General features: G+C 35.8%; 55 protein-coding genes and 3 tRNA genes (2 of these 58 running past the window's edge). 36 read left to right on the top strand and 22 right to left on the bottom strand.

The window, feature by feature from the left end:
* Positions 1 to 857, bottom strand: the 5' portion of a protein-coding gene (locus J3U18_RS09295) for a bifunctional tRNA (adenosine(37)-C2)-methyltransferase TrmG/ribosomal RNA large subunit methyltransferase RlmN (protein ID WP_267353775.1). The gene continues 322 nt to the left of window position 1, outside the view; the window shows 857 of its 1,179 coding nt (coding positions 1–857); its start codon is at positions 855 to 857; its stop codon lies beyond the left edge, outside the window.
* A 100-nt stretch (positions 858 to 957) separates the two neighbouring features.
* Between J3U18_RS09295 and J3U18_RS09300 the strand changes: the two genes are divergently transcribed.
* Positions 958 to 1,704: a M15 family metallopeptidase gene (locus J3U18_RS09300; RefSeq protein WP_081299501.1), complete on the top strand. Its 747-nt coding sequence runs from the start codon at positions 958 to 960 to the stop codon at positions 1,702 to 1,704.
* Here J3U18_RS09300 and J3U18_RS09305 read toward each other — a convergent pair.
* Both J3U18_RS09305 and J3U18_RS09310 read right to left on the bottom strand, forming a co-directional pair.
* Positions 1,701 to 3,002, bottom strand: coding sequence for an ATP-binding protein (locus J3U18_RS09305; protein ID WP_065562747.1), 1,302 nt, complete (start codon positions 3,000 to 3,002; stop codon positions 1,701 to 1,703). The genes J3U18_RS09300 and J3U18_RS09305 overlap by 4 nt on opposite strands.
* A 12-nt stretch (positions 3,003 to 3,014) precedes the next feature.
* Positions 3,015 to 3,695 carry a response regulator transcription factor gene (locus tag J3U18_RS09310; RefSeq protein WP_065562775.1) on the bottom strand — a complete coding sequence of 227 codons (681 nt, stop codon included), beginning with the start codon at positions 3,693 to 3,695 and terminating at the stop codon, positions 3,015 to 3,017.
* Positions 3,696 to 4,070: 375 nt separating this feature from the next.
* On the opposite strand from J3U18_RS09310, the gene J3U18_RS09315 reads away from it, so the two are divergent.
* The 13 genes from J3U18_RS09315 to asd all read left to right on the top strand — a co-directional run bounded on the left by J3U18_RS09315 (position 4,071) and on the right by asd (position 15,653).
* Complete coding sequence (locus tag J3U18_RS09315; RefSeq protein ID WP_267353776.1) at positions 4,071 to 5,360, top strand: serine dehydratase subunit alpha family protein; 1,290 nt, start codon at positions 4,071 to 4,073, stop codon at positions 5,358 to 5,360.
* Between the two features lie 124 nt (positions 5,361 to 5,484).
* Positions 5,485 to 5,560 (top strand) — tRNA-His (locus tag J3U18_RS09320).
* A 25-nt stretch (positions 5,561 to 5,585) separates the two neighbouring features.
* Positions 5,586 to 5,662, top strand: a tRNA-Pro gene (locus J3U18_RS09325).
* A 318-nt stretch (positions 5,663 to 5,980) separates the two neighbouring features.
* Positions 5,981 to 6,703: a GntR family transcriptional regulator gene (locus J3U18_RS09330; RefSeq protein WP_267330806.1), complete on the top strand. Its 723-nt coding sequence runs from the start codon at positions 5,981 to 5,983 to the stop codon at positions 6,701 to 6,703.
* On the top strand, positions 6,700 to 7,383 hold the full coding sequence (locus J3U18_RS09335; RefSeq protein WP_267353777.1) for a GntR family transcriptional regulator: 684 nt from the start codon (positions 6,700 to 6,702) through the stop codon (positions 7,381 to 7,383). Before J3U18_RS09330 ends, J3U18_RS09335 begins: the two co-directional genes overlap by 4 nt.
* 11 nt (positions 7,384 to 7,394) lie before the next feature.
* Positions 7,395 to 7,862, top strand: coding sequence for a PTS sugar transporter subunit IIB (locus J3U18_RS09340; RefSeq protein ID WP_267353779.1), 468 nt, complete (start codon positions 7,395 to 7,397; stop codon positions 7,860 to 7,862).
* Between the two features lie 14 nt (positions 7,863 to 7,876).
* The gene (locus J3U18_RS09345) at positions 7,877 to 8,707 is read left to right on the top strand and encodes a PTS mannose/fructose/sorbose/N-acetylgalactosamine transporter subunit IIC (RefSeq protein ID WP_220225430.1); all 831 of its coding nucleotides are present in this window, start codon (positions 7,877 to 7,879) and stop codon (positions 8,705 to 8,707) included.
* Positions 8,688 to 9,512 (top strand): PTS system mannose/fructose/sorbose family transporter subunit IID, encoded by an 825-nt coding sequence (locus J3U18_RS09350; protein WP_065562742.1) that lies wholly within the window; start codon positions 8,688 to 8,690, stop codon positions 9,510 to 9,512. The genes J3U18_RS09345 and J3U18_RS09350 overlap by 20 nt, the downstream gene beginning before the upstream one ends.
* Positions 9,513 to 9,522: 10 nt before the next feature.
* Positions 9,523 to 10,608: an SIS domain-containing protein gene (locus J3U18_RS09355; protein WP_267353780.1), complete on the top strand. Its 1,086-nt coding sequence runs from the start codon at positions 9,523 to 9,525 to the stop codon at positions 10,606 to 10,608.
* The gene (locus tag J3U18_RS09360; RefSeq protein WP_065562740.1) at positions 10,605 to 11,603 is read left to right on the top strand and encodes an SIS domain-containing protein; all 999 of its coding nucleotides are present in this window, start codon (positions 10,605 to 10,607) and stop codon (positions 11,601 to 11,603) included. Before J3U18_RS09355 ends, J3U18_RS09360 begins: the two co-directional genes overlap by 4 nt.
* A gap of 11 nt (positions 11,604 to 11,614) precedes the next feature.
* Positions 11,615 to 12,046 (top strand): PTS sugar transporter subunit IIA, encoded by a 432-nt coding sequence (locus J3U18_RS09365; RefSeq protein ID WP_065733663.1) that lies wholly within the window; start codon positions 11,615 to 11,617, stop codon positions 12,044 to 12,046.
* Between the two features lie 146 nt (positions 12,047 to 12,192).
* Entirely contained in the window at positions 12,193 to 14,274 is a 2,082-nt protein-coding gene (locus J3U18_RS09370; RefSeq protein WP_267353782.1) for a prolyl oligopeptidase family serine peptidase, read from the top strand.
* 275 nt (positions 14,275 to 14,549) lie between these two features.
* The gene (gene asd / locus J3U18_RS09375) at positions 14,550 to 15,653 is read left to right on the top strand and encodes an aspartate-semialdehyde dehydrogenase (RefSeq protein WP_267332215.1); all 1,104 of its coding nucleotides are present in this window, start codon (positions 14,550 to 14,552) and stop codon (positions 15,651 to 15,653) included.
* A 45-nt stretch (positions 15,654 to 15,698) separates the two neighbouring features.
* Here the strand turns inward: asd and J3U18_RS09380 are convergent, their stop codons facing one another.
* The 3 genes from J3U18_RS09380 to nagB are packed head-to-tail and all read right to left on the bottom strand — an operon-like array spanning position 15,699 to position 18,928.
* Complete coding sequence (locus J3U18_RS09380) at positions 15,699 to 16,931, bottom strand: ROK family protein (RefSeq protein ID WP_065562736.1); 1,233 nt, start codon at positions 16,929 to 16,931, stop codon at positions 15,699 to 15,701.
* 36 nt (positions 16,932 to 16,967) lie between these two features.
* Positions 16,968 to 18,110 carry an N-acetylglucosamine-6-phosphate deacetylase gene (nagA, locus tag J3U18_RS09385; RefSeq protein ID WP_267353785.1) on the bottom strand — a complete coding sequence of 381 codons (1,143 nt, stop codon included), beginning with the start codon at positions 18,108 to 18,110 and terminating at the stop codon, positions 16,968 to 16,970.
* Positions 18,111 to 18,121: 11 nt separating this feature from the next.
* A complete protein-coding gene (nagB, locus tag J3U18_RS09390) occupies positions 18,122 to 18,928 on the bottom strand; it encodes a glucosamine-6-phosphate deaminase (RefSeq protein ID WP_065562734.1) in 807 nt (268 codons plus the stop codon).
* 249 nt (positions 18,929 to 19,177) lie between these two features.
* Between nagB and nagE the strand changes: the two genes are divergently transcribed.
* Positions 19,178 to 20,662: an N-acetylglucosamine-specific PTS transporter subunit IIBC gene (nagE, locus tag J3U18_RS09395; RefSeq protein WP_065562733.1), complete on the top strand. Its 1,485-nt coding sequence runs from the start codon at positions 19,178 to 19,180 to the stop codon at positions 20,660 to 20,662.
* A 145-nt stretch (positions 20,663 to 20,807) separates the two neighbouring features.
* On the opposite strand, the gene tusC is transcribed toward nagE, so the two are convergent.
* Genes tusC through fkpA form a run of 3 tightly spaced genes read right to left on the bottom strand, consistent with a single transcriptional unit; the run spans position 20,808 to position 22,444 of the window.
* Complete coding sequence (gene tusC, locus J3U18_RS09400) at positions 20,808 to 21,161, bottom strand: sulfurtransferase complex subunit TusC (protein WP_267353787.1); 354 nt, start codon at positions 21,159 to 21,161, stop codon at positions 20,808 to 20,810.
* Positions 21,162 to 21,174: 13 nt separating this feature from the next.
* A complete protein-coding gene (tusD, locus tag J3U18_RS09405; protein ID WP_267332240.1) occupies positions 21,175 to 21,540 on the bottom strand; it encodes a sulfurtransferase complex subunit TusD in 366 nt (121 codons plus the stop codon).
* Between the two features lie 4 nt (positions 21,541 to 21,544).
* Positions 21,545 to 22,444 (bottom strand): FKBP-type peptidyl-prolyl cis-trans isomerase, encoded by a 900-nt coding sequence (fkpA, locus tag J3U18_RS09410; protein ID WP_065562730.1) that lies wholly within the window; start codon positions 22,442 to 22,444, stop codon positions 21,545 to 21,547.
* 666 nt (positions 22,445 to 23,110) lie between these two features.
* On the opposite strand from fkpA, the gene fabZ reads away from it, so the two are divergent.
* From fabZ to rnhB, 4 genes are read left to right on the top strand one after another with little or no spacing between them, the layout of a single operon-like run.
* Positions 23,111 to 23,557, top strand: coding sequence for a 3-hydroxyacyl-ACP dehydratase FabZ (gene fabZ, locus J3U18_RS09415; protein WP_034882348.1), 447 nt, complete (start codon positions 23,111 to 23,113; stop codon positions 23,555 to 23,557).
* Between the two features lie 40 nt (positions 23,558 to 23,597).
* The gene (gene lpxA / locus J3U18_RS09420) at positions 23,598 to 24,377 is read left to right on the top strand and encodes an acyl-ACP--UDP-N-acetylglucosamine O-acyltransferase (RefSeq protein WP_065562729.1); all 780 of its coding nucleotides are present in this window, start codon (positions 23,598 to 23,600) and stop codon (positions 24,375 to 24,377) included.
* Entirely contained in the window at positions 24,377 to 25,531 is a 1,155-nt protein-coding gene (gene lpxB / locus J3U18_RS09425; protein ID WP_267353788.1) for a lipid-A-disaccharide synthase, read from the top strand. The genes lpxA and lpxB overlap by 1 nt, the downstream gene beginning before the upstream one ends.
* Positions 25,522 to 26,115 (top strand): ribonuclease HII, encoded by a 594-nt coding sequence (gene rnhB, locus J3U18_RS09430; protein ID WP_267353789.1) that lies wholly within the window; start codon positions 25,522 to 25,524, stop codon positions 26,113 to 26,115. The genes lpxB and rnhB overlap by 10 nt, the downstream gene beginning before the upstream one ends.
* Here the strand turns inward: rnhB and J3U18_RS09435 are convergent.
* Both J3U18_RS09435 and J3U18_RS09440 read right to left on the bottom strand, forming a co-directional pair.
* On the bottom strand, positions 26,112 to 26,714 hold the full coding sequence (locus J3U18_RS09435) for a YiiX family permuted papain-like enzyme (protein ID WP_267353791.1): 603 nt from the start codon (positions 26,712 to 26,714) through the stop codon (positions 26,112 to 26,114). The genes rnhB and J3U18_RS09435 overlap by 4 nt on opposite strands.
* Before the next feature lie 101 nt (positions 26,715 to 26,815).
* Entirely contained in the window at positions 26,816 to 28,105 is a 1,290-nt protein-coding gene (locus tag J3U18_RS09440) for an NAD(P)/FAD-dependent oxidoreductase (protein WP_065562725.1), read from the bottom strand.
* Between the two features lie 336 nt (positions 28,106 to 28,441).
* On the opposite strand from J3U18_RS09440, the gene J3U18_RS09445 reads away from it, so the two are divergent.
* The 5 genes from J3U18_RS09445 (at position 28,442) to rraA (ending at position 33,288) form a co-directional block, all read left to right on the top strand.
* A complete protein-coding gene (locus tag J3U18_RS09445; protein ID WP_267353792.1) occupies positions 28,442 to 29,413 on the top strand; it encodes an HlyD family secretion protein in 972 nt (323 codons plus the stop codon).
* A complete protein-coding gene (locus J3U18_RS09450; protein ID WP_065562723.1) occupies positions 29,395 to 30,534 on the top strand; it encodes an ABC transporter permease in 1,140 nt (379 codons plus the stop codon). The genes J3U18_RS09445 and J3U18_RS09450 overlap by 19 nt, the downstream gene beginning before the upstream one ends.
* A 14-nt stretch (positions 30,535 to 30,548) precedes the next feature.
* The gene (locus tag J3U18_RS09455; RefSeq protein ID WP_065562722.1) at positions 30,549 to 31,736 is read left to right on the top strand and encodes an ABC transporter permease; all 1,188 of its coding nucleotides are present in this window, start codon (positions 30,549 to 30,551) and stop codon (positions 31,734 to 31,736) included.
* Between the two features lie 68 nt (positions 31,737 to 31,804).
* Positions 31,805 to 32,707, top strand: a complete 903-nt coding sequence (locus tag J3U18_RS09460; protein WP_267353794.1) for a 1,4-dihydroxy-2-naphthoate polyprenyltransferase — start codon at positions 31,805 to 31,807, stop codon at positions 32,705 to 32,707.
* A gap of 89 nt (positions 32,708 to 32,796) precedes the next feature.
* Positions 32,797 to 33,288, top strand: a complete 492-nt coding sequence (gene rraA / locus J3U18_RS09465) for a ribonuclease E activity regulator RraA (RefSeq protein ID WP_267353795.1) — start codon at positions 32,797 to 32,799, stop codon at positions 33,286 to 33,288.
* A gap of 92 nt (positions 33,289 to 33,380) precedes the next feature.
* Here the strand turns inward: rraA and dprA are convergent, their stop codons facing one another.
* A complete protein-coding gene (gene dprA, locus J3U18_RS09470) occupies positions 33,381 to 34,481 on the bottom strand; it encodes a DNA-processing protein DprA (protein WP_220225415.1) in 1,101 nt (366 codons plus the stop codon).
* Positions 34,482 to 34,643: 162 nt separating this feature from the next.
* Between dprA and def the strand changes: the two genes are divergently transcribed.
* Positions 34,644 to 35,156 carry a peptide deformylase gene (def, locus tag J3U18_RS09475; protein ID WP_065562719.1) on the top strand — a complete coding sequence of 171 codons (513 nt, stop codon included), beginning with the start codon at positions 34,644 to 34,646 and terminating at the stop codon, positions 35,154 to 35,156.
* A gap of 43 nt (positions 35,157 to 35,199) precedes the next feature.
* Here the strand turns inward: def and grpE are convergent, their stop codons facing one another.
* Positions 35,200 to 35,784: a nucleotide exchange factor GrpE gene (grpE, locus tag J3U18_RS09480; protein WP_267353796.1), complete on the bottom strand. Its 585-nt coding sequence runs from the start codon at positions 35,782 to 35,784 to the stop codon at positions 35,200 to 35,202.
* Positions 35,785 to 35,936: 152 nt separating this feature from the next.
* On the opposite strand from grpE, the gene nadK reads away from it, so the two are divergent.
* Positions 35,937 to 36,815: an NAD(+) kinase gene (nadK, locus tag J3U18_RS09485; RefSeq protein WP_065733678.1), complete on the top strand. Its 879-nt coding sequence runs from the start codon at positions 35,937 to 35,939 to the stop codon at positions 36,813 to 36,815.
* Positions 36,816 to 36,862: 47 nt separating this feature from the next.
* Here the strand turns inward: nadK and J3U18_RS09490 are convergent, their stop codons facing one another.
* Entirely contained in the window at positions 36,863 to 37,360 is a 498-nt protein-coding gene (locus J3U18_RS09490; RefSeq protein ID WP_267353797.1) for a phosphatidylglycerophosphatase A, read from the bottom strand.
* A 98-nt stretch (positions 37,361 to 37,458) separates the two neighbouring features.
* A complete protein-coding gene (argF, locus tag J3U18_RS09495; protein WP_267353798.1) occupies positions 37,459 to 38,466 on the bottom strand; it encodes an ornithine carbamoyltransferase in 1,008 nt (335 codons plus the stop codon).
* A gap of 266 nt (positions 38,467 to 38,732) precedes the next feature.
* On the opposite strand from argF, the gene carA reads away from it, so the two are divergent.
* Both carA and carB read left to right on the top strand, forming a co-directional pair.
* Positions 38,733 to 39,887 (top strand): glutamine-hydrolyzing carbamoyl-phosphate synthase small subunit, encoded by a 1,155-nt coding sequence (carA, locus tag J3U18_RS09500; protein ID WP_267353799.1) that lies wholly within the window; start codon positions 38,733 to 38,735, stop codon positions 39,885 to 39,887.
* A 1-nt stretch (position 39,888) separates the two neighbouring features.
* Complete coding sequence (gene carB, locus J3U18_RS09505; RefSeq protein WP_267353800.1) at positions 39,889 to 43,104, top strand: carbamoyl-phosphate synthase large subunit; 3,216 nt, start codon at positions 39,889 to 39,891, stop codon at positions 43,102 to 43,104.
* Between the two features lie 260 nt (positions 43,105 to 43,364).
* On the opposite strand, the gene J3U18_RS09510 is transcribed toward carB, so the two are convergent.
* On the bottom strand, positions 43,365 to 43,787 hold the full coding sequence (locus J3U18_RS09510) for a GFA family protein (RefSeq protein ID WP_267353801.1): 423 nt from the start codon (positions 43,785 to 43,787) through the stop codon (positions 43,365 to 43,367).
* 213 nt (positions 43,788 to 44,000) lie between these two features.
* Here J3U18_RS09510 and J3U18_RS09515 point away from each other — a divergent pair.
* A tRNA-Met gene (locus tag J3U18_RS09515) sits at positions 44,001 to 44,077 on the top strand.
* Positions 44,078 to 44,117: 40 nt separating this feature from the next.
* On the opposite strand, the gene metF is transcribed toward J3U18_RS09515, so the two are convergent.
* From metF to J3U18_RS09530, 3 genes are all read right to left on the bottom strand, one after another.
* Positions 44,118 to 44,993, bottom strand: a complete 876-nt coding sequence (gene metF / locus J3U18_RS09520) for a methylenetetrahydrofolate reductase [NAD(P)H] (RefSeq protein ID WP_065562711.1) — start codon at positions 44,991 to 44,993, stop codon at positions 44,118 to 44,120.
* A 98-nt stretch (positions 44,994 to 45,091) separates the two neighbouring features.
* Entirely contained in the window at positions 45,092 to 47,365 is a 2,274-nt protein-coding gene (gene metE / locus J3U18_RS09525; RefSeq protein ID WP_267353802.1) for a 5-methyltetrahydropteroyltriglutamate--homocysteine S-methyltransferase, read from the bottom strand.
* A 184-nt stretch (positions 47,366 to 47,549) separates the two neighbouring features.
* Positions 47,550 to 48,101 (bottom strand): YagU family protein, encoded by a 552-nt coding sequence (locus tag J3U18_RS09530; protein ID WP_065562709.1) that lies wholly within the window; start codon positions 48,099 to 48,101, stop codon positions 47,550 to 47,552.
* A gap of 183 nt (positions 48,102 to 48,284) precedes the next feature.
* On the opposite strand from J3U18_RS09530, the gene J3U18_RS09535 reads away from it, so the two are divergent.
* The 6 genes from J3U18_RS09535 (at position 48,285) to J3U18_RS09560 (ending at position 53,729) form a co-directional block, all read left to right on the top strand.
* Entirely contained in the window at positions 48,285 to 48,743 is a 459-nt protein-coding gene (locus J3U18_RS09535; protein WP_267353803.1) for an AraC family transcriptional regulator, read from the top strand.
* Positions 48,744 to 48,859: 116 nt separating this feature from the next.
* On the top strand, positions 48,860 to 50,521 hold the full coding sequence (gene recN / locus J3U18_RS09540; protein ID WP_267353804.1) for a DNA repair protein RecN: 1,662 nt from the start codon (positions 48,860 to 48,862) through the stop codon (positions 50,519 to 50,521).
* A 49-nt stretch (positions 50,522 to 50,570) separates the two neighbouring features.
* A complete protein-coding gene (coaBC, locus tag J3U18_RS09545) occupies positions 50,571 to 51,800 on the top strand; it encodes a bifunctional phosphopantothenoylcysteine decarboxylase/phosphopantothenate--cysteine ligase CoaBC (protein ID WP_416380406.1) in 1,230 nt (409 codons plus the stop codon).
* A complete protein-coding gene (dut, locus tag J3U18_RS09550; protein ID WP_065733692.1) occupies positions 51,784 to 52,242 on the top strand; it encodes a dUTP diphosphatase in 459 nt (152 codons plus the stop codon). Before coaBC ends, dut begins: the two co-directional genes overlap by 17 nt.
* Before the next feature lie 2 nt (positions 52,243 to 52,244).
* Positions 52,245 to 52,832, top strand: coding sequence for a nucleoid occlusion factor SlmA (gene slmA, locus J3U18_RS09555; RefSeq protein WP_255305725.1), 588 nt, complete (start codon positions 52,245 to 52,247; stop codon positions 52,830 to 52,832).
* Positions 52,833 to 52,892: 60 nt separating this feature from the next.
* A complete protein-coding gene (locus tag J3U18_RS09560; RefSeq protein ID WP_267353806.1) occupies positions 52,893 to 53,729 on the top strand; it encodes a mechanosensitive ion channel domain-containing protein in 837 nt (278 codons plus the stop codon).
* A gap of 57 nt (positions 53,730 to 53,786) precedes the next feature.
* Here J3U18_RS09560 and cysE read toward each other — a convergent pair whose 3' ends face one another.
* Complete coding sequence (cysE, locus tag J3U18_RS09565; protein WP_065562771.1) at positions 53,787 to 54,548, bottom strand: serine O-acetyltransferase; 762 nt, start codon at positions 54,546 to 54,548, stop codon at positions 53,787 to 53,789.
* Positions 54,549 to 54,730: 182 nt separating this feature from the next.
* A complete protein-coding gene (locus J3U18_RS09570) occupies positions 54,731 to 55,972 on the bottom strand; it encodes an oligosaccharide MFS transporter (RefSeq protein ID WP_218059968.1) in 1,242 nt (413 codons plus the stop codon).
* 195 nt (positions 55,973 to 56,167) lie between these two features.
* On the opposite strand from J3U18_RS09570, the gene J3U18_RS09575 reads away from it, so the two are divergent.
* On the top strand, positions 56,168 to 57,172 hold the full coding sequence (locus tag J3U18_RS09575) for a LacI family DNA-binding transcriptional regulator (protein ID WP_065733694.1): 1,005 nt from the start codon (positions 56,168 to 56,170) through the stop codon (positions 57,170 to 57,172).
* Between the two features lie 36 nt (positions 57,173 to 57,208).
* Here the strand turns inward: J3U18_RS09575 and J3U18_RS09580 are convergent, their stop codons facing one another.
* A protein-coding gene (locus tag J3U18_RS09580) for a glycoside hydrolase family 32 protein (protein ID WP_267353807.1) crosses the window boundary here: on the bottom strand, positions 57,209 to 57,671 show its 3' portion. 1,007 nt of this gene lie beyond the right edge of the window; only the last 463 of its 1,470 coding nucleotides appear in the window; the start codon falls outside the window, past its right edge; its stop codon occupies positions 57,209 to 57,211.

The raw sequence follows: 57,671 nt of genomic DNA on the forward strand, positions 1-57,671 counted from the left end.
CCGTGATTAGCATTTGATGTTGATAGATAACGTAAAATTGAATCACGTAGCATTGCCATATTATATTTTTGGTTAATTGGCATTATTTCACTTCGGATTTCATCATTTGGTGCATGAAGTGAAATAGCTAAAGCAACATCAATCATTCCTGCCAATTTATCTAATGCCGGTACTACGCCAGAGGTTGAAAGTGTGACCCGTCTTTTTGATAAACCATAACCAAAATCATCTAACATGATTTCCATTGCTGGTGCAACATTAGATAAATTAAGTAAAGGTTCACCCATACCCATCATAACAACATTCGTGATAGGCCGATCGGCTAATTTGCCTGTGACACCAATCGCATTTGATGCTTGCCAAACCTGGCCAATAATTTCAGAAACGGTTAAATTGCGATTAAAACCTTGCTGGGCAGTTGAACAGAATTTACATTCAAGCGCACAACCCACTTGTGATGATACGCACAAAGTTGCTCGATCACGTTCAGGGATATAAACCGATTCAATCATCTGATTATTACCCACATCTAACGCCCATTTAATGGTACCATCCGATGATCGCTGTTCAAGAGCAATTTTAGGTGCTTTAATTTCAGCTAATCTTTTTAGTTGTTCACGGAGCTTTTTGTTGATGTCGGTCATCAGATCAAAATCATCTATCCCAAAATGATAGATCCATTTCATCACTTGATCAGCTCTAAATGGTTTTTCCCCTAAGGAAATAAAAAACTCTCTTAACTGTTGTCTAGTGAAGTTAAGCAAGTTAATTTTTTCATTGGTTGGGGTTGTGGTGTTTTGATTGGTTGTCACATCTGAACAATCGCCAGACGATTTTTGTGTAGCTGGTGTTAACATATTGCCTCGTTTTTACACATTATGGCTATTTCAATTTTTAGGGAAAGGATTATACTGTTTTTCACCTTATCTGGCTAATATAATATTAATTACAATTTGAATGATGAAAAAAATAATAAAAACAATTGCCAATTTTACTCAAACTTTAACTCTACTTTTATGTTCAACATTTGCTATGGCACAATCAATTCCATTAAATAAACTTACAGGCCAATTTGATGAGAAAAAAGACAGCGATTTTATTGCTCTGGATTCAACAATATTACCAGTAAATAAAAAAGGCATGTATCTTCAAAAAGAGCCCACTCAGCAGCTAATTAAAGCTTATAACGATTTTAAAAAATCTTATCCAGATATTCCGTTTATAGTTGTGAGTGCAACACGTAATTACACGTATCAAAATGGCATTTGGCAACGTAAATGGGACGCCTTATTACCTAAGTTAAAAGTGCCACAAAAAATTGCCGAAGAAATTTTAAAATTATCTTCAATGCCTGGCACATCAAGGCATCATTGGGGAACAGATATTGATATTACCAGCGTGTCATCTGAATATTTTAAAAATGATAAAAAGGGTATTATTTTGTATCAATGGCTTCGTGAAAACTTACCAAAATATGGTTTTTGCCAGCCATTTAATGAAGGAAGAAAGGGTGGATATTTACCAGAAGAGTGGCACTGGTCTTATAAACCAATTGCAAAGCAATATATAGCTGAATATAAGGCGATACTTGAAACTAATCCACAAACGATTATGAAAAATTTGAATTTTACTGGTTATGATAAAATTACACTTGAAAGCCTTGTGAAAGAGTATGTTTTAACTGTTAATTCAGAATGTTATTAGTGCTTTCGCCAATAAGGTAGTTTTATTGTTACCACTAAACCACCGCCATCTCGATTATTAGCTTGAATAGTACCGTTATGCATAATAACGGTCTTTCTTGCAATCGCCAAGCCTAGTCCATAGCCTTTACCTAATTGTGCTGATTGAATACGGACAAAAGGTTCAAAAATGCTTGATAATTTACTTGAATCTACACCAGGACCGCGATCTTTAACCTCTATTTGTAAATATTTTCCAGCTTCTTTTAACGATACTTCAACAGTCTGACCGGCTTTAGAGAAGCGGATAGCATTACGAATAATATTTTCAATCGCTCGTCGTATTTGTTCTGAATTACCTTTAACAATAGAATGTGAAATCGATGATATGCTAAATACTACTTCAATAGATTGATGATTTGCTTCATAGTTAGCATCATTAACAACAACACCAATTAACTCTTTTAAGTCAAAATATTCATCGGTTCGATTATTCATTTCTGCGCGTGAATAATTCAAAATTTCACCTATTAATTGATCTAGGCGTTCCGACTCTAACTCAATCCTAGCTAATGAAGTATCTATGTTTTGTTTATTTTGCTGTGCAAGGCCGATGGCAAGCTGCAAACGGGCCAGTGGCGTTCTAAGTTCGTGTGAAACATCATGGAGTAGTGCTTGGCGATCAGAAATTAAGATATTGAGCTGTTCAACCATCATGTCAAAATCTTTACCTAATTCGCTAAGTTCATCACGACGAGGTTTTAATTTTTTGAATAGGCGGACAGAAAGATCGCCTTGAGAAACTCTAAAAAACCCTTGCCTTAATAACTTCATTGGTCTGGTTAAGTTCCATGCTAAAAATAGGCTGAATACTAACCCAACACATATCCCCATTAGTACAATGGGAGTTGGCATATTGAATAAAGTTTTCCTATTATTGCTATGATCTGTTTTATCGTCTTTAAATGATACCGAGTAAAGTGTTCCGTCTGGCGCAACCGCCATCCTTTGATATAAATAACTGGTTGATTCTAATTCATCTGTGATGATATTGACTTGATCATTTTGAGGAGAGACCAATTTTATCGACAATAAAACTCGCTCACGTTCGGGGAGATGTGCGATAAAATTGAGAGTCTCATCTTCACCAGCAACATGTAGTAATTGTGCAATCATATCCACTTTAGTTGGCATATGATTTAAGAATCGTTGATTTTTATTCTCTATATAATAAGAGAAAGCAATCCAAGTTAATTGGAAAGTAAGATAAAAGATTATCCAAAAGATAATCAGAATTTTCCAAAATAATCGACGATTCATGTCAAACCTACATTAACGAATACGGTAACCAACGGCTCTTATCGTTTCAATGGTTACATCATTTTGTGCGACTTGATGTAATTTTTGGCGAATATTACTGATATGGACATCTACACTACGGTCATAAAGCTCTCGTGCACGACCAAGCCCAATTTCAGATAATTCTTCTTTAGTTACCACTCGCTCACTATGTTTCACAAGTAAAACTAATAAGTTAAATTCGGTAGACGTTAAATCAATAGGTTGACCATTCCAAGTGCATAATCGCTGAGGAATATCTAAGGTTAAACCATTAAAGTGATATTTTTTATCATCGACTAATTCAACCGAACGTTCATCAAAACGACGTAAAACCGCTCGTAATCTAGCTAATAATTCACGTGGATAACATGGTTTTGGAATGTAATCATCAGCACCTAATTCTAACCCTAACACGCGATCAATATTATCACCTTTAGCCGTTAGCATAATTACTGGCATATTACATTGTTGACGAATGCTTTTAAGGACATCAATTCCATTAATATCAGGTAACATTACATCTAAAATTGCTACACGGTATTTACCTGAAAGCGCTTCATCAATACCATCTTTACCCAAATAAACACTTTTAATATTAAAACCTTCATTGGTTAAATATTCGCTAAGCATTTGTGATAATTCTACATCATCATCAATTAATAAAATATTTATCATACGTCGCCATTATTATTTAATTTTAGATAGTTACATTATTGCAATAATAAAAAAAAAGTCAGGTGGATTTACTAAAATATTACATATTTTGAACTATTCCTGATTAATTTATTTACTATGCAACTAAGTATAGAAATTTAGATTTACTCTATTTTTATAGTGTATATTTCAATCAAAAAACGATTGAATAAGGAACTGTTAGTAGTGATGTAATTTATTAATAAAAGCTATGTTTCATTAATATTTTTTAACTAACTTGTTATGTAATATGTGAGCAGTACATTCAGTTTTCAAGTTAAATAGAATAAAATAGTCGCATTATTTATAAATTGAAGGTTTCAGTACTTATTGTTAGCTATATGGAGATAATAAATGGAACTAACTTGGCAACAATTAATTCAATTGGTGAAACACGAAGTTTTACCGGCTCTTGGTTGTACTGAGCCTATCTCGCTTGCTTTGGCTGCTGCTGTTGCAGCTAAATATATTGATAAAAATAATATTAATCGTATTGAGGCTTTTGTTTCGCCAAATTTAATGAAAAACGGCATGGGCGTTACTGTTCCAGGTACCGGTATGGTTGGATTACCTATTGCCGCAGCAATTGGGGCAATAGGTGGCGATGCTCAAGCTGGCCTTGAAGTATTAAAAAATATTAAACCAAAACAAATTACTCAGGCTAAAACACTAATTAGTGAACATAAAGTTAATGTACAAATTGCTGATAATAATACTGCTATTTATTCTGAAGCCAATATTTATACGAATACCGATCATGTTAGGGTATGCATCGAAAACTCACATACTAACGTAATTCTGATCGAAAAAAATGGTGAAACTATTTTAAAAGCAGATAAAAAAACGCAAAGTGAATCTAAACAAGAGTCGATCATAAATCATATGTCAGTCAAACAGATATATGAGTTTGCAATGCAAGCTAATTTTGATGATATCGAATTTATTTTACATTCCGCAGAATTAAATAATGCTTTATCACAAGAAGGATTAAGACGAGAATATGGTCTAAGTATTGCTACAACATTGTATGAACAAACAAAAACAGGATTGTTAGCAGATGACTTGCTGTCCAAAGTGATGATACGTACCGCAGCAGCCTCCGATGCTCGAATGGGTGGGGCAACTTTACCCGCAATGAGTAACTCCGGTTCAGGTAATCAGGGGATAACAGCAACGATGCCGGTAGTTGTTGTCGCCGATTATTTAAATGCGACGCCAGAGCAATTAGCTAGAGCATTAATTTTATCTCATACTATTGCGATCTATATACATAGCAAATTCCCACCTTTATCAGCACTTTGTGCAGCATCAACGGCGGCAATGGGAGCTGCTGCTGGTATGGCATGGTTGCTTGGAAAAGGGCAATATGAGCCAGTAGATATGGCTATATGCAATATGGTTGGTGATTTGTCTGGAATAATATGTGATGGTGCATCAAATAGTTGTGCAATGAAAGTGTCAACATCAGTTTCATCTGGATTTAAAGCTGTATTGATGGCTTTAAATCGGATTCGAGTAACCGGTAATGAAGGTATTGTTTGTGATAGTGTTGAAACGACCATTAATAATCTAGGGGCGATTGCAAGTAATAGTATGAAAGCATTGGATACTCAGATAATTGATATTATGTCGCATAAAGTCTAATGTTATCCCTGATGGTAAAAGAATAGACTTTAAGCGCTTTTAATATAACCAATTAGCATTATTTTTAAAAAATATACTGGACAATATTATTTTTTATGCGTAATATTTCGTCCTACTTCATATGGTGGCTATAGCTCAGTTGGTAGAGCCCTGGATTGTGATTCCAGTTGTCGTGGGTTCGAATCCCATTAGCCACCCCATTTATGCAAAGTATGAAACATCTAGCGGCGAGTAGCGCAGCTTGGTAGCGCAACTGGTTTGGGACCAGTGGGTCGGAGGTTCGAATCCTCTCTCGCCGACCAATTTATATAAAAAAGCCTGCTCATTGAGTAGGCTTTTTTATTATCCGCTTTATCGCTTGTATTCTCAGCAATAGCATATAAACAGTTGCTTTATAGTGTTTATTTAACGCATTATCTGCTGCTATTTTACCCCACTGTCAACCCTAATTAATATTCATTTAATTGATTTTATTAAATTTCTCATAAAATTTGTGATCTCCCTTACACTTTTGGTACTTAAAATTGACAACATGTATTTTTTTATCTATTTTTTGAACTATATTATGTGATTTAAGATATATCTGTGAATTAAAAAAGCCCAGTAATGGAGAGTGATCTTTGGAATACCGAGATATTGCGTCTAAAACCGATGTAGAAGAACAAATAAGAGCAAATCCTAAAATTATTACGGAAAAATCGACTGAGCGAGGACTTGCGGAATTTTTTAAGGTAAGCCGAACAACTGTCAGGAAAGCCTTGCATGATTTAGCTATGGAAAGTTATATGTTTCAAACAGATAACTACAGCCCGGAACACAATGTTTTTGAAATCAATATGCTAAAAATGTCTTCGTTTAGTGAAGAGATCCAAAAAGAAGAAAATGTTCAAATTGAAATAAAAGTATTGTCCAATCAAATTATAAAGATGCCTGCACAATTGCGTACCTTTTTCGGATCTAACCAGCAACTAATTAGAATTATCAGACAACGTCTCTTGGGGAAAATACCGCTTTCTTATGAAATCAATTATCTCCCTTCAGAAAAATTTACCGATTTAGAAAAACAGGACTTAAATAACATTTCGCTCTATGAATACCTTAAAGAGCATTATCATTTTACACCAAGCCATGGACGGGAAGAGATCACCTACGAAGCGGCGACCGAAGATAAAGCAGAGTATTTAGCTATTGCCGAAGGAACACCTATCTATAAAGTATCAAGTTATAGTTACGATAATAATTTCCAACCATTTGAATATACTGAACAATATTTGATTGGTAACCGATTTCGATATCACTTATCGGCCAAAAATATCTTCAATTATGAGGAAAAACATAAATGAAGCTATTTGAAAAAATTGCCGCTCAATTACTCGAGCAGATAAATACCGGACGATATGGCGTTGGTGCTGAGTTACCACCCGAAGGGCAATTGCAAAAAGATTATAATGTAAGTCGAACAACTGTCCGTAAAGCAATAGATCGATTAGTTGATCAAAATATGGTGGTTAGGAAAAAAGGAGTTGGTCTGTTTGTTGCGCCAACGCTCTCGACCCAAAATATTTTAGAGATGACAGGTATCATAAAACCATACATCTACCCCAATCACAAAAAAGTAATCAAAGAAGCTTACTTAAGACAAGCAGGTGCATATTACAGTCAATTACTAAAAATAAAACCGGCTGAACTGATCTATTACATTAGCTTCCTTGAAGTGGCAAAAAACAGTATTACGAAAGAGATTTTTGTCCTGCCATTAAATAACTTTCCCGATTTTCAAATTTCAATTATCAAAGTGTTATCTGCGCTCGAAATCATCAATTCAGGCAAGAAAAAAGTCGATAAATTAGAACAAGATTTGCAACTGACTGTGGCCAACTCCGAGCTCGCTAAACAACTTCGAATCCAGATTAACGACCCATTATTTAAAATTTCTAATCACTATTTTGATACTAATAGCGAACCAATTGCTCTCGAGTATAAGTTTGCTAGTAATACCAAATATGTGGTCGATTTCACTTAGGAGGTACACCAATGATTAAATTGTTACGCGTTGATCATCGCTTATTGCATGGTCAAGTTGTTGTTTCATGGTTCGAAAGTATGGATGCAAACACGATTTTAGTTGCTAATGATGTTGTAGCCAACGACGAACTACGTAAATCTGCGATTCGTTTGGCTAAGCCAGAGCATGCAAAATTAGTGATGAAATCAATTGATGACAGTATTGAGGCGATAAACTCAGGCGCAACTGATAAATATCAAATGCTGATAGTCGTTGAATCAGTAGCAGATGCTGAAAAATTAATCCGTGGCACGCAAGGTAAAATAACCAGCCTTAATTTAGGTGGTACTAAACCACGTGAAGGCACAAAAAACTACTCTAAAACCATCAATTTAACCGATCTTGAAGCAGATTTACTGACCAAATTGCAACACGACGGTATTGATATCTACATTCAGCAAATTCCAAGTGAATCAAAGCAGAAATTTGAGAAATAGTTGAGAGGTACAAAATGAGTATCGAATTAACCGCATTACTGTTAGCTTTGATTGCGATGTTAGCAAATGGTGAATACTTTTTAGGTTCATCAATGTTATCCAGACCGTTAGTGACTTGTACCTTAGCAGGTTTAGTCATGGGTGATATCACACAAGGCATTATAATTGGGGCAACGTTAGAATTAGCGTTTGTCGGATCATTTTCAATCGGTGCATCCATTCCACCGGAAATAATTTCCGGCAGTGTTTTAGGTACCGCTTTTGCCATTGGCGCTGGGAAAAGTACCGAAATCGCCTTAGCACTGGGCATTCCAATTGCATCACTGGTTTTATTAGTCAAAAATTTATGTTTTCTTTTTATTCTTCCTTACTTTGTTCACAAAGCCGATAAATACGCCAGCGAAGGCAACGGCAAAGGTATGGATCGAATGAATATACTCGGTGGTTTCTTTTCAATCAATCTGCCAATTGGTTTAGTGGTTGGATTCTCCTACTTATTCGGTAGTTCAGCGGTCAATGGCTTATTAGAAATGATTCCTCGCTTTATTATCGATGGTTTAGGTATTGCCACCGGCTTATTACCGGCGTTCGGTTTTGCTATGTTAATGAAAATTATGATTAAAAAAACCAATGTCACCTTTTTTGTTCTTGGCTTTGCTTTAGCCGTTTATATGAAAGTGCCTGTTACTGGCGTGGCCATTTTTGGTGCCTGCCTAGCACTTATTTTGACCGGTTACTCCTCATTTAATGGAAAAAAAGGCGTAACAGAGCAAGACAGTCAGAAGCTAACAACTGGCAACGTTTTAGGTGCACAGGAGATCGATTATGAAAACGAAGAATTCTAAATTAATAACCAATAAAGAATTAACCCGAACTTTTTGGCGCTCTTTCACCGCTGAATGGTCATGGAATTATGAACGGCAAATGAACTTAGGCTATGCCTATGCCATGCGCCCGGCTTTAGATAAAATTTATAGTGATAATCAAGTTGACCTTACCGATGCCTATCAACGCCACTTAGAATTTTATAATGTTACCCCTTGGCTAATTACTTTCCCTTTAGGCATCTGTATTGCTATGGAAGAACAGAATGCCACCGATAGTGAATTTGATAAAAGTTCGATTAATGATGTCAAAATTGCGTTAATGGGGCCGTTGAGTGGTTTAGGTGACTCTTTTTTCTGGGGGACATTACGTGTTATTGCCACCGGCATTGGCACCTCTTTAGCGCTGGAAGGCAATATTTTAGGTCCATTGTTATTCCTGCTTATCTTTAATGTGCCGGCGATTTTAGCACGATATTTTGGCTTATTAATTGGCTATAACATTGGCGCGTCCTTTATTGAAAAAGTGCAAAAAACGGGCTTAATGGATAAATTGTCCTATGGTGCTTCAGTACTCGGGCTCTGTGTGGTCGGGGCAATGGTTGCCACCATGGTGACACTCAATATGCCATTGAAAATAGGTACCGGTGATGATTCGGCATCCTTACAAGATATTTTTGACGGCATTGTGCCACAGATCCTACCGTTACTCTTTACGCTATTTATGTTTGTATTGGTGAGAAAAGGCGTTAAAGCACATTGGATCCTTCTACTTATCGCCGCCATTGGTATTTTCGGTGCCTGGACTGGGTTATTAGGAAGTTAAGGAATTAACAATGAAAAGTATTGCTGATTATGTCGCATTAGAGCCGAAATATTATCAAGCTGTTTTAGATAATTATAAGGCGTTATTTGCCGATCATATCGATTTAAGTCAAATAAAACAGCTTAATGCCATTGTCATTTTCGCCACTGGCTCCAGTGCTAATGCTGCTTATGGTGCAAGACCAATAATGAGCGAACTGTTGAAGATTCCTGTCTATATTGAAGATCCTTCAATGGCGGCCAATTACCTGCACTATAACGATCCAAATACACTCTATTTTGCCATTTCACAAGGTGGAGAGAGTTATTCAACCATTTATTTAGTTGAGGAATTTATTCACCATAACAAGACGATATATAGCCTGACCAGCAATCCACAAAGTCCTTTGTATCAAGTTAGCAATCACGTTTTATCTATGGGGATGCCGATTGAAGAAATGCCTTATGTCAGTGCCGGTTATAGTATCACTATTTTAGATTTGATCTTAATTAGCCTCATTATTGGGCAAAAAACCGAAACCATTAATCAAGCCAAATTTGATGACTATATGAATCAGATTAAAACGATTACCCAATTATTACCACAAGTCATTGAGCGTTCACAAGCTTGGGTTAATCGCCTTGAAGATCAATATACTCTAGCTCAACGGGTAATATTGATCGGTTACGGTGCTACCTACGGAGTTGCAAGGGAAGGAGAAACTAAATTTACCGAAACCGTACGCAACACTGCGTTGGGTAAAGAGCTCGAAGAGTATATGCATGGCCCTTATCTGGGTTTGCATAGCGATGATCAAATCATTTTTATTGAACCGCAAGGAAGACTGGCGCAAAGAGCCGATTCCTTAAAACAATTCTTAAATCAGTATGTGAAAAATGTTGTAACAATTTATGCACATCAACAAGGCAACCGAACACAAAATGACTTATGTCTAGGTATCAGTTGTGATGAGCGATTAACTTCGCTGTTTATGACAATTCCTATTCACTTACTTAGCTATCAAGTATCACAGTTAAAAGGTCACAATCTGGAAAAATCAACATATCCGGAATTTGATGAAATTACTAAATCTAAAATTAAGAGGATTAGAGCATGAGAAAATACGATGAAAAAAAAGAACTCGACAGCATGAATGGCGCATTAGCACTTCGTCCACAAATCAATGAATTTATCGATAAAATTCACTCCCGTGGTTACAGTAATGTGTGCTGGTTAGGTATTGGCGGAACTTACGCTTCATCGATGCAAGCAGTTGTCCATATGAAAGAAAAATCAGCCATTGAAACCTTTATTCAACATGCAGCGGAATATCTGGTGACCGGCAATAAGCGTATAACCAAAGACACCTTAATTATCATCTCATCTGTTACAGGCTCAACCCAAGAGGTCGTTGAGGCTATTAATAAAATTCAACAAGATGTGGGTGCAACAGTTTTAGCCTTTTTAGATAAAGCCGATTCACCATTAGGTAAAATGGCGCACCATGTGATTTCTTACCCAATGAATGAGCAATTGAAATTCTTTATGGCCGCTGATCGCTTAATGTATTTGGCGGGCGAATACCCTGATTATGATGAATTTTATCAACAAATGGATCAACATTTTGCTAAAAATATCGTCGAAGTGGCGAAAAAAGCTGATGCATTCGGGCAAGAAGTCGCATTGAAACATCATAACGATGCTATGCACTATTTTGTCGGCGCTGGCAACCAATGGGGTGCAACTTATTCTCATGCGATGTGCTACTGGGAAGAGCAACACTGGCTACGTTCAAAATCGATCGAGTCTGCTGAATTTTTCCATGGCACATTAGAAGTGATTGACCGTGATACAGCTGTAACTGTTTATGTTGGTGAAGATAGTCAACGTCCATTAAGTGAAAGAGTGGCAAAATTCTTACCACAAATTTGTGGTAACTACACCATTATTGATACCAAAGACTATCCATTACCGGGTATATCAGAAAAATATCGTGGTCATTTATCACCGTTTGTGTTTAGAACGATAAATAACCGAATTGATGCTTACGTTGAACACTTAAATCGGCACCCAATGACTATTCGTCGCTACTATCGTTGCTTGGATTATTAAGGAGAGCAACAATGGTTGCGGTATTAATCAGTACTCATGGACCTACTGCTCAAAGTCTGATCGTAAGTGCCGAGATGATTTGTGGTAAACAAACCTTATGTGAAGCAGTGCCCTTTTTAATGGGGCAATCGTTAGATGAGTTTCAACAGCAGATTGAAAATCATTTAGCAAGCTTTGCTCAACAAGGTGAGGCAATATTGTGTTTGGTGGATTTAAAAGGCGGAACCCCTTTTAACACACTAACCAGATTAATGGCCAATTATCCAAATCTAGAAATTGTTACTGGGGTGAATATACCCATGTTATTGGCAACATTTATGCTAAGAACACAAATGGCGCTAGATGATTTACTATCAGAACTAATGCAAACAGCTCAACAAAGTATTGAGCACTATAATATGGTGTCAATGACGTCATCAATAATAGAAGATGAAGAGTTTTAAGCTGGTCAGATAAATAATCAATTAATTTAACTTTAATAAGGCAAATATATTTTTAACTCAAATAAAATTATATTTGCTTTTATTCATTACTAGTTATACCTTTTTATCTAAGCCTTGAATTATATAGAATTAATAGGTAGGTAAATTTGACTATATCTAAAGAGAAAACATTTATCATAATATTGATTCTCTTGTTAAGTAGTATTTGTTGCTGTTGTACAACTAATAATGAATTAACGTTAAAAAAAATCGAAGCGAACGATAAATACCGTTGGATGGAAAATCAGCCACAGTTAATCAGTAATTGGTTATTATCTGAGTCTGAACGAACCGTCAACATACTAGATGCATTACCATGGTCAAAAACTGTCAGTAAACGATTTAATCAATTAACTGATTTTGGTTCTGAACCTAGAATTTCTGATATTCAATATGTAGGCGATAATTGTTTTTATTTCAAACAAACAGCAGATTATCCGTATAATCGCCTTTTTGTTAGAGATCGCTACAATAATGAAAAATTGTTGATAGATCCTCCTATTGGCTATGGTATATATGATTTTTATCCTTCACGTGATGGGCAATATATTGCTTATAGTATTTATGAAAATGGTGCTGAGATATCATCAATAAAAATTATCAATGTAAAAACTAAATCACATCTTAATGATCATATAACAGGCATATCGGATCCAAGCATTATTTGGTCAAATGATAATTTATCTTTTTTTTATAAAAGAAATGATAAATATCAACAAAATAGCCCAAAATCGGGCACAGAAGAGTTATATTTGCACCATCTAAATACTAAGACAAAAGATGATGTCTTAATCTTTAGTAAAAATCAAATAACTGGTTATGACCCCGTTACCGATCAAAATATAGCCTTATCTTTTTCTAGTAATTGGGCTATTGCGTCTATCTCATCTTCTATATCTGGTTATAGTATCGATTTATACCTTAAACATTATGATAATCTTAATAATACTAAAGTTCACTGGCAAAAAATCATCGATAGAAAACAAAAAGTTACCAATTTTATTCTAAAAGGTGATTGGTTATATTTAGCTAAATACAATGCTTTGTCTGGTTATACTATTTCGCGTGTGAATTTGAATAAGAATAGCCAATTAGAAGAAAAAATTATGGAATGGCAAAATGGAGATTTGACCCAATTTGCAGCAAGTAAAGATGCTATTTACTTAGCTTATCATGAGTCAGAAACACCCAAGTTTGTTGCTATTCCTTTTACTGACCCTCATCATGTTAAATTGATTTCTCTTACAAATAGTGAAGAAATAACCGCCATTTTTAGTGATACTGATCGCAAAGAAATATTATTTACTGCTCAAAATTGGACTGTTCCCCCGAAAATATTTACCTATAACCCCGATAATGGCTCAATTCAAGATTCAAAAATGATTAATCCCAGTGCTTTTTCGTTTGCAAACTATGAGGCTGAACAACAATGGGTAAAATCAAACGATGGAACACTTGTTCCTATGACGATTATTCATCCTAAAGGGATCAAATATGATGGTACAGCTCCTACATGGTTAACTACCTATGGTGCATATGGTGTAAGTCAGCGCGCTTTTTTTGATGCTACACGTTTAATTTGGCTTGAAAGAGGTGGAATAATTGCAATTGCTCACGTTCGAGGAGGTGGAGAATTAGGCGAAGGTTGGCATATTGGCGGTAGCTTAGCTAATAAACAAAACTCAGTTGATGACTTTATAACATGCGCACAATATTTAATTAATCATAATATTACTCAACCATCTAAGCTAGTTATCAGCGGTGAGAGTGCTGGTGGTATTATAATTGGAATGGCATTAGCTAAACATCCTGAACTTTTTGCTGCGGCATCCATTAATGTGGGTATGTTAAATATGAGTCGATTAGATAAAATCGCCATTGGTAAAGCAAACTTTGCTGAGTTTGGCTCGCCATTAAACTTAAAACAGTTAAAGGATTTATCTAAAATAGATGCTTATTTAAATTTAAAAGATTATGTTACGTATCCACCGGTTATGATTTCGGTAGGTTTGAAAGATGAACGTGTAGCACCATGGCAAAGTGCTAAATTTATCGCTCGTCTTAATGAGATAAACCATACCCAAAAACAGCAGGTATTAGTTGTAGCAGATCAATATGAAGGGCATTTTTTTGATAATTTTCTAAATACAGTCGAGTTTTTTATTTGGAAAACCACGCCAACACCATAATTAAAAAATAGTTAATATTAGAGTTAATATTATTTATGACAATCCTCATCATCAAATAAGTCATTTGGGTGTACTTATCATCGTGAAAAATTATCTGGAAAAGGAATATCAATAAAAACTAGCCAGCAATTTAAATAACGATAGTTTTATATAATTCGCTATTATCTTTTAATACTCTTAAAAAATAATTCTTATCTCACTTGTTTTATGGTGATATTTTGTTTTAATAGTCAATAAAGATTTCTTTATATAACATCTACCGTTGGAAATAAAATATGAAAAATGTTGGTTTTGTTGGTTGGCGTGGAATGGTTGGTTCCGTCCTTATGCAACGTATGGTTGAAGAGCATGATTTTGATTATATCAATCCTGTTTTCTTTTCTACTTCTCAAGCTGGTCAAGCTGCCCCTACCTTTGGTGGTAAAACAGGAACATTACAAAGTGCCGATAATATTGATGCTTTGAAAGCATTAGATATTATAGTGACTTGCCAAGGTGGTGATTATACTTCTGAAATTTATAAAAAATTGCGTGCAACTGGCTGGCAAGGTTACTGGATTGATGCGGCATCAACATTGAGAATGGAAGATGAAGCAATCATTGTTCTTGATCCAGTCAATAAAGCTAATATTCATGCAGCTTTAGATAAAGGTATCAAAACCTTTGTTGGTGGTAACTGTACTGTAAGTTTAATGTTAATGTCGCTTGGTGGATTGTTTGCTGAAAACTTAGTTGATTGGGTATCAGTATCAACTTATCAAGCTGCTTCAGGTGGCGGTGCGCGTCATATGCGTGAATTGCTTACCCAAATGGGCATGTTAAACGCCGAAGTAGCTAAAGAGCTACAAGACCCTAATTCTTCGATCTTAGATATTGAACGGAAAGTGACGCAAAAAATGCGTGATGGTAGTTTACCAACAGATAATTTTGGTGTGCCATTAGCGGGTAGTTTAATCCCTTGGATTGATAAAGCTCTTGATAATGGTCAAAGTAAAGAAGAATGGAAAGGCCAGGCTGAAACGAATAAGATTTTAGGTACTAGCCAAATTATTCCTGTTGATGGACTTTGCGTGCGTATTGGTGCATTACGTTGCCATAGTCAATCATTTACCATCAAACTCAAAAAAGACATCAGTGTGCCAGAAGTTGAAAAACTACTTGCTGCGCATAATGATTGGGTTAAAGTTATACCTAACGATCGTGATTTATCAATGCGTGAGCTGACTCCAGCAGCTGTTACTGGCACATTAACTACGCCAGTTGGACGTTTACGTAAACTTAATATGGGTAAAGACTATTTATCAGCCTTTACTGTTGGCGACCAGTTATTATGGGGAGCTGCCGAACCATTAAGAAGGATGCTTCGCATCTTAGCTTAATCAAAAAAAAGCCCGGTTACCGGGCTTTTTTGTGATATATGCACATTATAATGTAATGTTGTTTTCTAACAATGTCATTAATAATGAACCATTAAATAACGCTTGTTGTATCAATGCAAATGCGCCAATTGCTGAACGGTCATTAAGCGATGAACAATTGATAGTAAGATTTTTTCTCAACTCTTCTAAACTTTGTGCGTTTAACGCGCTGTTTACCGCATTTAACAACACTTCTGATGATTTAGTTAATTCACCCGCTAACACAATTCGTTGTGGATTAAAAATATTCACCATCATAGCAACAGCACGACCAAGATTTTCACCAGCATCTTTGACTAACTTAATTGCCAGCTCATCGCCTTGATTAGCATATTTACAAATAGTGGAAATATTACAGTTATCTAAACTTAATTTAGTTGGATAACCTTGCTCAATCATCTGTTTAGCTCGAAACTCGATTGCTTTATTAACTACACGATTTTCCAAACAGCCAAAATTTCCACAATGGCAACGCTCTCCTAACGCATCGATTTGGATGTGTCCAACTTCACAAGCACTTTGATTATGGTTTGTTAATAGTTGCTGATTGACAATTACACCGGACCCCACACCGCGATGTACACGAATCAAAATTGAGTCATCAACATCTTGAGTTGAGCCAAAATAACTTTCGGCTAAAGCTAAACTTTGAATATCATTGCCAATAAAAATCGAAATGTTAAATTTATTACGAAGAACGTCTGCTAGAGGCCAAGCTTTAACTTGAATATGAGGTGTATAACGAATAATCCCGCGAACAGAGTCAATCAAACCTGGTAATACCACTGATATAGCAACAAGATGTTTTATTTTTTTGCTATTTTGCTCTATGAACTGTTCAATTAATGCAATTAAATATTCTTCAGCTGATTCTTGGGTAAACGAGGTTAATGGATAAACTTCAGATACTAAACAGTTAGCACCAAGATCATATAGTTCAATGGTAACATGGGAACGACTTAATTGAATGGCAATAGTCTGATAGTAACCAAATTTTGCTTGTATTGACACAGCCGGACGCCCACCAGTTGATTGCTGTGCATCAACTTCTTTGATTAAATTTTTTTTAATAAGTTGGCGAGTAATTTTGGTTATACTGGCTGGTGCTAATTGACTAATTTCGGCGAGTTGTATCCGTGAAACTGGGGCTTGCTGAACAATCAAACGGTAAATCATAGCGTAATTTAATTGTTTGATTAGCTCAGCATTGCCAACTAGGTGTAGATAATTAAAGGTCATATTTTATCTCAATATTTTCATTAACTATCTAACATTCTAGCGGGTCATTACTCCATTAACAACCGTTTTCACGTTTGAAAAATCACGATTAAAAATAACTAAGTTCGCAATTTTACTTTCACTAATTGTACCAAGTTGTTTATCAACACCAATTGCTTTTGCAGGATAAAGCGTTGCCATCCTTAGAGCTTCATCTAAAGCAATACCAACATATTCAACTGCATTTTTAACTGCTTCAATCATAGTTAATGCTGAACCACCTAAAGTGCCATTTTCATCAACACAACGGCCATCTTTATAATAGATAGTTTTATCAGCAAATACGCCAGAGGTTAAATTAGACCCTGCTAATAACATAGCATCGGTAATCAAAATTAAATGATCTTGTTTAATTTTATGACTATTACGAATATTAGCCCAACTTACGTGTTGACCATCAGCAATAATACCGACATAAACTTCGGGTTCATCATAAATTGCGCCAACAACACCAGGCTCTCGTCCAGTGATATAAGGCATTGCATTAAATAAATGCGTTCCTAAACGGATACCAGCATTAAAACCACGACGACAATCTTCATAATGACCGTTAGAATGACCGACAGAAACATGAATACCAGCATCAGCTAATTGCTTAATATAGTGAGATTCAACTTTTTCTGGGGCTAACGTAATGATTTTTATGACATCAGCATTTTCACAAAGAAAGTCGATCATTTTTTGTGAAGGTTGGCGGATGTAATTTACATTATGAATACCCTTCTTTTCTGGGTTAATGTAAGGACCTTCAAGATGCAAACCTAATGCCTGATTTGGATGTTTAGCCAAATACTCACGCATAACGTTTACTGCTTTAATCATAAATTCATCAGTTGATGTGATTAAAGTTGGTAAATAGCTTGTACAACCATAAACTAGGTTAGTTTTTTGCATTTTTTCTAATGTCTCGATACTTAACGCATCGAGGGTCTCATTAAATTGTACACCACCACAACCATTGACTTGAATATCAATAAGACCCGGTGCAACAATGGCACTTTGTAAATCTTCAGTAGTGATATTAGCTGGTAGTTCTTCTTGTTTACAAACTTTGGCAATCTTATCGCCGTCAATAATAACGGCGTGATTTTCAAGAATTTCATAACCAGTGTAAATACGACAATTTGTTAATGCGTACATTGAGTTATCCTTTATAAAACGGTCACTTTAAGGTTATCAGCTTCCATTTGTTTAAAATATTTTAGTGTTTTCACTTTAAGATCATCAGTACTTGGCTCATCACAAACAATAATTGATGCTGGATGCATTTGTAATGCGGTAACTGTCCATAAATGATTAACGCATCCTTCAACACCGGCTTGTAACGCTAAACTTTTGTTGTGTCCACAAACTAATAAGATCACTTCCTGTGCATCCATTAATGTTGCAACACCGATCGTTAACGCATGTTTCGGAACTTGTTTGATATCATTATCAAAGAAGCGTGAGTTAGCGATAATTGTGTCTTCAGTCAAAGTTTTAATTCGAGTTCTTGAGCAAAGTGAAGAACCTGGTTCGTTAAATGCAATATGCCCATCTTGACCAACACCACCAACGAAAATATTGATTTTACCGTAAGATTTAATCTTTTCTTCATATTCGCGGCATTCTTGATCGATATCTGGTGCATTACCATTTAATATATGGATATTGTTTTTATCAATATCAATATGGTTGAAGAAATTTTCATACATAAAAGTGTGATAACTTTGAGGGTGATCTTCTGGAAGACCGACATACTCATCCATATTAAAGGTAACAACGTGTTTAAAACTGACTTTACCTGCTTGATATTGTTTGATGAGTTGTTGATACATAACTAGCGGAGAACTACCTGTAGGTAAACCTAATAAAAACGGACGTTCCGCTGTCGGTTTAAATTGATTAATTTTGTTAACAATGCGCTGTGCTACCCAAGCGCCGACTTCTTGCGCATTTACTAAAGGAATAAGTCTCATAAGATACAGCCTCTTCTGATATAATTAAATAAAATCTTTTTTTTTAACGTAAAATATGTTGAGCATATTCTACTATATTAAACTAATTAATCAAAAATAAATCGTGATATAAATCACAAAAAGCAAACATTTAATTTGCGAAGTAAAATAATATAATGTGAAATATAGTTGACTTACTTACATTTACTTAACGATGTGAAATTTCATTATTTTTTAAGTAACCCAAAATAATAATATGAGGTAAAACTTATGGGAATTTTAGCTTATTTACAACGCATTGGGCGTTCATTAATGGTGCCGGTGGCAGTATTACCTGCAGCGGCAATATTGCTTGGTATAGGTTACTGGATTGATCCAAATGGCTGGGGACAAAATAGTATTATTGCTGCCTTTTTAATAAAATCTGGTGGTGCAATTATTGAAAACATGCCAATCCTATTTGCTATAGGTGTTGCTTATGGTATGTCTAAAGATAAAGATGGTGCAGCTGCATTATCTGGATTAGTCGGTTTTTTAGTTGTCACAACATTACTTTCACCAAGTTCTATTGCATTATTTAATGGTATTGATACTAGTGTTGATGGTTGGCAATCACAAATTTCCCCTGCATTTAAAAAAATTAATAATCAGTTTGTTGGTATTTTAGTTGGTATTATTGCAGCTGAATTATATAACCGATTCAGTTCTGTTGAATTACATAAAGCGTTAGCTTTTTTTAGTGGTAAACGGTTAGTTCCCATTATTGTTTCTATCGTTATGCTATTAGTTTCTGCTGTTTTATATTTTATATGGCCATCTATTTATGATGCATTAGTTGCTTTTGGTAAATACATTAAAGATTTAGGCTCTATTGGGGCGGGTATTTATGGCTTCTTTAACCGTTTGTTAATTCCGGTCGGCTTACACCACGCACTTAACTCGGTATTTTGGTTTGATGTGGCTGGCATCAATGATATACCAACTTTCCTTGGAGGACAAAAATCTATTGATGATGGATTAGCAACCATTGGTATTACCGGTCGCTATCAAGCAGGATTTTTCCCAATTATGATGTTTGGTTTACCGGGTGCAGCATTAGCCATGTATCATACAGCTAAAAAAGGCAATAAAGATAAAACCGCATCGATCATGTTAGCCGCTTCATTTGCAGCATTTTTCACTGGGGTTACTGAACCTTTAGAATTTGCTTTTATGTTTGTAGCACCTGTACTTTATGTGATCCATGCTATTTTAACTGGAATTTCACTATTTATCGCTGCAACCATGCAATGGATAGCTGGCTTTGGCTTTAGTGCAGGTTTAATCGATATGCTGTTATCCAGCCGCAATCCTTTGGCTGTACATTGGTATATGCTTATTCTTCAAGGTGTCGTATTTTTCTTTGTATATTATATTGTGTTCCGTTTTGTTATTGTTAAATTCAATCTTAAGACGCCGGGACGTGAAGACGATGTGACCGATACTTCAGCTGAAGAGAATGTACCAACTGTAGGTGATACTTCTAAGCTTGCTGAACAATATTTAGTTATCGTTGGTGGTAAAGAAAATCTAACTAATATTGATGCTTGTATCACACGTTTACGTTTGAATGTTCATGATTCAGATTTGGTTGATGAGCAAGCAGCTAAAGCACTTGGTGCAATGGCAGTGATAAAACTAGGTAAAACTGGCGTTCAAATTGTTGTTGGTCAACAAGCTGAGAAGATTGCCGATAAAATGAAAAAATTAGTTTAATATCAATTTTATTAAATAAGTTTTATCAATATTCTCCTCGTGGTAGTAATGATAAAAGCCACGAGGATTTTTATTATCTTTGGCAAGCATAGATTTTGTTTATAGAATTATAAAAAAAGTTGAGGAGCGGGGTTTTTGAAGGTCATTAAAAGCGTAAAATAGTGTCTTGATTCGCGAGTAACAGATGAAACTGGGTAATTTCGATTTGTTGGTTAGGAATATTGAAGGCAATCTGGCTTAAATTCCGCTCATCTAAAGCTGTTTTACAAACATAAACATCTTCAATGTCATAAAGATCTAACATATTAAAGGTTGCTATGTAATCTCGCATTAATATCTCTTCTGGATGTTGATTAGGTAATAGATGAAAAACACCATCGCCCATAAAAAAGACAGAGATATGATTAAATGTTGATAAAGCTAAAGCAGTATCCAATGCTTCTCGGCCTTTTGCATTGCCGTGTGGTGGAGTACTAATAATAATTGCTACGTTTTTCATCTAATCTACCTTTTTAAAATTGTAGGATTCGATCAGAACTTGCTACTGCCTCACTCAATTCACCAAGACCAGTTAGTTCAAAATGTTCAGCAAGATTTTCTATACTAATTCCCCTTCTTTGTGCTGCTGCCACGCAAACCTTCAGCTTTAAAGCGTTTTGTTTTGCTAAGTTTTGCCATGCTTTGACGAGATCAAATTCATCATTGGCCGGATCAGTAAAATGATTAGCGTTATAGACACCGTCAGCATAAAAAAAGATGTTATTGATTGAATGATTTGTATTTGAAGATAATGTTTGAGCAAATTGATAAGCACAATAAGCAGATTGGGTCCCATAAGCAGGACCCATAATAACCAGCGTGTAACTTAATGGTTTCATCAAATTAGTTTGGTGCTTGTACTGGCTGAGCAGTTGGAATAGCTTCTTCGTTATTATCTTTATCAATACCAAGCAATTCAACTTCAAAAACTAAAGTTGACGCAGGGGTAATATTGGCGTTGTTACCTTGGCTTGGCAAGCTTTTATCTTCATAAGCTAATTCTGGTGGAACAACTAATTTGATTTTACCGCCAACACCAATGAGTTGAATTCCTTCAGTCCAACCTTTGATTACACCGTTAAGTGGGAAGGTTGCTGGCTCATTTCGGTCATAAGAACTATCGAATTTACGACCATCAGTTAATGTACCAACATAGTGAACGATAACAGTATCATTGGCAGTTGGGTGAGCTCCAGTACCTTCTTGAATAACTTTATATAATAAACCTGATTTAGTTTTTATTACTCCAGGTTCTTTTGCAAATGCTTCACGGAATTTTTCACCAGCCGCGGTATTTTCAGTTTTTTGCTTTTCAAAACGCGCTTGGCTTTCTTCTTGGATACGTTTACCGAAAGCTTCTAGAATTGTGTTCACTTCTTCTTGATTAAGTTGTGAATTACCTTTCATGGTTTCATTAAATCCGCTGATTAGATATTCTTGGTCTGCTTTTACTTCATTTTGTTCTAAGTTTGATTTTAGGTAGTTAGCAAATGAAGAACCTAATGCATAAGACTCTTTTTGGGCTTCAGTGGTAATTTTTATTTTATTGTTTAGAGAATCAGCTTTATCATCGGTTTTAGCAGGTTCTGCTTTATTTTCTGCTGGCGCAGGTGCTGTTTCGGTAGCATTTGTCGTTGTAGTAGCAGGTGTTTTGTTTTCTTCGGTAGTTTTTTTATCATCACAACCTGCAAGTGCTAATACGATAGCACTACTTATCAATGTCATTTTAATAAATGATTTCATTTCACTCTCCAAGTTAAAAGATCTTTTAGCTAAATATTCACGGTATTATATATGATCTATTATAGGACAATATAGCTTTTACGTATCTTTTATCTAATTAATTTATATAGAATTAGGCTTATTTGTTATTAAAAACCGTAAAAACACTTCAGAAAATCACTACAGCCTGTAAGTGTTAATATGATAATACTGCTTATTAATGTCAATTTAATAAATGATTTCATTTCACTCTCCAAGTTAAAAGATCTTTTAGCTAAATATTCACGGTATTATATATGATCTATTATAGGATAATATAACTTTTACGTATCTTTTATCTAATTAATTTATATAAAATTAGGCTTATTTGTTATTAAAAACCGTAAAAACACTTCAGAAAATCACTACAGCCTGTAAGTGTTAATATGATAATACTGCTTATTAATGTCAATTTAATAAATGATTTCATTTCACTCTCCAAGTTAAAAGATCATTTAGTTAAATACCAATCGTATTATATGATCTACTATAATACAAAATATTTTTTAAGCATCTTTTATATAAAATTAGGTTTATTTGTTATTGAAAACTGTAAAAATACACTGAAAAATCACTCCTTGAGTGAAAGTGGTATCCTCAGTTATAATAGATCCAATTTATAGTAAATATTGTATAAGGATAGCTATTTTGACTACCGAACTTAATACCCTTGATATTGAAGAAATCATAAGTTTACTGCCTCATCGTTACCCATTTTTAATGGTTGATCGCGTACTTAGTTATGAAAAAGGCAAAACATTAAAAGCCATTAAAAATGTTACTTTTAATGAACCATTCTTCCAAGGTCACTTTCCAAATAAACCGATTTTCCCTGGTGTATTAATTTTAGAAGCGATGGCGCAAGCGACTGGAATTTTAGCTTTTAAAAGTATTGAAGAGTTATCGCCAGGACAGCTTTATTATTTTGCTTCAATCGATAAAGCGCGTTTTAAACGTCCTGTCGTGCCAGGTGATCAAATCGTACTTGATGTTGAATATATTAAAGAGCGTCGTGGTATTGCATTGTTCCATGGTGTTGCAACAGTTGATGGTAAACTGGTTTGTGAAGCCGAAATGATGTGTGCTCGTAAATAATATTGATTTTGAAATATCCCAAATGTATTAAGGAATTGCTATGGCAACGGAAATACACCCAAGTTCAGTAATAGAAAAGGGGGCAAAGATTGGTGATAACGTCAAAATCGGGCCTTTTTGTTATATTGGTGAACATGTTGAAATTGGTGATGGCACTTTTTTAAAATCACATGTTGTCGTTAATGGACACACCAAAATTGGTCAAAATAATCAAATCTATCAATTTGCTTCAATCGGTGAAGTTAACCAAGATCTAAAATATCGTGGAGAACCAACTCGCACTGAAATTGGTGATCGTAATATGATTCGTGAAAGTGTGACGATTCATCGCGGCACTGTTCAAGGGGGGGAGTTAACGCGTATTGGTAGTGATAATTTATTCATGATTAATGCACACGTTGCTCATGATTGTATTATTGGTAATAATTGTATTTTAGCGAATAATGCAACGCTTGGCGGTCATGTGCAGTTAGACAATCATGTTATTATTGGTGGTATGACAGCTGTACATCAATTTTGTGTTATCGGATCTCACGTAATGGTTGGTGGTTGTTCTGGTGTTGCCCAAGATGTTCCTCCTTATGTTATTGCACAAGGCAATCATGCAACACCACATGGCGTTAACTATGAAGGATTGAAACGTAGAGGTTTTAGTAAAGAAGCACTACAAGCCATTCGTAATACTTACAAAATTCTTTATCGAAATGGGTTAACCCTTGACGATGCCAAAGTTGAAATTGAATCGTTAGCTAAACAGTACCCTGAAGTTCAACTGTTTACTGACTTTTTTGCTCGTTCGACTCGTGGCATTATTCGTTAATGACTGATAAAGCTTTAACTGTAGCACTTGTCGCTGGTGAAACATCTGGTGACATTTTAGGTGCAGGTTTAATTCGTTCTCTCAAAAAACACCATCCAAATATTAAATTTGTTGGAATTGCTGGACCACAAATGCAAGCTGAAGGCTGTAAAGCTTGGTATGAAATGGAAGAGCTGTCCGTGATGGGCATTGTCGAGGTATTAGGTCGATTACGTCGTATTTTAGCTATTCGTCGAGATATCACTAAACGTCTTATTGAACTAAAACCTGATATATTTATTGGTATTGATGCGCCTGATTTTAATCTATCATTAGAAGGTAAACTCAAACAAGCTGGTATTAAAACTATTCATTATGTGAGCCCATCAGTCTGGGCTTGGAAACAAAAGCGCGTGTTTAAGATTAAACGAAATACTAATCTTATCTTAGCTTTTCTTCCTTTTGAAAAAGCCTTTTACGATATATTTGATGTTCCTTGTCGTTTTATTGGTCATAAAATGGCTGATGACATTCCTTTAGAACCAGATCAAACCGCAATGCGTCAACAATTAGGTATCCCGCTTGATTGCCAATGCTTAGCACTTTTACCTGGCAGCCGTCATGCTGAAGTGACGTTATTATCTGAGCCTTTTTTAAAGGCGGCTCAATTGCTACGTGACAAATTTCCTGATTTACATATTGTGGTTCCTTTAGCAAATGAGAAAAGGAGACAAGAGTTTGAGCGAATTAAAGCTGAAATCGCACCACAACTTAATGTGCAGTTATTAGATGGTCATGCTCGTGAAGCAATGATTGCCAGTAATGCGGCAATTTTAGCGTCTGGAACGGTTGCTCTTGAATGTATGTTAGCTAAATGCCCAATGGTTGTCGGTTACAAAATGAAAGCTTTTACGTTTTGGTTGGCTAAAAAGTTAATCAAAACGCCTTATGTGTCGTTACCAAATATCTTAGCAGGTAAAGAAATAGTACCTGAGTTGCTACAACATGACTGTACACCAGAAAATATCGCTAATCATGTTCTTCCTTTTTTAGAAAGTGATAATACCGAATTAAAAGCGATATTTTTAGCTTTGCATAAACAAATTCGTTGTAATGCAGATGAACAAGCAGCACAAGCTGTACTTGATGTATTAGAGGATTCACATTGTTGTTAGAATTTACCTACCCTAATGCCACATTAATTGCCGGAGTTGACGAAGTTGGGCGAGGCCCTCTGTGTGGTGATGTTGTTACTGCTGCTGTGATTTTAGATCCAAATAAACCGATAGAGGGATTAACCGATTCTAAAAAGCTGACAGAAAAAAAACGTGAAGCTTTATTTGATATTATCAAGCAAAATGCATTAGCGTGGAGTGTTGCTAGAGCATCAGTCGATGAGATTGATAAGCTTAATATTCTTCATGCCACTATGCTGGCTATGCAACGGGCGGTGTCTGGCTTAAAAATCAAACCCAATTATGTTTTAGTGGATGGCAATCGTTGTCCTGAATTTGGTATTCAAACACAAGCCGTCGTTAAAGGCGATTTACTTGTTGCTGAAATTAGCGCAGCGTCGATTCTTGCGAAAGTGACTCGTGATCGTGAAATGGTTGAATTAGACAAATTGTATCCGCAATATGGATTGGCAAAGCATAAAGGATATCCCACCAAAGATCACCTAATGGCTATAGAATCACACGGTATCAACCATTTGTATCGTAAGAGTTTTGCTCCAATTAAGAGATTGTTACTTATCTAATTCGACCAATGTTGATCTACTGTTATTAATAATGGTGAATTGAATATAGCGACTGGTGAAATAACGGCTTCTTGATAAGGGATCTTATCTCCATAGCGTTCAGTTAGTTTTTGTTTAACTGCTGGTGCTGACAGATTAAAATCTTTAATCCTTTGTAATTGTCCAATTTTTAAGTTAAGTGCTTTATTATAAATTTTCCAAACTAGTTCTGAGCAATAAATATACTTATCATCCCAGCCAAACCAAATATCGTAAGGCTTATTTTCAAATGAATGAGCAACTCGTTTTAAATTAGCAATTTCTTTTTGTGATAAAGTGTGATCTTTTAGGCGTTTAATTATATATTTTCTATTTTTTCCTCGATTTACCCATTTATCAAACGGTGTATAGACCACTTTAGATGCTGCTTCAAAGACATAAGGTTTTCCATTTTTAATAAAAATTATTCCCATGTGACTATAAGGTGACTTGGTTGCTAGCTCAATCGCCTTGCTTTGGTTTGATTGAGAAGATTGGAAAATAATATCGCCATCTAGGTAATCTGCTGTGGCCGTCGTGTAGGTAGTGAAAAGTAATATAATAATCAAAATAGAACGCATGATTTTCTACTTAAAAAATAAATCAAGGTAATATTATAAAATTATTAGCTAAAATGGCTACTTAAATAAATTTTAAGTAGCTTTTAGTCGTGTTTCAGTCATTAATCCCGATTACTGAAAATAGATGTCGATTTTGTTTTGTACATAACTTTACTGGCTCGAGCAAAACGAATCGTTTTGAAAATACCTAACAAGCTCGCTTGATGCATTCGATACAACAATCGATGAATAATTAGCGCAAACCATCCCTTTACACCCATTTCACTTTTTCCGGCTATTTTAACCACACCTTGCGCGGTATCATGTAAAGAAATGATTGTGCCATTATCGGTATACTTAAAGGATTTTAATGGTTTATTATCTAATATGTTGATAATGTTTTCGTAACAAATTTTTGCCATTTGATGTGCAGCTTGAGCAGTAGGTGGTGAGGCATGGCCATTGTCTTGCATTGCGTAAGCGCAATCGCCGATAACAAAAATATTGTCATCACGAGAAGTTTGCAATGTTGGTTTTACCACCAATTGATTTGAACGACTTGACTCTAATCCAGCAATTTCCTTTAAATAATCAGGAGCTTTAACACCCGCAGTCCAGATCATAATGTCGGCTTTAATAGTATCGCCTTCTTTTGGATAAAATCCATCGCTTTCAGCCTTAGTAATCATGGTCTTGGTTAATACATGGATACCTTGTTTTTCAAGTGTTTTAGTAATACTTGCCGCAGTTTTTTCTGGTAGGGCTGGTAAAATACGATCTGTTGCTTCAATAACCGACACATCTAAAAGATCGGAACACATCTTATTACGACCACAGGCACCAAATGCTTCCACCATGTGTGGTAGTTCAGAAGCTAACTCAACGCCAGTTGCACCACCGCCTACGATAGCAATTCGAATTTTATCTTCGTCGGTGCTTTGATCATTATCGATAATTGAACAGAAACTGGTGAATTTATTTATTAAGGTTTCTCGCAAGCGAATCGCTGCATTTTGATCGTCTAAAAAGATACAATGTTCTTTAACACCAGGTGTACCAAAATCGTTAGAAGTACTACCAATGGCAATAACTAAAATGTCGTAATCAATAGCGACTGATTCATCTTGATGATTGATAATAGTGATTTGTTTTTGGTCCCGATTAAGGTCAGTAAAGGTACCCTGGGTAAATTCGAAATTATGTTGTTGTCCTTGAGATGCATAATAAATATTATCAACTTGCTCATCAAGTACACCCGTTGCTACTTCATGTAATAATGGTTTCCATAAATGATAACTGTTTTTATCAATTAGGGTAATTTGAGCTTTGTCCGTTTTGCCTAACTTATCACCTAGGTCAGTAGCGAGCTCTAAACCGCCGGCACCACCACCAATAATAATTATTTTTTGCATATTTCAAGCCTTATTATTTCAATTGTAAAATATCATACTAAATAAGTAGGTTTTTATCTATTTCTTTTGACTGATAACATTTATAAATGAAATCTATTAAAATGGAGGTTTACAATTATTGAAATTTATTTAAGGGTGAAATAGAATATCATTCAATATAGTTGTAAATAATCCCGTTTAGCCTTATTTGGGCATAGAAATATAGCTTAGATTGTTTAAATAAAGCGTTATATCGTATGATATAGTAATCATTTTTGAAGTATGTTAATTCTTGATTGCATACAATTATCCTAGTTCTTTAGGCCTTATCTTACAATTGTCACTCAAAACAAATTTATGAATAAAAAAATTTTTATTGTTATTGCATTGATTGTTATTTTAATTTCAATGACGATCTTAATACGTGCTCATAGCAGCCAGCTTATTTTGCAAGGCGAAGTTGATGCACCTAATGTCAGCATATCCTCTAAAGCCAAGGGGCGAGTGCAAGTAATTCATGTCAATCGTGGCGATGATGTTAAACAAAATGATGTCTTAATTACGCTTGACAGTCCTGAGCTTTTAGCTCAAGTTAAAGCTGCCGAAGCTGGGCGAGATCAAGCAAAAGCGCAAGTTGAACTTTCTCAAAACGGTACTCGTGAAGAAAGTATTCGCTATTATGAAGCGTTATTGGAACAAGCAAAAGTTTCTTATGATAATGCTTCGAAAGAGTACAATCGTAATAAAGCCATTTCGGCAAAAGGTTTTGTTTCTCAATCAATATTAGATAATGCCCTTAAAACGCGTGATGCAGCTCATCAGCAGGTTTTGTCAGCCCAAGCCAACTTAGATCAAGCGAAAAACGGTGATCGTATTGAACAGCGTGAGATCTATAATGCTAAATTGCAAGAGGCTGAAGAGCAACTTAAACAATTACAGATTCAATATGATGATCTGCAAGTCAAGGCGCCTGTAGATGGTGAGGTTGGTTCAATTCCTGCCGAAGTAGGCGAGCTGTTTAATGTAAATAGCCCACTATTAACAGTTATTCGATTACCACAAGCTTATTTTGTGTTTAATATTCGTGAGAATATTATGCCTAATATTCACAAGGGTGACCATGTTAAGTTGGAAGTACCAGCCCTTGGTAATAAAGAAGTTGAAGCGGAAGTTCGTTTTATTTCACCAATGGGCGATTATGCAACTAAACGTGCTACTCGAGCAACGGGTGATTTCGATTTGAAAACCTTTGAAATTAGACTTTATCCAACTAAACCTGTTGAAGGCTTACGCGCAGGTATGAGTACATTATGGAAAATAGACAACTAATTTCAGATTTCTGGCATCGCTTTAAAGAAGCATTTAATGATGAAATTCCAGTTATATTTAAGCGTTTTACTTTCCATTGGTTAATGTGGATTTTACCGCTGATTATTTTTGTGATCATCAGCAGTATATTTTATCGAGGTGTATTATTTGATCTTCCAGTAGGTTATGTTGATCAAGATAAAAGTACCTTATCTCGTGAAATTATTCGGGATCTTAACGCTGGCGCGCACGCAAATCTAATTAATTATGATAATCAGTTAAAAATGGCTGAACGTGATTTAGAAAAAGCTAAAATTTACGCCATTCTCTATATACCGCCTAATTTTGAAGCCGATGTGTTAGCTGGTCGTCAACCAACGCCGATGCTTTATTATAATGCTTTATATTATAGTGCTGGCTTATACTCTATTATGGACTATTCCGGCCTAATTGCTTCATTAAATACACAATATCGGACGACCATGGCAACCAGTATAGGTTTGCCCGTACCTAAGCTTTCTCAAGTTAATTTCAATTATGATGGGTTATTTAATGCTAGTGGTAACTCAATGTACTTCCAGCAATTTTCCGCGGTAGTTCATTTGTTACAATTATTTGTAGTGACCACAACAATTCATATTTTATCGCGATTACCTAAACGGACTCGGCCTAATTATCCATTTGTATTAGGTAAACTAGCTCCTTATACCATCTGGTATACCATGTTATTGATGTTTGAAATAGCTATGCTGGTTTTATTTTCTGATGCGCGCGTATCTGGTTCGCCATTTGCTATGATGCTGGTGGTATTCTTTTATGTTATTGCTGCGCAAAGTATTGGTATTTTGCTTTATACATTTACTAAAACAGTATTAGATGCATATACCTATATTGGGGTATTGGTGGGGCTTGCATTGACCTATTCAGGAGTAGTGGTGCCTGAATTGTCGATGCCTTGGATAGCAAGATTTATTTCGTCACTTGAGCCTTTAACCTATGCACTGAATAAATTATTCGATCTCTTTTTACGACATTCCAGTTATCTATCTGTATTAAAAACATGTGGGATTTTAATGATCTATCCAATAATTATTACAGTGTTAGTTAGAAAACGTTTAGTCAAACGTTTACATTCACAGTAAGAGGCAATATTTGGATGCTTAAGCTATTTTTATCTTCAGCTATAAAAATGTTTTTTTATATGCTAATGCGGCCAATGTGGTTATTGCTATTAGTTTCTGTTTCATTAATGAGCTTAGTTTATATTAATGGCACCATCACCAATTTGCCGGTTGCAATTGTTGATCAGGATCATAGCGCTACAAGTCGAAGTTTGATTCGATCTTTAAATACCAGTTCTAAAATCGATGTGCTTACTTATGAAAATTCATTAGAAGCTTATGATGATATTAACAGTCGTAAATTATTTGCGGTATTTACCATCCCAAGAAATTTCGAAAAACGTCTTTTAAACGGTGAAGAGGTGACAATTCCTGCTTATGGTGATGCTTCTAGCCGTCTAGCTAATGGTCTAATACAAGTTGATATTAGAGGAATATATCAACAAATATTAACCGAATATAATACGCGGGTAATGCGCAATGCTGGTTTTTCTGATCCGCAGATTAATATCATCTTATCGCCAATAAAAGGGCAAACGATGCCGCTTTATAATGCCGGGATTAGTTTTGCGGCGATAACTTTTCCTGGATTACTCGTCATGTTGTTGCAACACTCCTTTTTGATTGCCTCAACGCGTACCAATATCACCTTGCACTCCTTGCCCCAAGGTAAACCACCAAAGATTGTTATATTCGGAAGTTTATGCGGTCTTATACCAATATGGCTCTTTTTGTCTTTAGTCCTCTTTGGATTATGGCCTTGGGTTCTTGGCTATAGGCAATTAGCAAGCATACCCGAAATTATTATTATGACATTTCCGCTATTATTAGCGGTGTTGGGGTTGAGTAAATTACTCACTGAATGTTTACATCGAACCGAGATGATTTACCTAACCTTAGCCTTTTTGACTACCCCCGTATTTTACCTATCCGGTACTATATGGCCTCTTGATGCTATGCCGTTATGGGTACAAACGGTATCGCGAATGTTACCATCTACATGGGCAACAAATATGATTGCTGGTGTAAATCAGATGGGGTTAGGTTTGTCAGATAATGTATTTAATATATTTATGATTCTATTTCTCGGAGTCATATATGGTTCGCTAGGCTTTTTTATTGCAGCACTACGCGAAGGAAAAATGAGAAGATATTTCAAAAAAATAAAAAAATTTGTGCGTTCAAATACTAAAAAAGTTAATAATAAACCTTCAATTAGTTAATGCTAAAACGTGAATATACAATCAATAGCTGTTATGATGAATGCTTAAATTTTTCAAATAAATAACGTATGTCCAATAAATATTATCCATGGATTATTAGTTTACGCCCTAAAACGTTAGTATTATCGCTTTCGGCTATTTTGATGGGAAATTCGCTAGCATATTGGCAACGGTCTTTTGACCCATCGATTATGCTACTATCAATCATTACCGCATCGTTATTACAAATTTTATCCAATTTGGCTAATGATTACGGTGATGCAATTAAAGGCAGTGACCAACAAAATTTAACAGGGCATAAACGGGGATTACAATTAGGTTTAATCACGCTTAATCAACTAAAAATAGCGCTTTGGATTACCGTTTTATTATGTATTACTTCAGGGCTTGCATTACTTATTTTAGCCTGCAACAACTATCGACAACTTCTGATTTTTGTCTTGTTAGGATTATGCTCAATCATTGCAGCAATTACCTATACGATGGGGAAAAAACCTTATGGTTATATTGGATTAGGTGATTTCTCTGTCCTTATCTTTTTTGGGCTGGTTGGGGTAATTGGCAGTGATTACTTACAGACTAAAGTGTTATCGACACGACTCATCTTACCTGCAATTGCTAGTGGATTATTAGCGGTTGGAGTACTTAATATTAATAATCTACGCGATTATGAAAGCGATAAACAACATCATAAACGAACATTGATTGTGCTAATTGGTAAAACTTACGGTTGCTGTTATCACTTACTTTTATTAATTATATCATTGTGTCTATTTAGTTTATTTGCTTACAAAAATCTACATACTTTTTGGAGTGGACTATTTTTATTAACATTGCCACTATATATAAAACATATCAGTGCGGTATTTAAATTTAAGACGGTTAATGACGCTGCACCGTTACTAATACAAATGGTCAAACTTGCTTTATTAACTAATTTACTTTATTGTTTGGGTATTATTTTGAGCTAGCTCACGTTTATTCTAAATTTATATCGTTTTACTTAATGTTAGCGTTATACTAGAATCGAATGAATATTACAGTTAAAGGAGACTCTACCATGGAGTTTGAAACATCAATTCTTTGTGATTACTACCCAGAAGATGTTAATGTCGTAGAACCGATATTTAGTAATTTTGGTGGTGTAGCTTCGTTTTCAGGCCAGGTCGTCACAGTGAAATGTTTTGAGGATAACGGTATATTGTACGAAGTATTACAATCCAATGGGGCAGGTAAAGTATTGGTTATTGATGGTGGTGGTTCTGTTCGCCGAGCATTGATAGATGCGGAATTAATCGATATTGCACAGCAAAACCAATGGGAAGGTATCATCGTCTATGGTGCTGTGCGCCAAGTTGATTATATTGCTGATGCTGAAATTGGTGTTCAAGCACTCGCAGCAATTCCTGTTGGCTCGGATGATCAAGGAGTTGGTGAAATTGATATTCGTGTTAACTTTGGTGGCGTGACTTTCTTCTCTGGTGACTTTATTTATGCTGATAATACCGGCATTATCTTATCTGAAATCGCTCTTGAAGTAGACGACAAATAAATCACTTATTATTTTCATAAACCGCTGTGGTTTTACAGCGGTTTTTTATGCTCAAAAACCCCGCTCCTCAACTTTTTTTGCGATACAATTTTCTATTTTGTTCGATTACGAATGTAACCACCAGTAACGGTGATAATCAATCCTGCTATCTCCATATCTAATAATTTAATAGTGAGTTCAGGAATGGGTAAATTAACCAGGGCCGCAATTGTATCAACTGGAATTGGGTGATGACGAATAACGGCAAAAATTTCAGGGTATAAAACAGTATTACTCTCTTTATTCTCAACACTATTTTGTCTATTTATTGTTGATAAAAAGCCACTATAGTGTTCTAAAATATCAGTTGGGTGAGTGACTAGATAAGCCCCTTGCTTGATTAAATAATGGGTTCCATGACTATTTTGATTATCGATATCACCCGGTAAGGCAAATACATCGCGATTTTGTTCAAGCGCATAACGAGCAGTTATTAGTGATCCACTTTTTTCAGATGCTTCAACCACAAAGGTTCCTAAACTTAATCCACTAATAATACGATTGCGACGTGGAAAGTATTCGGATCTTGCTTTTTCAAATGGATAAAATTCTGAAATGATGGCGCCATTTTGTGCCAAAATATCATTTGCCAATCGTAGGTTTGAGCGTGGTGAGATTTGAGCTAATCCACTACCTAAAACAGCTATAGTATTTCCTGATACCTCAAGAGCCCCTCTATGGCAAATAGCGTCTAAACCCAACGCTAATCCGCTAGTGACTGTTAAACCATTAATTGCTAATTCACCAGCGAAATATCTTCCCCATTGTGCACCATATTCACTAAATTCACGGCTACCAACCATGGCAATTTGTGGTGAATGTAATAATTGCCTATTACCCATAACAAATAACAATAATGGTGGTGAACTAATTTGCTTAAGTAACATTGGATAATCGGAATCACAATAAGCGATCAAATGTTTGGCTGGGTAAGGTGTTGCCAACCAATCGAGTATTGGCTCAAAATGAAGATAAGATGTTTCAAAAAAACGATCTTGGAGAGTTTTGGATAAACCTATTTTTTCCAATAATAGCGATACATCTCTTATTTTATTAGGTAGACCAGCACTAAAATAGTGAGCAATTTGCTCGAAATATCCCTTTCTTTTCTGACCAAGCATTGAAATTCGTAACAAAAACTCATATTTACTCATTACAGTCCTTTTCCTCTACATTGTTGCTTTGTGCCATATCTAGAAGGATTGATTAGATATATTTTAGTAATAGTCAACTAAATCTATTCATAGGCATAATAAATGTTTACAATGTAGGCGAATTTGAAAAAATACAAAATTGAGGAGTAGATCGAAGAATTTATGGCTATTTTACCGGTATTACGTTTCCCAGACGAACGACTTCGCAAAATTGCAAAGCCTGTCTCTAATTTTACACCAGAGCTACAAAACATTATCGATAACATGACTGAAACCATGTATGCCGAAAATGGTATTGGACTTGCAGCTACACAAGTAGATGTACATGAGCAGATTATTGTGATTGATGTGTCGGAAGATAGAAGCCAACTTTATGTGATTATCAATCCTGAGGTGATAAGCCAAGAAGGTGAAACTGGCATTGAAGAGGGATGTTTGTCGATACCTGACTGCCGTGGATTTGTTCCAAGATCAGAAAAAATCAAAATCAAGGCATTAGATCGTAATGGTAAACCTTATGAAATTGATGCTGATGAACTATTGGCAATTTGTATCCAGCACGAAATGGATCACTTAAAAGGTAAACTCTTTGTCGATTATCTCTCGCCATTAAAGCGTCAACGTATTGAGCAAAAGATGAAAAAGCTAGCTCGTGAAGAGCAAAAGAATCGATAAATTAAACCGCCATTAATTTGGCGGTTTTTTATTTAAGCTTTCATTATTTAGCTACAATCACCATAGCAGGTCGGATAAGTCGACCATTGAGTGTATAGCCTTTTTGGATAGTATTGACGATTTGTCCTGATTGATGTTCTGGTGATTCAACCATACTAATCGCTTGATGTAGATCTGGGTTTAATTGTGAATCAGCAGTATTTATCACTTCAATACCAAATTTTTTGACCGTATCCAAAAACGATTTTAATGTTAACTCTAATCCTTCTACAGTTGCTTTGTGCTCTGGATTATTTTTATCTGTAGATTCTAATGCGCGTTCAAGATTATCAATTACAGGTAAAAGCTCATTTGAGAATTTCTCAAGAGCATATTTACGTGCTTTGTCCACATCTTGTTCAACACGTTTGCGCACGTTATCAATTTCAGCTCGAGCACGTATCATTGCTTCACTTTCATTTTTTTTAGCAATTTCTAATGCTTGTTCAAGTTCAGCAATACGTGTATCTTTGGCTTTTAACTGCTCTTCAACACCTGGTTGAGATGGCGTTTGTTCTTCAGTAGTTTGCTCAGCTGGGACTTCAATGTTTGTTTCATTTTCTGACATATTATTCTCTTGTTCAGTCATACGGTACTCCAAATTTAGTCGAAAACTTAATGAATAACAGTTATTATGGGGGCAATTTTTATTATTACAAGTTTAACGATAAGATGATATCGTGTTTTTTAATCGGTAACTAAAAAATCTTTATATTTAAGTTAAAAAAACAAGGATATTTTATGGGTATACCATTTAAATGTGTTGGTTTGGTTGGGATTCCACGTAAATTAGAGGCGATTGAAACTCATCAGGTTCTATATGACTGGCTAGTTAACTTAGGTATTCAAGTTTTAGTTGAAGATCGGTTAGCGCAGTATATAAAATTTCCTAGTAGTGTATACGCAACTTTAGATACGATTGGTGAGCAAGCCGACTTAGCCATTGTTGTCGGTGGTGATGGTAATATGCTACGTTCGGCACGTCAATTGTCGCACTATAAAATTAAAGTGATTGGAGTAAATCGAGGTAATTTAGGCTTTTTAACCGATATTTCCCATGATCATGTTATTGAGCAATTAACTCCTGTTATCAAAGGGGACTATGATGATGATCCTCGGTTTTTATTGGAAGTGTCTATCTACAGTGATGGTCGGTTAATTAATTCTGGTTTTGCTGTAAATGAAATTGTAGTTACACCGAATACTGTTGCGCATATGATTGATTATGATGTGTATATCAATGAGCGCAATGCATTTTCACAACGAGCTGATGGTTTAATTATTGCAACGCCCACAGGATCGACTGCTTACTCGTTATCAGCTGGTGGGCCAATCCTTGCGCCGCACTTAGATGCGTTAATTATCACACCAATGTTTCCACACTCTTTAGCGGTCAGACCATTAGTGATTAAGAGTGATAATCCTATCCATCTTAAATTTCCAACAACAGCTTTGGATCTTAATGTTGCTTGCGATAGCCAAATTATCTTGCCTGTTAAACCAACACAAGAGGTAATTATTCGTCGCTCAGATTATGAGTTTAATTTAATTCATTCTAAGGATTATGATTATTTTAATAATCTTTCAAGCAAACTAGGTTGGTCACAAAAGATGTTTTGAATTTAATCGTTATGTTAAGAAAATTATCATTTAAAGGTAAACTATCTTTAAATGATAAATGTTAATACATAAACAGATAAAGAAGAGAATATGGCGGCGATAACATCGTCGACCATAATACCAAAACCGCCCGGCACACGCTTATCAAACCAACGAATAGGCCAAGGTTTGGCCATATCAAACAATCTAAATGCGACAAAAGCAATCGTCACCCATAGTATTGAAAATTGAGGAATGAAATACAGCGTTATCCACATACCGACAAATTCATCCCAAACAATATGACCCGAATCATGAGTATGGGTATCATCCGACGTTTTTTGGCAAATATAACAACCAAACACAAACGTCACTAAAATAAAAACCCAATATAAAGCAGGTTGTAAACCCAAAAATAAAAGCCACAGTGGTATCGCCATTAATGATCCCATAGTACCAGGCATAATGGGTGATAGCCCACTGCCTAATCCGACCGCTAAAAAATGAATTGGATTAGTGAGTTTTAGGTATTTTTTAAAATCTTTATTGCGTGCTTGTTTCGTCATTCTGATGATAATCGGTTGATAAAATTATGCCGACTTGAGGTCGGCAAAAAATTTGCTTAGCTAACTTTAGCCAGCACTAATAATATTTAGCTATATTATTAGTCTTTAGCTAAGGTTGCAACCATTACTGCTTTGATCGTGTGCAGGCGATTTTCGGCTTCATCAAAAACGATGCTATGTTTAGATTCAAAGACTTCATTTGTCACCTCTAAACCATTTTTCAAACCATACTGGGCAGCCATTTGTTGACCTACTGTGGTATTCATATCATGGAAAGCCGGTAAGCAATGCATAAATTTAACATTTGGATTCTCTGTTAATTTGATTACATTTTGATTGACTTGGTATGGGGTTAATAATTTCACTCGCTCATCCCACACTTCTTTCGGTTCGCCCATGGAAACCCATACATCGGTATAAAGAAAATCAACACCTTTCACACCTTCAGCGACATCTTCAGTTAAAACGATTTTAGCCCCTGTTGTTTTAGCTATCTCTTGGCACTTTTGAACAAGCTCTAATTCAGGTTGGCATGCTTTAGGTGCCACTAGTCGGATCTCCATACCCATTAAGGCTGCGCCTTCCATTAACGAATTGCCCATGTTATTACGAGCATCGCCTAAATAAGCAAATTTAACGCTATTAAGTGGGCGCTCGCCGATATGCTCTTTCATGGTCATAAAATCTGCTAAAATTTGCGTTGGATGCGCCTCAGTCGTTAAACCATTCCAAACCGGCACACCGGCATATTTTGCCAAAGTTTCAACAATATCTTGCCCATAACCTCGATACTCAATACCGTCATACATGCGTCCGAGTACTCGAGCTGTATCAGCAATCGACTCTTTATGCCCAATTTGGCTACCACTTGGCCCTAGATAGGTGACTTGAGCGCCTTGATCATATGCACCGACTTCAAAAGCACAACGAGTACGGGTTGAATCTTTTTCAAAAATTAAGGCAATATTTTTGCCAACCAAATGTTGTTTTTCGTTACCTTGTTTTTTTGCTTTTTTTAATTCAATAGCAAGCTGAATCAGCTGGTTAATTTCTGCTGGGGTAAAGTCGAGTAAACGTAAAAAATGACGTTGATAAAAACCATACATATTGAGCTCCTGATAGCGGTAAATATTGATACGATTCTATTTGAATAATTATTCAATTTCAAGTTAAACGGATTAAATTTATTTAACCTTGTGTTTTTTTATTGAATTGTCTAAAAAATTAGATTTTATTATTTAATTATTTTTTATAATATTGCTTTTTTTGTTCAAAATATTGTAATAAAATGATCGAATATTAAGTCCTTTAAAAACACAAAAATGAATTTTTATTCATTATTATTGGTTTTTTAATCAAAGGTTATTTGATCATGCAAACTTATGCCCTCCTTATACTACAAGACGGTTCACAATTTATCGGTAAATCAATCGGTGCCGAAGGACAAACTGTTGGTGAGGTTGTTTTTAATACCTCAATGACCGGTTATCAAGAAATACTCACCGACCCTTCCTATTGCGAGCAATTAGTCACGTTAACTTACCCCCATATAGGTAATGTCGGCACTAACAATGCCGATGCTGAATCTAATCAAGTTTATGCAAAAGGGCTGATTATTCGTGATTTACCACTATTAGCCAGCAATTATCGCAATGAGCTCGATTTATCGAGCTATTTAAAACAGCATAATGTTATTGCCATTGCCGATATCGATACTCGCCGTTTAACTCGAATCTTGCGTGAAAAAGGGGCTCAGCATGGTGTGATTATTACGGCAAACGAAAGAGAAACTTTACTTGAAAAAGCCGATACCGCTAAACAAATGGCGATCGATTTTAAAGGATTATCCGGACTGGACTTAGCCCAAAAAGTCACCTGCACAAAAAGCTATTTGTGGACACAAGGTGTGTGGACAAGAGAGCAAGAACACCCAGCAGCAAAAAACGCCTCCCCTTATCATGTTGTGGCTTATGATTTTGGCGTAAAACGTAATATCTTACGGATGTTAGTTGAGCGTGGTTGTAAATTAACCATTGTTCCGGCAAAGACCTCTGCCCAGGAGATATTAGCATTAAATCCTGACGGTATATTCCTATCAAATGGCCCCGGTGATCCGGCACCTTGTACTTATGCCATTGATGCCATTAAACAGTTTTTAGCCACTGACATACCGATATTTGGTATCTGTTTAGGTCATCAACTGTTAGCGTTGGCTTGTGGTGCAAAAACCATAAAAATGAAATTTGGGCATCATGGTGGAAATCATCCTGTTAAGGATCTTGAAAATAATCGAGTTATGATTACCGCCCAAAATCATGGTTTTGCCGTTGATGAAATGAGTTTACCGACTCACTTACGTGTGACGCATAAATCACTGTTCGACGGTTCGCTACAAGGTATTCATCATAATCAAAAACCCGCTTTTAGCTTTCAAGGTCACCCCGAAGCGAGTCCCGGGCCTCACGATGCCGCCCCACTATTTGATCACTTTATCGAATTAATTAAAATTTATAAGCAGGAGCAATAACATGCCTAAGCGAACAGATATTAATAGCATTCTCATTATTGGCGCTGGCCCAATTGTTATTGGTCAAGCTTGTGAATTTGATTATTCCGGCGCTCAAGCTTGTAAAGCTCTGCGTGAAGAAGGTTATCGGGTTATTTTAGTCAATTCTAACCCTGCTACCATTATGACCGATCCGGAAATGGCGGATGCAACCTATATTGAGCCGATTGATTGGACAACGGTGAGTAAAATTATTGAACAAGAAAGACCCGATGCCATTTTGCCCACCATGGGCGGACAAACTGCGCTCAATTGTGCGTTAGAACTGGATAAAAGAGGCATTTTAAAACAATTTAATGTCGAGATGATCGGCGCTACCGCTGATGCAATTGATAAAGCTGAAGATCGCAAACGTTTTGATCAAGCCATGAAAAAAATTGGTCTTGATACTGCCCGTTCCGGCATTGCTCACTCATTAAAAGAGGCTTATGCCGTACTTGAACAAGTTGGCTTTCCTTGCATTATCCGCCCTTCTTTTACTATGGGGGGAACCGGTGGCGGGATTGCTTATAACACTCAAGAATTTGATGAAATTTGTACCCGAGGACTTGATCTGTCGCCCACCAATGAACTCCTCATTGATGAGTCATTAATTGGTTGGAAAGAGTACGAAATGGAGGTGGTACGAGATAAAAATGATAACTGTATCATCGTCTGTTCGATTGAAAATGTTGACCCTATGGGCATTCATACCGGGGATTCCATTACCGTTGCGCCAGCTCAAACATTAACGGATAAAGAGTATCAAATCATGCGTAACGCATCGATAGCGGTACTTCGTGAAATTGGCGTTGAAACAGGTGGTTCGAATGTACAATTTTCGGTTGATCCTAAAACCGGACGCTTGATTGTGATTGAAATGAATCCAAGGGTATCACGTTCATCAGCATTAGCATCTAAAGCAACCGGTTTTCCAATCGCAAAAATTGCGGCCAAACTTGCGGTCGGCTATACCCTTGATGAGCTATCTAATGATATTACCGGAGGTAAAACGCCAGCGTCATTTGAGCCTTCAATCGACTATGTCGTGACAAAAATACCCCGCTTTAATTTCGAAAAGTTTGCCGGGTGTAATGATCGTCTAACAACTCAAATGAAATCAGTGGGTGAAGTGATGGCTATTGGGCGGACTTTTCAAGAATCATTGCAAAAAGCGCTACGAGGGCTTGAAGTCGGTGCGTGTGGTTTTGATCCGAAATTTGACAATTATGATGATGAAAAAAATCTCAGCAAAATACGTTATGAACTGCAAGAAGCGGGTGCTGAACGAATTTGGTATATTGCTGACGCTTTTCGAGCCGGCTTTAGTTTAGATGAAATTTTCACATTAACGAATATCGATCGCTGGTTTTTAGTGCAAATTGAAGAACTTATCAGCCTTGAAAACCAACTAAAATCGCAATCATTCGCTCGCCTTAATTCAGAATCATTATGGCAACTTAAGCGTAAAGGTTTTTCAGATTTACGTATTGCTAAACTGTTGAATGTTGAAGAACAAGACGTTCGTGATCGACGAAACCAATACGATATTCATCCTGTATATAAACGAGTTGATACCTGCGCGGCGGAATTCTCGACCGATACAGCTTATCTTTACTCAACCTATGAACAAGAGTGCGAAGCTAAACCACAATTCATTCGCCCTAAGATTATGATATTAGGCGGTGGACCTAATCGAATTGGACAAGGTATTGAGTTTGATTACTGTTGTGTACATGCAGCGCTGGCGCTCCGTGAAGACGGTTATGAAACAATTATGGTTAACTGTAATCCGGAAACGGTATCTACCGATTATGATACCTCAGATCGACTCTACTTTGAGCCAGTCACACTGGAAGATGTGCTTGAAATTGCTCACGTCGAAAAACCAAATGGCGTAATCGTACAATACGGTGGGCAAACACCATTAAAATTAGCCAGAGCGCTTGAAGTCGCTGGGCTACCGATTATTGGTACCTCGCCAGATGCGATAGATCAAGCTGAAGATCGCAAACGTTTTCAGTCGATTGTCGATAAGTTAAAGCTAAAACAGCCAGTTAATGCAACGGTTACCGATATTGAAGATGCGGTGATTAAAGCCGAACAAATTGGCTATCCATTAGTGGTCAGACCGTCTTATGTGCTTGGTGGTCGAGCAATGGAAATTGTGTATAACGAGCAAGATTTAAGGCGTTATTTTAAAACCGCAGTCAGTGAATCGAATAATGCTCCAGTACTACTTGATCACTTTTTAGATGATGCTATTGAAGTTGATATTGATGTCATTGCCGACGGCGAGCAAATCGTCATTGGCGGCATTATGGAGCATATTGAACAAGCGGGTATTCACTCGGGTGATTCTGCTTGTTCATTACCAACATATACTTTAAGCCCGGAAATTTTAGACCAATTGCGCAAGCAAGCTAAACAGTTAGCGTTAGAACTTAATGTAAAAGGGCTTATGAATGGACAATTTGCCGTCAAAGATAACCAAATTTATTTGATTGAAATCAACCCTCGAGCCGCTCGCACCGTGCCATTTGTGTCGAAAGCTACCGGTTTGCCACTAGCGAAAATCGCTGCACGAGTTATGACCGGGAAATCACTTGCTAAACAAAATATCACCGAAGAAGTCATACCGCCTTATTACTCAGTAAAAGAGGTGGTATTACCGTTTAATAAATTTAGTGGCGTTGACCCAATTTTGGGGCCTGAAATGCGTTCAACCGGTGAAGTGATGGGAATTGGTAAAACTTTTGCCGAAGCCTTTGCCAAAGCACAACTTGGTAGCTTATCAAATATGAAAAAATCGGGAAAAGCTTTGCTATCTGTTCGTGATCAAGACAAAACTCGCTTGTTAGAGATCGCTAAACGATTAATTGCGCATGGCTTTAGTATTGATGCTACTTTTGGCACTGCTAAGGCATTACAACAAGCTGGCATACCCTGCCAAATGGTCAAAAAAGAGAACGAAGGACGCCCCAATATTCATGACCATATTAAAAATGGCGAATATAGCTATATTCTCAATACCACATCTGGACGGGCTGCTATTGAGGCATCGAAAATCCTACGCCGTAGTGCTATTCAATATAAAGTGTATTACGATACCACGATGAATGCGGCCTATGCCACAACTGCCGCTTTAGACTGCGATCCAGCACAATATGTTGTTTCATTGCAAACACTTTATGCATAAATATTGGCTAAAAAGTAAGCCTGTAAAATACATAGCGGCTGACAGATTTGCGCAAAACAAGAACCTTAGTACGATTAAAATATAGTACTAAGGTTGATTTAAAAATGGTGATAATTTGCAGGCTTTTCGCACTTGTATTAACTTTACGCTAAATAAACCTTAATCACTTGCCATTGACTAATGTTGCATCTTATTTATTTGCTATATCCAAATTATAAGTAAATTTTTATTTAAATTGTCGACGATTTAATTAATTGTATTTATTTAGAATTTTGATTGACTATAGCTAAAATATCGGCCTCTGTCAGTTTCTGCGTCGGATTAGCAAAAGCGTAACAAGTTGGTTTTTTGTCAATAAAGACCTCTGATGTAAAATCCAAATTCTTAATATCATTAAAAATCCAGGCAGCAAGATAATAATTTTGTGTGCCGGTTAAATGATAATAAAGGTGAGATCCGCACTGCTGACAAAATGCTCTTTCAGCCCATTGTGATGAAGGATAATGATGTATATTGTCTTGACCTTCTACGGTAAGCTCTCCGTTATACATTAATGACATAAAAGGTCCGGCACTCCACTTCCGACAGGTTTCACAGTGACAGGCACTTAAATGTAAGTTTTTGAAAGGGACAACCAACTTAACTTTGCCACATAAACATGTCCCATGATACTCAGTTGACATAAATACTCCTTTTTGATTGAAATGAATAATTTTTACTCAAACCTAAATCATTATAACTAAAAAACAAGCAAATCTTGTCAAGAAGTTTCAGAAACACCCTACGTTTTAGTAAAAAAACCGTATTTATTTGTTTAAAAATGTTTAAAATTAGCTCGATTAAGCAAAAAGGTATTGCTTTATTATTTTATTACTATAATATAGCCACCTCTTTGACGCGGGGTGGAGCAGCTTGGTAGCTCGTCGGGCTCATAACCCGAAGGTCGTTGGTTCAAATCCAGCCCCCGCAACCAATTCCTCAAAAATCTATTCTAAATTATTCTTAATAATAAACTATTCTGATTTCGGTACAGCCAGTAGCGTTGATACAGCTTCACTAATTCTTCTAGCAATATAGCTATTATTCATGGTGTACAAATGGATACCGTCAACATTTTGTGAAACTAAATCAACAATCTGATCGATAGCATAAGCAATACCGGCGTCACGGAACGCATCAGGGTGATGCTCGTATTTCTCCATCATCTGTTTGAATTTCTTCGGTAGATTTACGCCACACATCGATACCATACGTTCAATTTGGTTTTTGTTCGTTACCGGCATAATCCCTGCTTCAATTGGTACATTAATTCCCATATCACGGGCTTTGTCTAAGAAAGTATAAAAATAGTCATTATCAAAAAATAGCTGTGATATCAGTTGATCTGTTCCGGCACTCACCTTTTCTTTTAAATGTATTAAATCTTGTTTTAGCGTTGATGCTTCAAGATGTCCTTCAGGATAACAGGCCCCAATCACATTAAAATCACCATTTTCTTTAATAAATGAAACCAGCTCGCTGGCATAGCGAAAATCATCTTTAGGTGTAACTGTCGGGCTAATATCACCTCGCAAAGCAAGCACATTATCGATACCGGCACATTTAAGATCATGAAGAATTTTCTGCATTTCTGCTTTATCAAAATTAATTCCCGGCAAATGAGCAACACTTTCAATGCCATAAGTATGTTTGACAGCGTGGGCGATATCAATTGTCGTTTGACCATTCAAACTACCACCAGCGCCATAAGTAACACTGATAAAATCAGGTTTGAAGTAACCAAGTTCACGCAATGTGCTATAGATTGTCTCTAAAGGTGACGTTTTTTTAGGGGGAAAAACTTCAAAAGAGAACACGGTTTTTTTATTAAAGAGTAAATTTGTTTTCATCTGTATCATCCATTGGTGTGATTACTATTATCCTTACTGACATTTCCGCCGCCAAAATCGGCGGCGGAAATTAAGGTAAAGCAAATTAATTAACGCTGTTAATTAAGCGTTTTTCGAACTTCTAATGTTGCTTGAACTAAATGTTCTAAACTTGCAACAACTTCTTTCTCACCACGAGTTTTTAAACCACAATCCGGATTAATCCAAAGTTTTTGCTTGTCAATTTTTGCCAGTAACTTCTCAATTGTTGCTTTGATTTCAGCAACCGGTGGTACACGTGGTGAATGGATATCATAAACACCCGGTCCAACTTCAGTTTTAAAATTATTGGCTTTAAGCACATCAATCAATTGTAGATTAGAACGTGATGCTTCAAATGAAATCACATCAGCATCCATGGCATCGATATCTTTGATAATGTCAGCAAATTCGCTATAACACATATGTGTATGAATTTGTGTATCAGCTTGTACTTTGCTGTGCACTAATCTAAATGCCGGAATAGCCCAATCAAGATATTCACTATTCCAATCAGCTTTACGTAATGGTAATTTCTCTTTTAACGCTGCTTCATCAATTTGGATGACTTTAATACCGGCCGCTTCAAGATCTAACACTTCATCACTGATTGCTAAACCAATTTGGAATACTGACTCTTTTTGTGAAATATCTTCACGAGGGAACGACCAGTTAAGGATCGTCACTGGGCCAGTTAACATGCCTTTAACGGGTTTGTCAGTTAGGCTTTGTGCATATTGTGAATATTCAACGGTAATTGGTTTAGAGCGTGAAATATCACCCCATACAATTGGTGGCTTAACACAACGAGTACCATATGATTGCACCCATGCTTTTTCAGTAAAGACAAAACCATTTAAGCTTTCACCAAAATACTCAACCATGTCATTACGTTCAAATTCGCCGTGAACTAACACATCAATACCAATCTGTTCTTGAAGCTTGATGCATTCTGCAATTTTTTGTTTGTTAAACTCGGTATATTCATTTAAACAAATTTCACCTTTCTTGAATTTTGCACGGTTTAAACGTACATCAGGTGTTTGCGGAAATGAACCAATCGTTGTTGTAGGTAATAATGGCAAATTAAAGGCTTTTTTCTGTGCTGCTTCACGTACTGAAAATTCTGGTAGACGGGTAAAATCAGACGCTTTTAAAGCCGAAACTTTTTGACGTACCGTTTGATTTGCTCCTTCACGCTCACGCGTAAATAGGGTTTGATTTGCTTTGTAAGCCGGACTATTTTCAAAATTCGAGTCTTTGACTAATTCACCAAGTTCAGCTAACTCTTGTAGTTTTTCTTGGGCAAAAGCAAAATAAGCTCGTTGTTGAATCGTTAATTTAGTTTCGTTTTGTAATGTATAAGGTACATGCAGTAACGAACAGGAAGTATTAATCACAATGTTTGCCGCTTTTTGCTTAATTTTTGCGACTAATTCCAATGTTTTTTTATAATTATTTTTCCAAATATTTTTACCATTTACCACACCAGCAAATAACACTTTATCAGCCGGGAAACCATGACTTTCAAGTAATGCTAAGGATTGTTTACCTTCAACAAAATCAAGTCCGATACCGTCAAATGGTAACGCCACTAATTGTTGGTAACAATCACGCACATCGCCAAAGTAAGTTTGTAAAACCACTTTGGTTGTACCTTTAACGGATAAAATTGACTGATAAAGCTCATTGAATAAAGCGATATCTTCATGAGTTAAATCAGTCACTAAAATTGGCTCATCAATTTGTATCCACTGCGCACCAAGTGCAGTAAATTTCTGAATAATTTCTTGATAGGCTTTAATAATATCGGCTTTAAAATCAACTAGCTGTTTATTACCTAAATACTGTGCTAATTTGAAAAAGGTTAATGCGCCAATCACAACCGGTTTGGTTTGAATACCTAATGCTTTGGCTTCTTGATATTCGTCAAAAGGTTTGGTACTGGCTAGTTTTATTTGTAGTGAATCTTCAATTTCTGGCACTAAGTAGTGGTAATTAGTGTTAAACCATTTTTTCATTGCCAGCGCTCGCACATCACCTTTTTCACCTTGATAACCACGCGCCATGGCAAAATAACGATCGAGTTCAGGTAAGCCTAAATCTTGATAACGTTTAGGGATAACATTCAGTAAACAGGCCGTATCTAATACTGCATCATAAAATGAAAAGTCATTAGATGAGATTAAAGCAATTTTATGTGATGCTTGTTGTTGTAGATGTTCAGCACGTAGGGCTTTTGCTTCATTTAATAATTCAGCTTGGGTTTTGTTACCTTTAAAATAAGCTTCGGTTGCAAATTTAAGCTCACGAAGTTTACCAACACGAGGATATCCAATAACTGCAGTATTCATTTTCTTTTCCTTATTTAGCATTTAGCACTTTTCTTTAGTGGTTAAAAAGATAGCAAAAAAAAATGTTATTGAATAATTCTAGTTTTTTATCAAAAGATATAGTTTTTAACTATATCAAAAGATATAAAAAAATCCCTCTGTTTTTCAACAGAAGGATTGAAACAGATGAAAATTAATAAACTAACTACTGGCGCCATTCGCCACGGATTGGTCTTGAAAAATGAGCAAGCACAGCGATCATACAGATTTCGATCGATACACCCCAATAGATATGCCCTAAAATTTCACTCCAAAGTTCATAACCATTTAGGTTCCATAACCAACCAACGGTGCCTTGCGGATCATAAGCGGGATGACGAAAACCTAATAGCGGAATTAAAAAACCGTGCATCATAACGGTAATGATAATGCCATAAAATGCACCATACCATAATCGAATATTATTCCAGAAGTAGGCAATAAATACATAAACGAAGGCAAAGGCAAAACTAAATAACCAGTGATAAAGTGTTACTGCGCCCGAAACGATTGCCGTTTGGTAAACATAATCAAGTGAATGAGAATTAATGCCTAACCAACCAAGCCATGCATCAATGTGTGCCGCAGGTGGTGAAATTTCCCCAGGAACACGAGGAGGCATATTAACTTCTGAACCCCATTTAACCAGTGCGCTAATGAATCCACCAATCAGAGTAGTCCAAACAATAATTTGTCGATTTATTTTATTTCCAAACATTTAATAATACCTTTATAGTTTAAAAGCTTGTAAATTATATCCGTAAGCAACCGTGGAAGAAAGGGGAATAAGCTGAATTGATCGAGTATAAAAGTTATTGTTATAATTGGTAAAAATTATTTATTAAGCGTCTTTTAATAGCATCCTAAAAAGTAGCAAATAAATTATCCATGGATTTAGGTTATGAATGTCGAAATTGTACAATTTCCTGCATTAGCCGTCATTGAACATTATGGTTCACCTTTATTAGAGAATAACACTCTAAATAAATTCATTAAATGGCGACAAGAAAACAATTTTTTAGATAGTCAAAAGTATCAAAGTTATGGTATTCATTATACCAATCCCAACACGACGCCTCTCAGTGGGCATCATGTCGATTTTGCAATATCGATAAATTGCACAATTCCCTCAAATGATTACGGAATCATCAATAAAAAAATACCACAACTTCGTTGTGCCAAGGCAAGGGATATTGGCTCTAGAGAAAATAATCAAGCCATTATTTACTTACTTGAAACATGGCTTCCACAAAGTGGCGAGCGGATAGAGAACTTTCCTCCAATTTTCCATTATGTAAATGTCGGTTTAAACATTCAACCACAAGAGATGATCACTGATGTTTATTTGCCATTAGCGTAAATTAATTATTATCTTTTTAAAAATTAATGCTTATAAAAATAATTAACTGTATTTATTTACAGTGTTTTTGCTGTTATACTGCCAATATGGTAACCAACCTTATGTATTAATTTATTATGATAACGCAATTGACTATTAATAATTTTGCTATCGTCGATCAGTTGTTAGTTGATTTTACAACAGGGATGACCGCAATTACGGGTGAAACAGGCGCAGGTAAATCGATTGCGATCGATGCATTAGGGCTTTGTTTAGGAAATCGTTCTGATGCTTCAGCTATTCGTAATGGAGCTGATCGGGTTGATATTTCAGCCAGTTTTGTTCTTGATGATACTCCAGCAGCATACTCCTGGTTAACCGAAAATCAACTTGATGAAAGTAATGAATGTATTTTAAGAAGAGTTATCAATCAAGATGGGCGTTCGAAAGCATTTATTAATGGGCGTGCTGTTCCTATCTCACAATTAAAAGATTTAGGACAAATGTTAATACAAATTCATGGCCAACATGAACATCAGCGTTTATTACGAAGTGATTATCAACAAATTTTACTTAATCATTATATGAATGAGCCGACACTATTGTCGAATATGCAACAAGCTTATAAACAATGGAAATCAGCAAGCCAAGCTTATCAACAATATCTTTCTTCCAAACAAGAGCGTGATGCTCATGTTCAGTTATTACAATATCAATTAAAAGAGTTAAATGAATTTTCACCAATTGAAGGTGAATATCAACAAATCGATGAAGAATATAAAAAATTATCCAATAGCGAACAGCTAATTAATCTTAGCCAACAATCTATCATGCTATTAGATGAAGCAGATGAATATAATGTCAGCAACATGCTTAATAGTGTTAAACAAAGTATTCATGAGTTGGTCGCATTAGATCCTTCACTGAATGATGTTTTAGCTATGTTAGAAGATGCCGCTATTCAAATTAAAGAAGCTAGCTATGAATTACGCCATTATAGTGAGAGCTTAGAGCTCGATCCTGCAAGAGTGATGCAACTTGAACAACGCTTGTCTAAACAAATTGCTTTAGCGCGAAAACATCATGTTTCTCCTGAAGCATTACCTGAGTTACATCAAAATTTACTTAATGAATTTAAGCAGATTAATCAACAAGATGAACAAGGTGAACAGTTAAAAGAAGAGATCAAAAAGTATCAACAAATTGCGATAGAACTGGCTGCAAAATTGCATCAAAAACGATTAACAGTGAGTAAAACGTTGGCTAAAAAAGTAATGGCTATTATGCACGATTTATCTATGCCAAACGGTCAATTCAGTATAGATGTTATATTTGATGAAAATCGATTAAGTGAAGATGGCGCAGACCAAGTTTCTTTTTTAGTGAGTACTAATGCTGGGCAAGTCGTGCAGCCATTAGCCAAAGTTGCATCTGGTGGTGAATTGTCTCGTATCGCACTAGCCATACAGGTTTTGACCGCGCAAAAAATGGATACCCCAGCGTTGATTTTTGATGAAATTGATGTCGGTATTAGTGGACCAACAGCGGCTAAGGTTGGGCAACTGTTAAGGCAACTTGGTGAGTCAACACAAGTCATTACGGTAACGCATTTACCACAGGTAGCAGGTCAAGCTAATCAGCACTATTTTGTCAGTAAGCAAACGAATGGTAAACAAACATCGACAGATATGCAAAGATTAGATGAAAATGGACGTTTAAATGAACTAGCTCGGTTGTTAGGTGGGGATAAAATTACAGATGCAACGCTTGCCAATGCGAAAGAGTTACTTATTATCTAATTTAATTATGGTAATATATCGCCTTTAATTGGGATCGGAGAATAACGAGATCATGAGTCTATCTGGTAAACATATTTTATTAGGGATAACTGGTGGCATTGCTGCTTACAAATGCCCTGATCTTGTCCGCCATCTAAAAAAAGCAGGTGCGCAGGTACATGTGGTATTAACTGAGTCAGCGAGCCATTTTGTTACGCCAATGACATTGCAAGCATTGTCTGGTAATACGGTATCAAGTGATTTATTTGACCCTTCTGCTGAACTATCGATGAGTCATATTGAATTAGCTAAATGGGCTGATTTGGTATTAATCGCTCCCGCTACGGCGAATATCATTGCGAAAATGGCAAATGGTATTGCTGATGATCTTTTATCAACAGTGTGTCTTGCAACACCAGCTAAAATTGCCATAGCGCCAGCTATGAACCAACAGATGTATAAAGCTGCTGCAACTCAACAGAACTTAGCGACATTAGCTTCGCGAAATACCTTAATTTGGGGGCCTGATGATGGTTTTCAAGCTTGTGGTGATTTTGGTCCAGGACGAATGGTTGAACCTGCAACCATTGTTAAGCATGTTGAGAAGTATTTTTCAGCAACGTCAACACTTGCTGGAACCGAGATTACCATTACTGCAGGCCCAACCATTGAAGAGCTTGATCCGGTACGCTATATCAGTAATTACAGTTCAGGTAAAATGGGTTATGCTATTGCTCAGGCAGCGGCTGAAATTGGAGCAACAGTAAACTTAATCAGTGGCCCAGTTAATTTAGCAACTCCAAATAATGTGAATCGCATTAATGTAAAAAGTGCTAATGAGATGTATGATGTGGCATTAAAGTTAGCTAAAAAATCATCAATTTTTATTTCTTGTGCTGCTGTTGCTGATTATAGAGCTAAAACTATTGCCACGAAAAAAATTAAAAAAACCGATGATAGTAATGAACTTGTTATTAAATTAGTTAAAAATCCTGATATTGTTGCCAACATTGCTTCATTAAAGAAAGGACGTCCGTTTGTTGTAGGCTTTGCCGCTGAAACCAATAACATAAAGGCTTATGCCCTTAAAAAATTAACCACTAAGAACTTAGATTTGATTTGTGCTAATGATGTGTCTGACAAGAAAATAGGCTTTAATTCTGATCAAAACGCATTAACCCTTTATTGGCAAAATGGTGAACAAACGTTACCATTAAGCAATAAGCAAGAATTAGCAAAAGAATTACTTCAAGCAGTTATAATACGATATAAAGCGAGTCATGATGAAAAGAAAAATTGATATAAAAGTATTAGATAAACGTTTAGGTAACGAGTTTCCACTGCCAACTTACGCAACTGAAGGTTCCGCAGGTATTGATTTAAGAGCGATGTTTGATAAAACAACCGAAATCAAAGCAGGCGAAACAATCTTAACCCCAACCGGATTATCAATGCATATTGCTGACCCTAGTTTAGCTGCATTAGTATTACCTCGTTCAGGCCTTGGTTCAAAAAATGGTATTGTCCTTGGTAATTTAGTCGGTTTAATTGATTCCGATTATCAAGGACAGTTGTTTGTTCCCCTTTGGAACCGAAGTCAAAACCCATTTGTTATTGAGCCAGGTGATCGTATTGCTCAATTAATTATTGTGCCAGTCGTGCAAGCAGAATTTAATATTGTTGATGATTTTATCGAATCAGCGCGTGGCGAAGGTGGATTTGGGCATTCAGGTAAGAAATAATCGTGAGTAGCAAAAATAAAAATCGTAAAGAAGATATACTTCAAGCATTAGCAACAATGCTTGAATCCAATGAGGGAACACAACGAATAACTACTGCTAAATTAGCTGCAACTGTTGGTGTTTCTGAAGCGGCATTGTATAGGCATTTTCCAAGTAAAACTAAAATGTTTGAAAGTTTGATCGTTTATATTGAAGACATTCTGCTTTCTCGCATCAATGTGATTTTGCAAGATGAACCAAAAACATTTACGCGGCTTCAACTTATTTTGGCTTTAATCCTTGGTTTTTCTGAAAAGAATCCTGGGTTGACTCGGATTATGACTGGGCATGCGTTAATGTTTGAGCAAGACCAATTGCAAGAACGAATCAGTCAATTATTTGAACGTATCGAAACGCAGATAAAGCAAGTTATACGAGAAAGAAAAATCCGTGAAGGTGTGGCCTTTACCACTGATGAACGTATTTTATCTAGTCAGTTACTTGCTTTTTGCGAAGGAATGATGGCTCGTTATTCCCGTTCTGGTTTTAAATATCTACCAACAACAAACTTTGAAACCCGTTGGGCTTTATTAGCAAAACAGTTAGTTTAAACCAATTTAATCGCAATTATTCAATTAACTATTTCTGTTATTTTTACAGAGGATAATTTCATGAGTATTGAAAATATAGTAAACCAGATTTGGTTGTTTATTGAGAAATATGATGGCGTAGTAATCAGTTATATTGCTCATTTTTGTTTTGCCATTCTTATTTTTTTAATTGGTCGAACAATTGCTAAATTTGTTGCTCGTCAATTAAGAAGAATTTTAACTAATCGCCATGTCGATCCGACTGTAGTTAAATTTGTTAGTTCTTTATCTTATTATGCCATTATTGTTATGACGCTAGTTGCCGTGTTAGGTCAACTTGGTGTGCAAACCGCATCAATTGTTGCGGTAATTGGTGCCGCCGGCTTAGCCGTAGGTTTAGCTCTGCAAGGTTCGTTGTCTAATTTTGCAGCTGGTGTCATTTTAATTATCTTTCGCCCATTTAGAGTTGGTGAAACAGTCATTATTAATAATCAGCAAGGTGTTATTGATTCGATTCAAATTTTTTCAACAACTATTGTCACGCCAACGAATGAAATGGTCGTCATTCCAAATGGACAAGTGGTTAGTGCAAATATTATTAACTATACTCGTTTGCCAGAAAGACGTTTAGATATAGTTGTTAATGTGGGATATGATTCTGATATTCAGAAAGTTTATAAAGTATTAAGAGAAGCTGTAAATAAAACTGATAATATTTTAACGAGTAAAGAACCGATTATACGTTTGGATTTGCTGGATGCTTCATCCATGAATTTTAATGTTTTAGTCTGGACGTTAAATGCTAATTATGGACCAGTAAAAGCTGTATTACTTGAGAATATTAAAAATGGGCTAACTGAAAATGGCATTAATATTCCTTACCCAACTATGGATGTAAATCTTAGTTCTCCGTCGTAATTTTCAACTACATTATGTATTCCGTTGTCATTGAACAACGGAATCATTTTTCAAAAATTAGATATCTTGATCCATGTTTAAAGCTGGTTTATCACAATCAGGACAACCAACAATTTTAGCAGGAACACCAGCTACTGTTGTATGTTCAGGAACAGGCTCTAAAACGACTGAACCAGCTCCAATTTTTGCTCCTTTACCTATTTCTATATTTCCTAAAATCGTTGAGTGCGCACCAATCATTACTCCTTCACGAATTTTAGGATGACGATCGCCATTTTCTTTTCCGGTTCCACCTAATGTCACTGATTGTAAAATAGAAACATCATTTTCAATAACTACGGTTTCACCAATGACTATCCCTGTTGCATGGTCAAACATAACACCACAGCCAATTTTAGCTGCTGGATGGATATCAACGCCAAATACAATAGCAATTTGACTCTGTAAAAAAGTTGCTAGTGATTTACGGTTTTGTTTCCAAAGCCAGTGTGCAATTCGATAAGCTTGTAGTGAAAGAAAACCTTTATAATAAAGTAGCGGTGTGGAATAGTAATTGGTTGCTGGATCTCGAATGTAAACAGCAAGTATATCGGTAATCGCGGCATTGATTATGTTGTTATCTGCTTGATAAGCTTGTCTAGCAATTTCTCGAATCTCAATTGCCGGTACAACTTGGGTTGCAAGCTTGTTAGCTAAAATATAACTTAATGCACTACCTAAATTTTCATGATTAAGTAGAGTTGCATGGAAATAGCTTGCTAACATTGGCTCACTTTCAACGAGCTTTGATGCTTCTTCTCGGATTGTCTGCCATAACATGTCCGGTTTAACCACTTTTTTGCTTGTATTCACACCAAGTACCTATATAGATTTAAACGTCAGTCTCAACAATTTATATTGTTTCGCAAACTAAGAATAGAAGCAAGCTTTCTCTATAGATATTATAAAATTATAAAATGGGAACAATTTGTTCCCATTTTTACAACATTTAAGAATGATGGTTATTTTTCTGTTTTTTGTTTATTGTCACTTAAAGTAAATGTTGCAATAAATAAAATGACAAATACTATTGCTGCTAGTACATAGAAAGTAGTTGAATATCCTGTTTTATCAAATAACTTACCTACAATCCATGACAATACAATAACACCTACATTTGATGAGATGTTAAATCCAACTAAGTATAGTGTGGATGATAGTCTCGCATCAAAGTTGGCTACAGCGTATTTAAATACTGCTAGAATAAATAGTGGTGTTTCAATTGCGTGGAAAAGTTTAACTAATGAAATTAGATAAACATTATCTAACGTTGCAGATAATGAGATTCGGCATACCATTACCAACGCTGCTGCTAGTAAAGCTTTTTTTGCACCAATTTTATTAATAAAATAGGGTACTAGAATCATACAAGCTGCTTCTAAAAAAACTTGGAAAGAATTTAAATATCCATAAACTTGATAGCCACTTTCTGGTTTATCAAAGAAGCTGGTATAGAAATTTGGGAATAGTTGCTGATCATATATGGTATAAAAGCTATTAGTACCAATTATAAAAAAGACAAATAACCAAAACTTTTTCATACCAAATAGTGAAAAAATTTCACTCATGGTAGGGATAGATGGTTTTTCCATGACGGCTTGTGTTTTACCGTTTGCCAAAGACTCTTGTTTAGGTTTAAAAACTAAATTGATGGTGAAATAGATAGCTGCAACCCCAGATGCCATCCAGAAGTTAATGTGAGGGTTAATGCCAAATAAAATGCCAGCAACAAAAGTTGCAGCAGCATAACCAAATGATCCCCAGAATCTTGCTGGGCCAAATTCAAAACCAAATAGACGACTAATTCGCTCGATAAAAGAGTCAATCAAAGCACATCCAGAAATAAAACCAGCACTTAAGACTGGGGCACCAATACAGACACCCAAAATAAAATCATTTCGAAGTAAAGGCTCATAGACATAAATTAAAAACGGGCCAATAAGTAACATGATAATACTTTGGAAGGTAATTACCGCTTTACCTATCTGCAATTTATCTTGGATAATGCCATAAAAAATCATAAAAAACATGGCTGCAGCAGAGTTAGCAGAATAAACAACCCCTAATTGTTCACCAGATAAACCAATTTGGCTTTTGAGCCAAATGGCATAAAAAGACCACCAAAGTGACCATGCTGCATAAAAGGTAACAAGATAGCCTGACGAGAACCAATAATTTCTATTTTGTATTATATCTATATTCATTTTCATTCTCTTTTTATGTTGAAGTTTAACGTTAACATGTTAATGTTAACATTATTGTCATAATTGGAATAAAATAGAAACAACCAATTATCATAAATGTTACTTTCCTCACACTTTTTATCATTTTTATTTGTGGTATCATCATACAAAGCTAAAATTTATTATTATTTTTAATGTGAGCAAAAGGATTCAACTATGGCTTCACTCAAGGATGTTGCTAGATTGGCATCAGTTTCATTGATGACGGTTTCTCGAGCAATCAATAATCCTGACAAACTCAATAAAGAAACATATAAAAAAGTGAAGAAAGCTATTGAGGAGCTTAATTATGTGCCGGATTTATCTGCACGAAAGATTCGAGGAGATAATTCTGGCCCTTATGCTATTGGTGTGCTGGCATTAGAAACGGCGACAACGCCATTCTCAGTTGAATTACTTCAAGCAATAGAAAAAACAGCTCAACAACATGGTTGGAATACGTTTATTGTTAATTTATTTGATGATAAAGATGCTGATCATGCGATTAATACTCTTTTATCTTATCGACCTAATGGTATTATTTATACAACAATGGGGTTAAGAAAAGTTCAACTGCCAGATAAATTGCTCGGTAAAAATGTGGTATTAGCAAACTGCATTAGTGATTCTGAGCAGCTTGCTTGTTACATCCCTGATGATTATTCTGGTCAATATCAAGCGATGCAGAATGTAATAAATAAGGGATATAAAAAACCATTATGTATCTATCTATCAGAAAATACTTTAGCGGGTAAAATTAGGCGTAAAGCTGCTGAGCAAGCATGGTTAGATGCTGGCAACGATTTAAACGATATCAAGAGTTATCATACTTTAATGTCACCTGCAAACCTTTCCCTAGAATATATGATGACGATAGAAATTTTGGCAAAACATTGTGTTAAAAAACCAGATTTTGATGTATTAATTTGTGGTAACGATAGAATTGCTTTTGTTGCTTATCAATTTTTACTTGGTAAAGGATTTCATATTCCCAACGATGTTGCGGTTCTTGGTTATGACAATATGGTTGGTACTGGTGAACTTTTTTATCCTTCACTGACTACTGTACAATTACCACATTATGAAATAGGTCAAAAAGCAGCTCTGCATATAATCAATAGTGAAAGTAAAAAAACTATCACTCACATACCATCACCATATTTAGAACGAGAATCTTTATAACAAAAAAACCACCTTAGTTGGTGGTTTTTTTATAAATTATTCATAAATTGATTTTAATTGCCAGCTATCTAATTTGGTAATTTTTGCTTGTCCATTTTCGGCAAATAAGTTAATTAACCTTTTTGCTGGTAATTTAGGATAAATACGGCTTGAGAGGCTATATAAATCTTTATTTATGAAAACTTCGACTGATGATGCATCAACAAAAATATGTAATGTTAGTTTTTTGGTTTTTGGTAATGGCACACTTCGATAACCTTTTAAGTCAATTCCAGAAAGACTTCGGTCTAGAATGATGCGGTTAGCTTGCCGATCAATGTACAATAAGGTTGCTTGCTTACCATCTGGTGTCGCAGCAAGTTGTAATCCAAAACGTTCAGCATTACTATTGACTAAATCAATTTCAACATTAATTTCACAACTAATTGATTCAATTTTGGTATTTTTTAATTCACTATTTAATTCAATATTAGTTAATGATTGTGGTTTTTCGCGAAGT

It is taken from the genome of Gilliamella sp. B3482, assembly GCF_026536805.1.
Lineage (GTDB): Bacteria > Pseudomonadota > Gammaproteobacteria > Enterobacterales > Orbaceae > Gilliamella > Gilliamella apicola_E.

Coding starts and splice junctions, on each gene's coding strand:
- J3U18_RS09510 (WP_267353801.1), bottom strand. CDS start 43,787: ATGTCAACTGAGTATCATGGGACATGTTTATGTGGCAAAGTTAAGTTG.
- J3U18_RS09360 (WP_065562740.1), top strand. CDS start 10,605: ATGAGAAAATACGATGAAAAAAAAGAACTCGACAGCATGAATGGCGCA.
- metF (WP_065562711.1), bottom strand. CDS start 44,993: ATGAAAACAAATTTACTCTTTAATAAAAAAACCGTGTTCTCTTTTGAA.
- J3U18_RS09455 (WP_065562722.1), top strand. CDS start 30,549: ATGCTTAAGCTATTTTTATCTTCAGCTATAAAAATGTTTTTTTATATG.
- J3U18_RS09435 (WP_267353791.1), bottom strand. CDS start 26,714: ATGCGTTCTATTTTGATTATTATATTACTTTTCACTACCTACACGACG.
- J3U18_RS09440 (WP_065562725.1), bottom strand. CDS start 28,105: ATGCAAAAAATAATTATTATTGGTGGTGGTGCCGGCGGTTTAGAGCTC.
- J3U18_RS09575 (WP_065733694.1), top strand. CDS start 56,168: ATGGCTTCACTCAAGGATGTTGCTAGATTGGCATCAGTTTCATTGATG.
- tusD (WP_267332240.1), bottom strand. CDS start 21,540: ATGAAACCATTAAGTTACACGCTGGTTATTATGGGTCCTGCTTATGGG.
- nadK (WP_065733678.1), top strand. CDS start 35,937: ATGGGTATACCATTTAAATGTGTTGGTTTGGTTGGGATTCCACGTAAA.
- carA (WP_267353799.1), top strand. CDS start 38,733: ATGCAAACTTATGCCCTCCTTATACTACAAGACGGTTCACAATTTATC.
- def (WP_065562719.1), top strand. CDS start 34,644: ATGGCTATTTTACCGGTATTACGTTTCCCAGACGAACGACTTCGCAAA.
- fkpA (WP_065562730.1), bottom strand. CDS start 22,444: ATGAAATCATTTATTAAAATGACATTGATAAGTAGTGCTATCGTATTA.
- J3U18_RS09300 (WP_081299501.1), top strand. CDS start 958: ATGATGAAAAAAATAATAAAAACAATTGCCAATTTTACTCAAACTTTA.
- J3U18_RS09450 (WP_065562723.1), top strand. CDS start 29,395: ATGGAAAATAGACAACTAATTTCAGATTTCTGGCATCGCTTTAAAGAA.
- metE (WP_267353802.1), bottom strand. CDS start 47,365: ATGAATACTGCAGTTATTGGATATCCTCGTGTTGGTAAACTTCGTGAG.
- J3U18_RS09345 (WP_220225430.1), top strand. CDS start 7,877: ATGAGTATCGAATTAACCGCATTACTGTTAGCTTTGATTGCGATGTTA.
- cysE (WP_065562771.1), bottom strand. CDS start 54,548: ATGTTATGGCAGACAATCCGAGAAGAAGCATCAAAGCTCGTTGAAAGT.
- J3U18_RS09305 (WP_065562747.1), bottom strand. CDS start 3,002: ATGAATCGTCGATTATTTTGGAAAATTCTGATTATCTTTTGGATAATC.
- J3U18_RS09365 (WP_065733663.1), top strand. CDS start 11,615: ATGGTTGCGGTATTAATCAGTACTCATGGACCTACTGCTCAAAGTCTG.
- J3U18_RS09445 (WP_267353792.1), top strand. CDS start 28,442: ATGAATAAAAAAATTTTTATTGTTATTGCATTGATTGTTATTTTAATT.
- tusC (WP_267353787.1), bottom strand. CDS start 21,161: ATGAAAAACGTAGCAATTATTATTAGTACTCCACCACACGGCAATGCA.
- nagB (WP_065562734.1), bottom strand. CDS start 18,928: ATGAGACTTATTCCTTTAGTAAATGCGCAAGAAGTCGGCGCTTGGGTA.
- recN (WP_267353804.1), top strand. CDS start 48,860: ATGATAACGCAATTGACTATTAATAATTTTGCTATCGTCGATCAGTTG.
- J3U18_RS09570 (WP_218059968.1), bottom strand. CDS start 55,972: ATGAATATAGATATAATACAAAATAGAAATTATTGGTTCTCGTCAGGC.
- J3U18_RS09335 (WP_267353777.1), top strand. CDS start 6,700: ATGAAGCTATTTGAAAAAATTGCCGCTCAATTACTCGAGCAGATAAAT.
- nagE (WP_065562733.1), top strand. CDS start 19,178: ATGGGAATTTTAGCTTATTTACAACGCATTGGGCGTTCATTAATGGTG.
- J3U18_RS09340 (WP_267353779.1), top strand. CDS start 7,395: ATGATTAAATTGTTACGCGTTGATCATCGCTTATTGCATGGTCAAGTT.
- J3U18_RS09490 (WP_267353797.1), bottom strand. CDS start 37,360: ATGACGAAACAAGCACGCAATAAAGATTTTAAAAAATACCTAAAACTC.
- J3U18_RS09535 (WP_267353803.1), top strand. CDS start 48,285: ATGAATGTCGAAATTGTACAATTTCCTGCATTAGCCGTCATTGAACAT.
- dprA (WP_220225415.1), bottom strand. CDS start 34,481: ATGAGTAAATATGAGTTTTTGTTACGAATTTCAATGCTTGGTCAGAAA.
- nagA (WP_267353785.1), bottom strand. CDS start 18,110: ATGTACGCATTAACAAATTGTCGTATTTACACTGGTTATGAAATTCTT.
- J3U18_RS09560 (WP_267353806.1), top strand. CDS start 52,893: ATGAGTATTGAAAATATAGTAAACCAGATTTGGTTGTTTATTGAGAAA.
- carB (WP_267353800.1), top strand. CDS start 39,889: ATGCCTAAGCGAACAGATATTAATAGCATTCTCATTATTGGCGCTGGC.
- J3U18_RS09530 (WP_065562709.1), bottom strand. CDS start 48,101: ATGTTTGGAAATAAAATAAATCGACAAATTATTGTTTGGACTACTCTG.
- grpE (WP_267353796.1), bottom strand. CDS start 35,784: ATGACTGAACAAGAGAATAATATGTCAGAAAATGAAACAAACATTGAA.
- rraA (WP_267353795.1), top strand. CDS start 32,797: ATGGAGTTTGAAACATCAATTCTTTGTGATTACTACCCAGAAGATGTT.
- argF (WP_267353798.1), bottom strand. CDS start 38,466: ATGTATGGTTTTTATCAACGTCATTTTTTACGTTTACTCGACTTTACC.
- lpxB (WP_267353788.1), top strand. CDS start 24,377: ATGACTGATAAAGCTTTAACTGTAGCACTTGTCGCTGGTGAAACATCT.
- J3U18_RS09355 (WP_267353780.1), top strand. CDS start 9,523: ATGAAAAGTATTGCTGATTATGTCGCATTAGAGCCGAAATATTATCAA.
- J3U18_RS09460 (WP_267353794.1), top strand. CDS start 31,805: ATGTCCAATAAATATTATCCATGGATTATTAGTTTACGCCCTAAAACG.
- asd (WP_267332215.1), top strand. CDS start 14,550: ATGAAAAATGTTGGTTTTGTTGGTTGGCGTGGAATGGTTGGTTCCGTC.
- dut (WP_065733692.1), top strand. CDS start 51,784: ATGAAAAGAAAAATTGATATAAAAGTATTAGATAAACGTTTAGGTAAC.
- J3U18_RS09350 (WP_065562742.1), top strand. CDS start 8,688: ATGAAAACGAAGAATTCTAAATTAATAACCAATAAAGAATTAACCCGA.
- J3U18_RS09315 (WP_267353776.1), top strand. CDS start 4,071: ATGGAACTAACTTGGCAACAATTAATTCAATTGGTGAAACACGAAGTT.
- lpxA (WP_065562729.1), top strand. CDS start 23,598: ATGGCAACGGAAATACACCCAAGTTCAGTAATAGAAAAGGGGGCAAAG.
- J3U18_RS09380 (WP_065562736.1), bottom strand. CDS start 16,931: ATGACCTTTAATTATCTACACCTAGTTGGCAATGCTGAGCTAATCAAA.